The sequence below is a fragment of the Flavobacterium sp. TS_SC_5 genome (genome assembly GCF_056156265.1).
The window spans coordinates 519,045-576,715 of the sequence record NZ_CM149588.1 but is presented as its reverse complement, the minus strand read 5'-3'; the positions used below and the strand labels follow the sequence as shown (position 1 = coordinate 576,715).

Annotated in this window: 41 protein-coding genes and 1 tRNA gene (2 of these 42 cut by a window edge); 33 read left to right on the top strand and 9 right to left on the bottom strand. The window is 34.3% G+C overall.

What is annotated here, in order from left to right:
- Positions 1–1,261, bottom strand: partial view of a glycosyltransferase family 117 protein gene (locus tag AC0J6S_RS02555; RefSeq protein ID WP_474955298.1) — the beginning only. The gene continues 2,021 nt to the left of window position 1, outside the view; only the first 1,261 of its 3,282 coding nucleotides appear in the window; the start codon lies at positions 1,259–1,261; its stop codon lies beyond the left edge, outside the window.
- Between the two features lie 241 nt (positions 1,262–1,502).
- Here AC0J6S_RS02555 and AC0J6S_RS02550 point away from each other — a divergent pair.
- Positions 1,503–1,573: transfer RNA gene (locus AC0J6S_RS02550), tRNA-Gln, on the top strand.
- Between the two features lie 119 nt (positions 1,574–1,692).
- Here AC0J6S_RS02550 and AC0J6S_RS02545 read toward each other — a convergent pair.
- The gene (locus AC0J6S_RS02545; RefSeq protein ID WP_474955297.1) at positions 1,693–2,517 is read right to left on the bottom strand and encodes a universal stress protein; all 825 of its coding nucleotides are present in this window, start codon (positions 2,515–2,517) and stop codon (positions 1,693–1,695) included.
- A 177-nt stretch (positions 2,518–2,694) separates the two neighbouring features.
- Here AC0J6S_RS02545 and rimP point away from each other — a divergent pair, with 177 nt between their 5' ends.
- From rimP to AC0J6S_RS02515, 6 genes are all read left to right on the top strand, one after another.
- Positions 2,695–3,159 carry a ribosome assembly cofactor RimP gene (gene rimP / locus AC0J6S_RS02540; protein ID WP_474955296.1) on the top strand — a complete coding sequence of 155 codons (465 nt, stop codon included), beginning with the start codon at positions 2,695–2,697 and terminating at the stop codon, positions 3,157–3,159.
- A 13-nt stretch (positions 3,160–3,172) separates the two neighbouring features.
- Positions 3,173–4,426, top strand: a complete 1,254-nt coding sequence (nusA, locus tag AC0J6S_RS02535; protein WP_474955295.1) for a transcription termination factor NusA — start codon at positions 3,173–3,175, stop codon at positions 4,424–4,426.
- A 112-nt stretch (positions 4,427–4,538) separates the two neighbouring features.
- Positions 4,539–7,436 carry a translation initiation factor IF-2 gene (gene infB, locus AC0J6S_RS02530; protein WP_474955294.1) on the top strand — a complete coding sequence of 966 codons (2,898 nt, stop codon included), beginning with the start codon at positions 4,539–4,541 and terminating at the stop codon, positions 7,434–7,436.
- Positions 7,437–7,512: 76 nt separating this feature from the next.
- Positions 7,513–7,719 carry a hypothetical protein gene (locus AC0J6S_RS02525; protein WP_474955293.1) on the top strand — a complete coding sequence of 69 codons (207 nt, stop codon included), beginning with the start codon at positions 7,513–7,515 and terminating at the stop codon, positions 7,717–7,719.
- Between the two features lie 128 nt (positions 7,720–7,847).
- Entirely contained in the window at positions 7,848–8,060 is a 213-nt protein-coding gene (locus tag AC0J6S_RS02520) for a hypothetical protein (RefSeq protein ID WP_474955292.1), read from the top strand.
- 58 nt (positions 8,061–8,118) lie between these two features.
- A complete protein-coding gene (locus tag AC0J6S_RS02515; RefSeq protein WP_474955291.1) occupies positions 8,119–8,421 on the top strand; it encodes a hypothetical protein in 303 nt (100 codons plus the stop codon).
- Between the two features lie 354 nt (positions 8,422–8,775).
- Here AC0J6S_RS02515 and AC0J6S_RS02510 read toward each other — a convergent pair whose 3' ends face one another.
- The gene (locus AC0J6S_RS02510; RefSeq protein ID WP_474955290.1) at positions 8,776–9,165 is read right to left on the bottom strand and encodes an SPOR domain-containing protein; all 390 of its coding nucleotides are present in this window, start codon (positions 9,163–9,165) and stop codon (positions 8,776–8,778) included.
- A 215-nt stretch (positions 9,166–9,380) separates the two neighbouring features.
- Between AC0J6S_RS02510 and AC0J6S_RS02505 the strand changes: the two genes are divergently transcribed.
- The 9 genes from AC0J6S_RS02505 (at position 9,381) to ruvB (ending at position 22,003) form a co-directional block, all read left to right on the top strand.
- The gene (locus AC0J6S_RS02505) at positions 9,381–10,715 is read left to right on the top strand and encodes a c-type cytochrome (protein WP_474955289.1); all 1,335 of its coding nucleotides are present in this window, start codon (positions 9,381–9,383) and stop codon (positions 10,713–10,715) included.
- A gap of 29 nt (positions 10,716–10,744) precedes the next feature.
- Positions 10,745–13,801, top strand: a complete 3,057-nt coding sequence (locus AC0J6S_RS02500; protein WP_474955288.1) for a TAT-variant-translocated molybdopterin oxidoreductase — start codon at positions 10,745–10,747, stop codon at positions 13,799–13,801.
- Positions 13,802–13,839: 38 nt separating this feature from the next.
- On the top strand, positions 13,840–15,243 hold the full coding sequence (gene nrfD, locus AC0J6S_RS02495) for an NrfD/PsrC family molybdoenzyme membrane anchor subunit (RefSeq protein WP_474955287.1): 1,404 nt from the start codon (positions 13,840–13,842) through the stop codon (positions 15,241–15,243).
- Entirely contained in the window at positions 15,236–15,760 is a 525-nt protein-coding gene (locus AC0J6S_RS02490; RefSeq protein WP_131908330.1) for a DUF3341 domain-containing protein, read from the top strand. Before nrfD ends, AC0J6S_RS02490 begins: the two co-directional genes overlap by 8 nt.
- 8 nt (positions 15,761–15,768) lie before the next feature.
- Entirely contained in the window at positions 15,769–16,314 is a 546-nt protein-coding gene (locus tag AC0J6S_RS02485) for a c-type cytochrome (protein ID WP_131908331.1), read from the top strand.
- A gap of 27 nt (positions 16,315–16,341) precedes the next feature.
- On the top strand, positions 16,342–17,823 hold the full coding sequence (locus AC0J6S_RS02480) for a quinol:cytochrome C oxidoreductase (protein ID WP_474955286.1): 1,482 nt from the start codon (positions 16,342–16,344) through the stop codon (positions 17,821–17,823).
- Between the two features lie 19 nt (positions 17,824–17,842).
- Positions 17,843–19,000: a cytochrome c oxidase subunit II gene (locus tag AC0J6S_RS02475; protein WP_474955285.1), complete on the top strand. Its 1,158-nt coding sequence runs from the start codon at positions 17,843–17,845 to the stop codon at positions 18,998–19,000.
- A 28-nt stretch (positions 19,001–19,028) separates the two neighbouring features.
- Complete coding sequence (locus AC0J6S_RS02470; protein WP_474955284.1) at positions 19,029–20,825, top strand: cytochrome c oxidase subunit I; 1,797 nt, start codon at positions 19,029–19,031, stop codon at positions 20,823–20,825.
- A gap of 155 nt (positions 20,826–20,980) precedes the next feature.
- A complete protein-coding gene (ruvB, locus tag AC0J6S_RS02465; protein ID WP_474955283.1) occupies positions 20,981–22,003 on the top strand; it encodes a Holliday junction branch migration DNA helicase RuvB in 1,023 nt (340 codons plus the stop codon).
- A gap of 20 nt (positions 22,004–22,023) precedes the next feature.
- Here ruvB and AC0J6S_RS02460 read toward each other — a convergent pair whose 3' ends face one another.
- On the bottom strand, positions 22,024–22,224 hold the full coding sequence (locus AC0J6S_RS02460) for a hypothetical protein (protein ID WP_474955282.1): 201 nt from the start codon (positions 22,222–22,224) through the stop codon (positions 22,024–22,026).
- Here AC0J6S_RS02460 and queG point away from each other — a divergent pair.
- Positions 22,142–23,077, top strand: a complete 936-nt coding sequence (gene queG, locus AC0J6S_RS02455; RefSeq protein ID WP_474956311.1) for a tRNA epoxyqueuosine(34) reductase QueG — start codon at positions 22,142–22,144, stop codon at positions 23,075–23,077. The genes AC0J6S_RS02460 and queG overlap by 83 nt on opposite strands.
- 11 nt (positions 23,078–23,088) lie before the next feature.
- Here queG and AC0J6S_RS02450 read toward each other — a convergent pair whose 3' ends face one another.
- From AC0J6S_RS02450 to AC0J6S_RS02430, 5 genes are all read right to left on the bottom strand, one after another.
- A complete protein-coding gene (locus AC0J6S_RS02450) occupies positions 23,089–24,120 on the bottom strand; it encodes a LacI family DNA-binding transcriptional regulator (protein ID WP_474955281.1) in 1,032 nt (343 codons plus the stop codon).
- Between the two features lie 231 nt (positions 24,121–24,351).
- Positions 24,352–25,371: a LacI family DNA-binding transcriptional regulator gene (locus AC0J6S_RS02445; RefSeq protein WP_474955280.1), complete on the bottom strand. Its 1,020-nt coding sequence runs from the start codon at positions 25,369–25,371 to the stop codon at positions 24,352–24,354.
- A 207-nt stretch (positions 25,372–25,578) separates the two neighbouring features.
- Complete coding sequence (locus AC0J6S_RS02440; RefSeq protein ID WP_474955279.1) at positions 25,579–26,463, bottom strand: carbohydrate kinase family protein; 885 nt, start codon at positions 26,461–26,463, stop codon at positions 25,579–25,581.
- Positions 26,464–26,465: 2 nt separating this feature from the next.
- Positions 26,466–27,794 carry a sugar porter family MFS transporter gene (locus AC0J6S_RS02435; RefSeq protein ID WP_474955278.1) on the bottom strand — a complete coding sequence of 443 codons (1,329 nt, stop codon included), beginning with the start codon at positions 27,792–27,794 and terminating at the stop codon, positions 26,466–26,468.
- Between the two features lie 44 nt (positions 27,795–27,838).
- On the bottom strand, positions 27,839–29,428 hold the full coding sequence (locus tag AC0J6S_RS02430; RefSeq protein WP_474955277.1) for a glycoside hydrolase family 32 protein: 1,590 nt from the start codon (positions 29,426–29,428) through the stop codon (positions 27,839–27,841).
- 196 nt (positions 29,429–29,624) lie between these two features.
- Between AC0J6S_RS02430 and AC0J6S_RS02425 the strand changes: the two genes are divergently transcribed.
- From AC0J6S_RS02425 to AC0J6S_RS02350, 16 genes are all read left to right on the top strand, one after another.
- A complete protein-coding gene (locus tag AC0J6S_RS02425; protein ID WP_474955276.1) occupies positions 29,625–31,631 on the top strand; it encodes a glycosyl hydrolase family 95 catalytic domain-containing protein in 2,007 nt (668 codons plus the stop codon).
- Between the two features lie 60 nt (positions 31,632–31,691).
- The gene (locus tag AC0J6S_RS02420; RefSeq protein ID WP_474955275.1) at positions 31,692–33,914 is read left to right on the top strand and encodes an alpha-galactosidase; all 2,223 of its coding nucleotides are present in this window, start codon (positions 31,692–31,694) and stop codon (positions 33,912–33,914) included.
- Positions 33,915–34,639: 725 nt separating this feature from the next.
- Positions 34,640–37,612, top strand: coding sequence for a SusC/RagA family TonB-linked outer membrane protein (locus tag AC0J6S_RS02415; RefSeq protein WP_474955274.1), 2,973 nt, complete (start codon positions 34,640–34,642; stop codon positions 37,610–37,612).
- An 11-nt stretch (positions 37,613–37,623) separates the two neighbouring features.
- On the top strand, positions 37,624–39,189 hold the full coding sequence (locus tag AC0J6S_RS02410) for a RagB/SusD family nutrient uptake outer membrane protein (RefSeq protein WP_474955273.1): 1,566 nt from the start codon (positions 37,624–37,626) through the stop codon (positions 39,187–39,189).
- A gap of 236 nt (positions 39,190–39,425) precedes the next feature.
- A complete protein-coding gene (locus tag AC0J6S_RS02405; RefSeq protein WP_474955272.1) occupies positions 39,426–42,731 on the top strand; it encodes a VCBS repeat-containing protein in 3,306 nt (1,101 codons plus the stop codon).
- Entirely contained in the window at positions 42,724–45,981 is a 3,258-nt protein-coding gene (locus tag AC0J6S_RS02400; protein ID WP_474955271.1) for a VCBS repeat-containing protein, read from the top strand. Before AC0J6S_RS02405 ends, AC0J6S_RS02400 begins: the two co-directional genes overlap by 8 nt.
- Positions 45,982–45,993: 12 nt before the next feature.
- A complete protein-coding gene (locus tag AC0J6S_RS02395; RefSeq protein WP_474955270.1) occupies positions 45,994–47,352 on the top strand; it encodes a vanadium-dependent haloperoxidase in 1,359 nt (452 codons plus the stop codon).
- Positions 47,353–47,366: 14 nt separating this feature from the next.
- Entirely contained in the window at positions 47,367–48,281 is a 915-nt protein-coding gene (locus tag AC0J6S_RS02390; RefSeq protein WP_474955269.1) for a GyrI-like domain-containing protein, read from the top strand.
- A gap of 134 nt (positions 48,282–48,415) precedes the next feature.
- A complete protein-coding gene (locus AC0J6S_RS02385) occupies positions 48,416–48,772 on the top strand; it encodes an MFS transporter (RefSeq protein ID WP_474955268.1) in 357 nt (118 codons plus the stop codon).
- Positions 48,773–48,779: 7 nt separating this feature from the next.
- The gene (locus AC0J6S_RS02380; RefSeq protein WP_474955267.1) at positions 48,780–49,721 is read left to right on the top strand and encodes an MFS transporter; all 942 of its coding nucleotides are present in this window, start codon (positions 48,780–48,782) and stop codon (positions 49,719–49,721) included.
- Between the two features lie 16 nt (positions 49,722–49,737).
- A complete protein-coding gene (locus AC0J6S_RS02375) occupies positions 49,738–50,664 on the top strand; it encodes a carbohydrate kinase family protein (RefSeq protein ID WP_474955266.1) in 927 nt (308 codons plus the stop codon).
- Between the two features lie 6 nt (positions 50,665–50,670).
- Positions 50,671–52,407 carry an alpha-amylase family glycosyl hydrolase gene (locus AC0J6S_RS02370; RefSeq protein WP_474955265.1) on the top strand — a complete coding sequence of 579 codons (1,737 nt, stop codon included), beginning with the start codon at positions 50,671–50,673 and terminating at the stop codon, positions 52,405–52,407.
- A 123-nt stretch (positions 52,408–52,530) separates the two neighbouring features.
- The gene (locus tag AC0J6S_RS02365) at positions 52,531–53,718 is read left to right on the top strand and encodes an MFS transporter (protein WP_474955264.1); all 1,188 of its coding nucleotides are present in this window, start codon (positions 52,531–52,533) and stop codon (positions 53,716–53,718) included.
- Positions 53,715–55,580 (top strand): trehalase family glycosidase, encoded by a 1,866-nt coding sequence (locus AC0J6S_RS02360; protein WP_474955263.1) that lies wholly within the window; start codon positions 53,715–53,717, stop codon positions 55,578–55,580. The genes AC0J6S_RS02365 and AC0J6S_RS02360 overlap by 4 nt, the downstream gene beginning before the upstream one ends.
- 73 nt (positions 55,581–55,653) lie before the next feature.
- Positions 55,654–56,079, top strand: a complete 426-nt coding sequence (locus tag AC0J6S_RS02355) for a CBS domain-containing protein (RefSeq protein WP_474955262.1) — start codon at positions 55,654–55,656, stop codon at positions 56,077–56,079.
- 161 nt (positions 56,080–56,240) lie between these two features.
- Positions 56,241–57,671 carry the 5' portion of an NADP-dependent malic enzyme gene (locus AC0J6S_RS02350; protein WP_474955261.1) on the top strand. It continues 858 nt past the right edge of the window, so 1,431 of the gene's 2,289 nt are visible here — the first part of the coding sequence; its start codon is at positions 56,241–56,243; its stop codon lies beyond the right edge, outside the window.

The following is a 57,671-nucleotide window of genomic DNA, read 5'->3' as shown; positions in this document are numbered from 1 at the left end:
GATTTGTGAAATTCATATAGTTCTCAATATGATCGCCACTCCACATTCTTGGTAAAATAGTTTTGTGATTGTCATCTGTATTTTGTTCCGCATTTTTGAAATTATTTACAATAACATATTTTCCTGTTTTGTAATCTCTTTCATAATTGGGTGCTTTGTCCAAATAAGGGTTGTCTTCATCTAAACCTGAAAAAGCTTCGGTGTATTGCGGACCGTAAAACAATGGATTTACGCCGTATTGTTCTCTGTTATAATATGCAAGAACCTCGCGCGCATCAGACGGTTTGTTTTCGTTGATTACTGTATTGGCGTTAGCACGAATTGGTAACATTGTCCAGGTAGAAAATCCGATTAGGATAAAAAGAACACATAGAATTAAAGTATTGTAAGTTGCCAAGCCTCTATTGTTGGTGTATTTTAAACCAAAATAAAACAGCGCAGCCAGCAAAATAGTAACAAATATAGTTCCGGAGTCAAACGGTAATCCCAAGCTATTAACCATAAAAACTTCGGTTTTACCAAAGAATCCCATGGTCATAGGAAGAAGTAATTTGAATATAAAAAGTAAAATAGCGATTACGATTACATTTGCAAGCAGAAAGCTTTTGATGGTGACAACTTTATAGTTTTTGAAAAAGTACAAGAAACCTATGGCGGGAATTGTTAATAAAGCCATGAAGTGAACTCCAAATGACAGTCCAACCACAAGTGAAATGATTAATAACCATTTGTTTCCTCTTGGTTTGTTCATGTCTTGTTCCCAGCGTAATCCAAGCCAAAATAATAAAGCAATAAACAAGGAAGCCATGGCATAAACTTCAGCCTCAACTGCATTATACCAAAAACTATCAGAGAAAGTGTAAGCCAAAGCACCTACAAGTGAGCTTCCTAATATTACAATTTCATTGTTCTTATTTGATTCTGAAAATCGGGATACTAATTTTTTTAGCAGCATTGAAGAAGACCAGAATAAAAATAAAATGGTAAATGCACTTGAAAACACGGACATCATATTGACCATTAAGGCAATTTTAGTATCATCCGTGGCGAACATAGCGAAGAAAGCACCAATCATTTGGTATAAAGGAGCTCCGGGCGGATGACCAACTTCCAATTTGGCCGCTGTGGCAATGTATTCACCGCAATCCCAAAAACTCATGGTGGGCTCAACTGTTAATGTGTAGGTTAATAATGCGATTCCAAATGTAAGCCAACCAATAACTGTATTCCATTTATTAAAATTGAATGCTGCTTTATCCATGTACTAAAGTTTAATTTAATTGTAAGTCACAAAGAAAATGTTTTTTTGTTTAACCTCCATAGCATTAACACTATTTTCTGGAAAAGTAATGAAATTGAATAAAGTGTTGACTATGAAGGCTTTTTGTTATTTGCTTGAATTAAATTCAATTTAAGGCGAAATTTTTTTGATAAAAATGCCAAAAAAGTTTGCGCAAACTAAAAATTATTATAAATTTGCACTCGCTTAACAGCAATACTACTGGTCTATGGTGTAATGGTAACACAACTGTTTTTGGTGCAGTCTTTCAAGGTTCGAGTCCTTGTAGACCAACAGAAAACCCCTCAGATGTGAGGGGTTTTTTTATGCCTTTTTGCCAAGGTAATTAATTAATAGAATCGTGTCCCTTTTTCAATTTTCGATATTAATGGCACGGTTTAAATGTTTGTAAATTAGATTTTGAAAGTTATTACAGGTTTTATTGCGTGATTTACTAAATCTTCACTGATGCTTCCGTTAAAAAAATGGGACAATCCAGTTCTTCCATGGGTGCATAAACCAATTAAATCAGCGTCTACCGTATTGCTAAAGTTTAGAATGCCTGTTTCAATATTGGAATCGTTATAAATTTGCATGGAGTAGTTTTTGACTTCAAAATCTGCAATAAAATTCTTCATGGTCTTCTCGCCCATTGATGTTGTTTTAAAACTGTTGGGTGTGCAAATCATGACTAAAATTAAATTTGCATCAAATATTTTTGCAAACTCAATCATTTTCAGGAAAGGTTTTTTGATTTCTGTCGAAAAATCAGATGCAAATACAATGTTTTTAATGTTAAATGTATCTAAGTCCTTTTTGATGACTAATACGGGGATATCTGAAAGGCGTACTACTTTTTCTGTGTTCGATCCAATGAGGATTTCTTCGATGCCTGAAGATCCATGTGATCCCATGACTATTAAGTCTATTTTGTTTTTTTTATTGAACGACAATATGCCATCAAAAGCTTTTTCAAATTGTACTGTGGTAGTAATGGTGATTCCTTGTAAGTGTGGCTCTTCCTTGATTTTTTGAAGCTTTTCATTTGCTTTTTTTATAAAAAGCATGACCTCGGGAATAGTTTTGCCATTTGTCACTGCGTCATTCATTTGATTGGGCAGTTCTAGTAGGTGTAGCAGGAATATCTCTGCTCCATTTTTTTTAGCAATTTGCGCGGCTGCTTTCAGAGCGTGTTCAGCATGTTTAGAAAAATCAGTTGGAACTAAAATTCGTTTCATAATTTAGGATGGTTTAAAATTATAGGAAAAAGGGTCTTTTAAATTGTCTAATAAAGATAAGAAATATTTTAACAGCAACCGTTTATTTTAGTTTATAAAAAAAAAACTATATTTGCACCGTTATTTATTAAAATCTAGATAATGAGGGGACTAAATGTCCCCTCTTTTTATAAAAATATGACATTTAAAGAAAAAGTAAATTCGTTATTGGCAGAATGCCTTTTAGAAAAGCCATCAATTTTTTTGATAGACTTGATAGTCACTGATGCTTTCAAGGTTATTGTTACTTTAGATGGTGATAATGGGGTAGCGCTTCAGGATTGTATTGATGTTAGTAGATACATAGATAGTAATTTGGACCGAGAGGAACAAGACTATTCTCTTGAAGTAGCTTCGGTAGGTGTTGGGTCTCCATTGAAATTAATAAGACAATACAAAAAAAATATAGGACGCACATTGATTGTGAAGACTGGGGCAGAAATAATTGAAGCGGAATTAGTGGAAGCTAATGATGATTTTGTAATTTTGTCATGGAAAGCAAGAGAGCCTAAAAAAATAGGGAAAGGAAAGGAAACAGTTCAAAAAGAACTACAACTGCCTTACGGAGACATTAAAGAAGCAATTGTTACAGTAACATTTTAATTAAAGAATTCGCATGGAAAATTTAGCATTAATCGATTCATTCTCAGAGTTTAAAGATGATAAACTCATTGATCGTGTAACGCTTATGGCAATTTTGGAAGATGTATTTAGAAATGCATTGAAGAAAAAATACGGTTCAGATGATAATTTCGATATCATCATAAATCCTGATAAAGGAGATATGGAGATATGGCAGAGAAGAGTAATCGTTGCTGATGAAGACTTGGATTTTGATCATCTTGAGATTACTTTAACCGAAGCTAGAAAAATTGAGCCTGATTTTGAAATTGGTGAAGAAGTTTCCGAAGAAGTGAAATTAATTGATTTGGGGCGAAGAGCAATTTTAGCTTTACGTCAGAATTTAATTTCTAAAATTCATGAACATGACAACACGAATCTTTATAAACAGTTTAAAGATTTAATCGGTGATATCTATACAGCTGAAGTGCACCATGTGCGCCCAAGAGTTGTGATTTTAGTTGATGATGAAGGAAATGAAATCATCCTACCGAAAGAAAAACAAATACCTTCTGACTTTTTCCGCAAAGGAGATAATGTTAGAGGAATAATAGAAAGCGTTGAATTAAAAGGAAATAAACCTCAAATTATTATGTCTAGAACTTCTGAGAAGTTTTTAGAAAAATTGTTTGAACAAGAAATCCCTGAAGTGTTTGACGGTTTAATTATGGTTAAAAAAGTCGTAAGAATACCAGGTGAAAAAGCAAAAGTAGCCGTAGATTCTTATGATGACAGAATTGATCCTGTAGGGGCTTGTGTCGGTATGAAAGGGTCTCGTATTCATGGAATTGTTCGTGAATTAGGAAACGAAAATATCGATGTTATCAATTATACAAGTAATATACAATTGTTTATTACAAGAGCATTAAGCCCTGCAAAAGTTTCTTCTATTAAAATAAATGAAGAGACAAAAAGAGCTGAAGTTTTCTTGAAGCTTGAAGAAGTTTCGAAAGCAATTGGTCGTGGCGGACACAACATAAAATTAGCGGGATTATTGACTGGTTATGAGCTAGACGTTATTCGTGAAGGTGATGTTGCTGGTGCAACTGCTGATGAGGATGATGTTGAATTAAATGAGTTTTCAGATGAAATTGAAAGCTGGGTTATTGAAGAATTTGCGAAAATTGGCTTGGATACCGCAAAAAGTATCCTAAAACAAGAAGTTGCAGATTTAGTAAGAAGAACAGACCTGGAAGAGGAAACGATTCTAGATGTAATGAGAATATTGAAAGAAGAATTTGACAGTTAGTCAATGCGTCTTCAACGATAAACATGCCACTTTACAATTTATTCTTGCTCGGTAGGTATCGAGTTAGGAGTAAAGTGAGGAATAACAAAAAAGGTAATAATAAAAAGGTTTTATGTCTGAAGAGAGAATTATTAGAATAAACAAAGTTTTAAGGGAATTGAATATTTCTTTGGAAAGAGCTGTGGATTATCTAAAAGATAAGGGGATTGCTATTGAAGCAAATCCAAACGCAAAAATTTCTGATGATGTATACAATGTCTTGTGCGGTCAGTTTGCAGGTGACAAAGGGAATAAAGAGGCTTCAAAAGAAGTAGGCGAAGAGAAAAGAAAAGAGAAAGAAGCTTTGCGTTTAGAACGAGAGAAAGAAATCGAAGACAAGCGTAAGTTGGAAGAAGAGCGTCTTAAACAGCAAGAAGTTATAAAAGCGAGAGCGGTTATAGCAGGACCTGTTCAAGTAGGTAAGATTGATCTGAATCCTAAGAAACCTTCAATAGTTCCTCCTGTAAAAGCTGTTGAAAAAGCGGAAACTCCAGTTGCTAAAGTACCTGAGGTGAAAGCCGTTCAAAAAGAAGTTTCAACAGAAAAACCGTCACCAGAAAAACCTTTGGAAGAAAAAGTTGTTTCAGACAAAAAAGAGGTGAAACCTGTTGTTGGAATCAAAGAGGTGAAAACAGAGGCTCCGAAAGAAGTTCCTGCTGAGCCAAAAGTAGTTGAAAAAGTTGAAGCGATTAAAATTGATGAAGTTCCTGTTGATGAAACCATCACCACGCAATATCAGAAACTATCTGGGACCACTTTAACAGGTCAAATAATTGATTTATCTCAATTCAACAAACCGAAAAAGAAAAAAGAAGAACCAAAAATCACTCCGAATAAACCGGGTGCTCCAGGTTCGGCTGCAGCCAATGCAAATAAAAACAAGCGTAAAAGGATTGCTCCTAAACCGGGTGCTCCTAGACCGCCTGCAATACCGGGAGTTCCTGGTGCGCCAAATCCTAACAAGATTACACCTAATGTAGGTGGCGGTGGATTCAATGCTAACAGAAGTGCAAGACCTGGATTCGTAAAAGGAAACAGACCCGCAATTGTAGCAAAAGTTGAGCCTACAGAAGAAGAAGTTAAAAATCAAATTAGAGAGACTTTAGAGAAACTACAAGGTAAAGGTGGTAAATCTAAAGCGGCTAAATATAGAAGAGATAAAAGGGATACACACCGTCAGAAATCTGATGATGAGCAAAGAGCTATTGACGAAGGAAGTAAAACTATTAAGGTTACTGAATTTGTAACAGTTGGTGAAATTGCTATCATGATGGATGTGCCAATTACTAAAGTTATTGGTACCTGTATGTCACTTGGAATCATGGTTACCATGAATCAACGTCTTGATGCAGAAACATTGACTATTGTTGCTGACGAATTTGGTTACGAAGTTGAATTTATCACTGTTGACATCGAAGAAGCAATTCAGGTTGTTGAAGACAGAGAAGAAGATTTAGTTTTCAGAGCACCAATTGTAACCGTAATGGGTCACGTCGATCACGGTAAAACATCGTTACTGGATTACATTCGTAAAGAAAACGTAATTGCAGGTGAGTCTGGGGGAATTACACAGCATATTGGTGCTTACGGAGTAACTTTAGATAACGGACAAAAAATCGCATTCTTAGATACACCGGGTCACGAAGCGTTTACTGCGATGCGTGCGCGTGGTGCTCAAGTTACAGATATTGCTATTATTGTTATCGCTGCGGATGATGATATCATGCCACAAACTAAAGAAGCAATTAGCCATGCTCAAGCAGCCGGCGTTCCTATCATATTTGCTATCAATAAAATTGATAAGCCAAATGCTAATCCTGAAAAAGTTAAAGAAAGATTAGCAGGTATGAATCTACTTGTTGAAGATTGGGGTGGAAAAATTCAATCACATGATATTTCTGCGAAAGTAGGAACAGGTGTAAAAGAATTATTAGAAAAAGTATTGTTAGAAGCGGAACTTTTAGATTTGAAAGCAAATCCAAACAAAGCTGCTTCTGGGACTGTTGTTGAGGCTTTCCTTGACAAAGGAAAAGGATATGTTTCTACGATATTAGTTCAAAACGGAACGTTGAAAATTGGAGATTATATGTTAGCTGGTAAGCATCATGGTAAAATTAAAGCCATGCATGATGAAAGAGGGAACATTGTAACTGTTGCGGGTCCTTCGACTCCGGTTTCAGTTCTTGGTCTTGATGGAGCAGCAACAGCGGGTGATAAGTTCAATATTTTCGAAGACGAAAAAGAAGCGAAACAAATTGCCTCAAAACGTTCTCAATTGATGCGTGAGCAATCAGTTCGTACACAACGTCATATTACATTGGATGAAATTGGACGAAGAATTGCGTTGGGTCAATTTAAAGAATTGAACATTATCCTTAAAGGAGATGTGGATGGTTCTGTTGAAGCATTGTCTGATTCGTTTTCTAAATTATCTACTGAAGAAATTCAAATCAATATTATCCATAAAGGTGTTGGAGCAATTACTGAAACTGACGTAATGTTGGCTTCTGCTTCAGATGCAATTATCATCGGATTTAATGTTCGTCCTGCTGGAAATGCAAGACAATTGGCAGACAAAGAAGAAATTGATATCCGTTACTACTCTATCATTTACGCTGCTATCGATGACTTGAAAGATGCGATGGAAGGAATGTTAGCTCCGGAAATGAAAGAAGAAATTCTGGGTACGGCTGAGATCAGAGAGATATTCAAAATCTCTAAAGTGGGTTCAATTGCAGGTTGTATGGTAATGGATGGTAAAATTTCCAAAAATGCCAAAATGAGAATCATTAGAGAAGGAGTTGTGGTGTTTACAGGAGAATTGTTAGCGTTAAAACGTTTCAAAGATGATGTGAAAGAAGTGGCTAAAGGATACGATTGTGGAATTCAAGTAAAAGGATACAACGACATCGAAGAAAGAGATGTTATTGAATCGTACCATGAAGTTGCAATCAAAAAGAAATTGAAATAGAATTTTAATATGTTATAAAAAAATCCCGATAAAATCGGGATTTTTTTATTTTTAGAGAGTGCCAAAAATGAAATTTATGAATAAATTATTCGTGTTATTTTTTGTTGTACTTAGCACGGTTGTCTTTTCTCAAAATAAAACGGAATTCCATAAAGTGTCTTTAAAAGATAAAAAGGATAAAGCTATTGGTTTTAATTTTTATGTTGAAAATGTTTTTGATGGAAGACAGTTTAATGAAAAATCGGAACCGTTCAAAAAGGACGTTTCAATAGAAATGTACTAGTAAATTTCGAAGAACCTTTAACAATCGAACTTTTTGATTATCTCGCTGTTATTTGTCCGTCCGATGGAGGTAAATCTAAGATTTCTATCCGAATAAATGATTTGTATGTTTCGGAACTAACGCGTGCGATGTCCGAAAAAGGATATGCAATTTTAGCAATTGATGTAATAGAAACTAAAGATACTACTGATTATATATTAGGTTCTTATGTCGCCTCGGCAGAAAGTGACGGTATGGATGTTACCGGTACACACGATGAGCGATTAGAGTCAGTTTTACAGGAATGTTTTACAAGTTATATGAAAACAAGTGAGGAAGATAAAACTGCTATTTTTATATGATAATGATTTTAGTATTAAAAATTGATCAATAGCAGATGTTCCTTCTAAAGATATTTATATGAATTATGCTGAAATTTTAAATTGGAAACCACTTTCTTTAGGTGGTTTTGAAATAACGAATAAAAAAGACCGGTTTTATTTGCTTAACAAACATACTGGTTTCGAAGGGTTAAATTCTTATGGCTTTAATGATGGGCAAGATTTCTATATCAATGTCTCAAAATATGCAAGTTTAAACTATTATGCCAAGACGGAAATTATTAGGGGCAAGTATTATATTGAGAATGTAATTTATAGATCAAATAATGCGATCGCTATAGGTGCGATGTTTGGGTTGATTGGCGTTGCAATCGCAGCTTAGAGCAGTGATGGCTCAATTCCAATGCTAATAGATAGTTATACGGTCTAATCGTCATTTTTATTCGATAGTGAGATAAAAGTTGTGATATCCTCTCATCTAGAGCTTTTAATAGAGTTTAAGGATGGTAATAAAAGCAGTCTAGCTAAAAAAGAGATTCAAAAAAAATATTACCAGCAAACGTTAGGGCAATAGAAACGTCATTTGTCTAAGTGTTTTTATGGAATGTTATGATTATTTTGGTAGAATTTAACGCAAAGATTTAAACAAAAAAAAAGCAACTCAAATCGAGTTGCTTTTTTTGTATTTTTTTTATTCGTGAAACTTTGAATATTACACTTTAAATAATGATAAATTTTAGTTGTTAGGCTTTATTAAATGAACATTTGTGTAGCTTTTTTTGATTGCTATCAAATTGCGTTCTGCTTCAATTCGCGTTTTGAAATTTCCGACCCAAACTTTATAATTTGGTGTAAAAAAAATAATTGTACCATCTAAGTAACTAAATTCTTGTCTGAATTGATTCAGTGTGTTTTTAGCTTTGTCGCTTTCTCCGCTGAAAATTTGAATTTTATATTGGTCATTTACAGCATTAGAAACATTTGTTTTTCTCTTTTCATTTAGTAATTGTTCAAATTTGTAGTCCTGATTTACAGTAATATTCCCTTCTTGTGCAGTTGCGTTGAACGCGAAAATTAATAATGTTGCAGAGATGAAAAATGCTTTTTGAGGGGCTAAAATTCTCATAATGTGATTGTTTTTGTGTAAAAGTAATATTTAAAGGTTGATACCAAATAGCAAATCTTATTTAGAATAGATATAAATTGAAATTAAGGCTATTTTAAGGTTTTGAGAATAGTTCTTAAGTCGTATTTTTGTCCAAGTTTTAAAATAAAGGAGCGGTTTTCCTAAATCAATTAGAAAAAACTGTGCCAAATTTTAGTAGATAATCTTTATACTATATGAAAAAGGTGGGTAACCATAATTCGATCACAAGGAAATTATTTTTAGGCTTAGCCTCATCGTTAATTTTCTCTTTAACTTCATTTGCTCAAGAAGCTGCTCCTGCAGTTACTGATGCAGCTGCAGCTCCTGCTGTAGTAACGGGTGGAGATGCTGTAAAAGGTAAAGAATTGTTTAATGCAAATTGTGCTGCATGTCACAAATTAGATGCTAAAGCTACGGGTCCTGCTCTTAGGGGTGTTGCGGGCAAATATGATGCTTCTTGGCTTCATAAGTGGATTCGTAATAGTTCTGACTTAATTAAGTCAGGTGATGCTCAGGCGGTGAAAGTTTTTGAAGAAAACAATAAGGCAGTAATGTCAGCTTTTCCTCAATTATCTGATGGTGATATTGATAATATCATTGCTTACACTTCAGAGCCAAAGGCTGAAGCTCCTGCGCCACCAGCTGGTGGTACTGAAGCGGTTCCTGGAACTGGTGGTTCTGACGGTGGTGTTTCAAATAATATCATATTAGGTGCTTTGGCGCTTGTTATGCTTATTTTGGTGGTGATGTTGTTTTTGGTAAATCAAGTTTTATCTAAGGTAGCTAAGGCGAACGGTATCGAAACGGCTCCTAAAACTCCAACAACTCCTATTTGGAAAGCCTTTGCCAGAAATCAATTTTTAGTTTTAGTCACTGCGGTATTTTTGCTTTTGGCTAGTGCTTATTTTGTATATGGATTTTTTATGCAAATAGGTGTTGATCAAGATTACGCGCCTATTCAGCCAATCCATTACTCCCACAGAATACATGCTGGTGACAATGAAATCAACTGTAAATACTGTCACTCTGCTGCTAGGGTAAGTAAAAACGGTGGGATACCTTCTTTGAACGTTTGTATGAACTGTCATAAAAACATTGCTGAAGTTGCCGAAACTACTGCTACACCAGAATACAGTAAAGCATTTTACGATGAGCAAATCCAAAAATTGTATACTGCCGTTGGTTGGGATAAAACAACCCAAAGTTATACCGGGAAAACACAGCCTGTAAAATGGGTTCGTATTCATAATTTACCTGATTTCGTTTATTTCAATCACTCTCAACACGTAACTGTTGCAGGGATTGAATGTCAGACATGTCACGGTCCAGTTCAAGAATATGAAATTCAAAAACAATTTGCTCCATTAACAATGGGTTGGTGTATCGATTGCCATAGAAAAACTGATGTTAAAATGGAAGGTAACGAATATTACACCAAAATTCATGATGAACTTTCTAAGAAGTACGGTGTAGACAAGTTGACTGCTGCACAAATGGGAGGTTTAGAATGTGGAAAATGCCACTATTAATCAAATTATTAAGATTTTAATATTTATATATGTCATCAAACAAAAAATACTGGAAAAGTGTTGAAGAACTAGACAAAAATAGTTCTATTGTTGAGGCGCTTAGAAATAACGAATTTGTTGAAGAAATTCCTACTGATGAATTTTTAGGAAATAATGATGCTTTGTCATCTTCGTCAACATCACGTCGTGATTTTTTAAAGTACGTTGGTTTTAGTACTGCGGCAGCTACGCTTGCAGCTTGCGAAGGCCCTGTGAACAAGTCTATACCTTATGTTCTTCAGCCGGAACAAATCATTCCTGGAGTGGCAGATTATTATGCTACTTCTGTTTTTGATGGATTTGATTTTGCAAATCTTTTGATAAAAACTCGTGAAGGGCGTCCTATTAAAATAGATAATAACACTATTGCCGGAGCTAAATTTAGTGCTAATGCAAGAATTCACGCATCGATTCTTTCTTTGTATGATAGCATGCGTTTGAAAGAGCCTAAAGTGGAAGGTAAAGATTCAACTTGGTCTGCTGTTGATTCTAAAATTAAATCAAGTATAGCTGATGCTTCCGCAAAAGGAGGTCAGGTTGTACTTTTGACAAACACATTAGCTAGTCCATCAACAGAAAAATTGATTGCTGAATTTATTGGTAAAAATCCAAATGCTAAACATGTTGTTTATGATGCTGTATCTGAATCTGAAGCATTAGATGCTTTCGAAACGGCTTATGGAGAAAGAGCTTTGGTCGATTATGATTTTTCTAAAGCCTCACTTATAGTTTCTGTTGGAGCTGATATCCTTGGGGATTGGCAGGGTGGAAGTTATGATTCAGGTTACGCAAAAGGAAGAATTCCTAAGGCTGGAAAGATGTCTCGTCATTTTCAGTTAGAAGCAAACATGACTCTGTCTGGTGCTGCTGCTGATAAGCGTTTGCCAATGTCTACTGCGAACCAAAAACAAGCATTAGTTCATATATATAATATTGTAACTGGATCTTCTGTTGCTGTAATTTTAGAAGATAAATTTAAAGCAGAAGTTACAAAAGCGGGTCAACAGTTAAAAGCTGCTGGTTCAAAAGGAGTTTTAGTATCCGGTATTCAAGATAAAAATGCTCAATTGTTGGTTTTGGCTATCAATCAAGCATTGGCAAGTGAAGCTTTCACTACTTCTGGAACAAGACAGATTAGAAAAGGTTCTAATACAAAAGTTGTTCAATTGGTTAATGATATGAAAGCGGGAAGCGTTCATACATTAATAATGAGCGGTGTTAACCCGGTTTATACTTTAGCGGATAGCACTTCTTTTGTTGAAGGACTGAAAAAGGTAAAAACATCAGTGTCGTTTTCTTTGAAAGAGGATGAAACTGCTTTACTGAGTACTATTGCGGCAGCTGTTCCACATTATTTGGAATCATGGAATGATGTAAGTATCACAAAAGGTACTTATGGAATTACTCAGCCTACAATTCGTCCACTTTTTAATACAAAACAATTTCAAGATGTATTGTTGTCCTTAAATGGTTCAACTGGTACATTCTATGATTATATCAAAGCGAATTCATCAACAATAATAGCTGGTTCTTCTTGGAACAAGGTTTTACATGATGGTATTTATGTTGGAGCTATTCCGGCCGCAACTGGTGGTTCTGCCGATTTTAGTGCTGCTGCGAATGCTTTATCAAAATCAAAAGTTGCTCAAGGATTAGAACTTGTTTTATATACTAAAACAGGTATGGGAGATGGACAACAAGCGAATAACCCATGGTTACAAGAGTTTCCAGATCCAATTACAAGAGTTTCCTGGGATAACTATGTTACTGTTTCGAATGCAGATGCCAAGAAATATGAACTTTTTAATGAAATCGTGGCAAACGGTGGTTTGAACGGAAGTTACGCTACTATTACTACATCTGATGGAGTGAAATTAGAAAACGTTCCGGTAATCGTTCAGCCAGGTCAAGCAGTTGGTACAATTGGTTTAGCATTAGGTTACGGTCGTAAAGCGGCTTTAAAAGAAGAAATGATGGTAGGTTTGAACGCTTACTCTCTATATAAAGATTCTAATAATGTACAGTCTGTAACTTTGGCGAAAGCTGGAGGAGAGCACGAGTTTGCTTGTGTTCAAGGTCAGAAAACATTAATGGGAAGAGGAGATATCATTAAAGAAACGTCTTTAGAAATTTTCAATACAAAAGATGCAAAGCTTTGGAATCCGCAACCAATGGTTTCATTGGATCATAAAGAAGTGGAAGCAACTAAAGTAGATTTATGGGATTCATTTGATCGCTCAACGGGGCACCATTTTAATCTTTCTATTGATTTGAATGCTTGTACCGGTTGTGGTGCTTGTGTAATTGCCTGTCACGCTGAAAACAACGTTCCTGTTGTTGGAAAATCAGAAGTAAGAAGAAGTCGTGATATGCACTGGTTGCGTATTGACAGATATTATTCTTCTGAAAGTACTTTTGAAGGTGATAACGAAAGAAAAGAAAATATTGCAGGATTATCAAGTTCGTTGTCTACATTTAATGAAATGGAAAAAGCGGGTGATAACCCACAAGTATCTTTTCAACCTGTAATGTGTCAACATTGTAACCATGCACCGTGTGAAACGGTTTGTCCAGTTGCTGCAACTTCACATTCTCGTCAAGGTCAAAATCACATGGCTTACAACAGATGTGTCGGAACACGTTATTGCGCTAACAACTGTCCTTATAAAGTTCGTCGTTTTAACTGGTTCTTGTACAACAAAAACAGCGAATTCGATTATCACATGAATGACGATTTAGGTCGTATGGTATTGAACCCAGATGTTAATGTACGTTCTCGTGGAGTTATGGAGAAGTGTTCAATGTGTATTCAAATGACACAAGCAACAATCCTGAAAGCGAAAAATGACGGACGTGCAATTGTTGATGGTGAATTTCAAACGGCTTGTTCAAACGCTTGTTCTAATGGAGCAATGAAATTTGGAGATATAAATGATAAAGAAGGAGAAGTATCTAAATTAGCTACTGACGAAAGAATGTATCATTTATTGGAGCATGTTGGAACAAAACCAAATGTGATTTATCATGTTAAAGTTAGAAATACCTAGTACAAAAAATAATTAATTAAGAATCAATATAAAGGATTATGTCGTCTCACTACGAAGCAACCATTAGAAAACCCTTAGTTATAGGTGATAAATCTTATCACGATATAACTGTAGATGTAGCTGCGCCTGTTGAAGGTAAAGCAAACAAACATTGGTGGATTGTGTTTTCAATCGCATTAATAGCCTTCCTTTGGGGACTTGGCTGTATCATTTACACCGTATCTACAGGTATTGGAACATGGGGTTTAAATAAAACTGTTGGATGGGCTTGGGATATCACGAACTTTGTTTGGTGGGTTGGTATTGGTCACGCTGGAACGCTTATTTCGGCAGTATTATTACTTTTCCGTCAGCGTTGGAGAATGGCAATTAACCGTTCTGCTGAAGCAATGACAATTTTTTCCGTTATTCAAGCAGGTTTATTTCCAATTATACACATGGGCCGTCCATGGTTAGCGTATTGGGTTTTACCAATTCCGAATCAATTTGGTTCTCTTTGGGTAAACTTTAACTCGCCGTTACTTTGGGACGTATTTGCAATTTCGACGTATCTTTCTGTTTCATTAGTTTTCTGGTGGACTGGTTTATTACCTGATTTTGCGATGCTACGTGATAGAGCAATTACACCTTTTAATAAAAGAGTGTATTCTATATTAAGTTTCGGATGGAGCGGTAGAGCAAAAGACTGGCAACGTTTTGAAGAAGTATCTTTGGTACTTGCAGGTTTAGCCACTCCACTTGTACTTTCTGTGCATACCATTGTATCGATGGATTTTGCTACGTCTGTGATTCCAGGATGGCATACAACAATTTTCCCTCCGTACTTTGTAGCTGGAGCGGTTTTCTCAGGATTTGCAATGGTAAATACTTTGCTTATAATTATGAGAAAAGTTTCGAATCTAGAAGCTTACATTACGGTTCAGCACATTGAGTTGATGAATATCGTTATTATGATTACAGGTTCTATTGTTGGGGTAGCCTACATAACTGAATTATTTGTTGCTTGGTATTCTGGTGTAGAGTACGAACAGTATGCTTTCTTGAATAGAGCTACTGGACCATACTGGTGGGCATATTGGTCGATGATGACATGTAATGTTTTTTCTCCACAATTTATGTGGTTCAAAAAATTAAGAACAAGTATCATGTTTTCATTTATCATTTCGATCGTTGTAAATATTGGAATGTGGTTTGAGAGATTTGTAATTATCGTAACTTCGTTACATAGAGATTATTTACCATCTTCTTGGACAATGTTTTCACCTACATTTGTTGATATTGGAATTTTCATTGGAACAATAGGTTTCTTCTTCGTACTTTTCTTATTGTATTCAAGAACATTCCCTGTAATTGCGCAGGCAGAGGTAAAAACAATTTTGAAAGGAACTGGAGATAATTACAAAAGAGCAAGAGAAGCAAATAAAGATTCACATCATGAGTAATAAAGTAATATACGCCATTTATAATGACGATGATATATTGATGGATGCGGTTAAAAAAACCAGAGCAGCTCATCATCATATCGAAGAAGTTTTTACTCCATTCCCGGTTCACGGTTTGGATAAAGCTATGGGAATTGCACCTACAAGATTAGCGATTTGTGCTTTTCTTTATGGTTGTGTGGGAATTGCTGTAGCAACAGCGATGATGAATTATATTATGATTCAGGATTGGCCACAAGACATTGGCGGTAAGCCAAGTTTTAGTTACATTGAAAACATGCCGGCTTTCGTGCCAATTATGTTTGAACTAACTGTGTTTTTTGCAGCTCACTTAATGGTTATTACTTTTTACATGAGAAGTAAATTATGGCCTTTCAAAGAAGCAGAAAATCCGGATGTAAGAACTACAGATGACCATTTTTTAATGGAGGTAGCTGTACACGATAATGAAGAAGAATTGATTTCTTTTTTCCAAAGTACGGGAGCTGTAGAAGTTAAAGTAATCGATAAGCATTAATTATAGATATGAAAAGCGTATATAAAATAACACTTTTATTTGGTATAACTATTTTAGTTTCATCATGCCATAATAATGCGGCACCAAACTATCAGTATTTTCCAAATATGTACGAATCAGTAGGGTACGAAACTTATGCTGAATCGAATGCATTCAAAAATGGTAAAGAGGGGCAACTTCCTGCTGAAGGAAGCTTAGATAGAGGTACTGAGCCGTATGAATACGAAAATTCTACTGCAGGGTATGAATCGGCTAAAGCCAATTTGAAGTCCCCATTAGATTCGATAGGCAAGGACCTTGAAAAAGGAAAAGAACTTTTTGAAATTTATTGTGCTACTTGTCATGGTAATACTGGTAATGGTAAAGGTAAACTTGTAGAAAGAGAGAAATTTTTGGGTGTTCCTAGTTACAAAGATAGAGTCATTACTGAAGGAAGTATTTTTCACATTGTAACGTATGGTATAAACTCAATGGGATCGCATGCTAATCAATTGAGTGCCCAAGAACGTTGGATTGTCGCCGATTACGTTCTGAAATTAAAAAGTGAATTATAATTGTTGAACAAACTGATCGTAATAGATATGTATACATTTTCAAGTAAATTAAAAACTCTTTCTTTCATCTTAATGGCCGTAGGTATATTAGGAATTGGATATGGTTTTTTAACTGCACCAAAAGATATTCAAGACGTTGAAAAACTTCTTGCTGCCGAAAGTCACGGTGGACATGGCGAGGCTAAACATGAAGTGACCGTTGCTTCTGAAAAACCTTCGCATGGACCCTCTGCTAATCATAGCGAGGCTAATGAAGTGAAACAGATAGACGAAACTACAGCGGTAGTTATCCCAACTTCTGATTCAACAAAGGTTGATACCACAAACGTTGTTGAAGAAGCGCAAGTTTTACCAGTGGTAAAAAAAGAAGGTGGTCATGAACTGAGCGCCGAAGAGGAGCATAATGAGCATTTGAATCATGTTTTACATCAGCTTCAAAACAAACCATGGTCGGCTTTATATGTTGCTTGTATCTTTTTTATGCTAGTTTCACTAGGTGTGTTAGTGTTTTATGCTATCCAACAAGTGGCACAGGCGGGATGGTCTCCTGTTTTATTCAGAGTTATGCAAGGTATAACGGCTTATTTACCTGTTGGTTCGGTTATCTTTTTTATTATTTTAATATTATCCGGATTACATTTTAATCATCTTTTTATTTGGTTAGATCCGGAAGTTGTAGCTAATGATAAATTAATCGCTAATAAAGCTGGCTACCTGAATTTTCCTTTTTGGATTGTTAGGGCTGCAATATTTTTGACTGGGTGGAGTCTATATCAATATTATTCGAGAAAAAACTGTTTGGCTCAAGATGACGCAAATGATAATCTTTATTACAAAAAGAACTTTAAGCTTTCAGCGATGTTCCTTGTGTTTTTTATTGTGACTGAGTCTATAATGTCTTGGGACTGGATTATGTCTATTGATCCACACTGGTTTAGTACTTTATTTGGATGGTATGTTTTTGCAAGTTTCTTTGTAAGTGCTATCACTACTATTGCTTTAGTTACTTTGTATTTAAAGTCAAAAGGGGCGCTGGAACATGTTAACACAAGTCATATTCATGATTTAGCTAAATTTATGTTTGGTTTTAGTATATTTTGGACTTATTTATGGTTCTCACAATACATGTTGATTTGGTACGCTAATATTCCAGAGGAAGTTACCTATTACATTACAAGAATCGAATTATATAACCTTCCATTTTTTGGAGCTGTAGTGATGAATTTTGTCTTTCCATTATTGATATTAATTAATACAGATTTCAAAAGAATTAGTTGGGTATTAGTTATGGCTGGAGTTGTAATACTTGGCGGACATTATATTGATTTCTTTAATATGATTATGCCGGGGACCGTAGGTGACAGATGGTTTATTGGAATTTCAGAAATAGCTTCTGTTCTTTTCTTCCTTGGATTATTTATTTTCGTTGTTTTCAGTGCAATGACTAAAGTTCCTTTATTGGCAAAAAGAAATCCTTTCATCGAAGAAAGTAAACATTTTCATTATTAATATTTAAAGAAAAAAACAGATGACAAGTTTGTTGGTAATTATAGTTTTAGTTTTATTAGCTGTTGCTTTATGGCAATTGACTAAAATATTCGACCTGACGCAAGTTGGATCCAATTCAGATAGTTCAGAAATAGCTACAGATAACGATAATAACGTTCAAGGTTATTTGATGTTCGGTTTTCTTGCTTTCATTTATATTTTTTCAATTTATGGATTGTTTAAGTGGGGACCTTTGGTTCTTCACACACCTGCTTCTGCACATGGTGGTGAAGTTGATAATTTGATGAACATCACATGGTTTCTTATTTTCATTGTTCAAGCTATAACACAAGTATTGTTGCACTATTTTGCTTTTAAATACAGAGGTAAAAAGGATCAAAAAGCACTTTACTTTGCTGATAATAATAAGTTAGAAGCCATATGGAGTGTTATACCAGCAGTAGTTTTAGCAGGTTTAATTTTGTACGGACTTTATGCTTGGACTAACATTATGTTTGTTGATGAAGATGAGGATACTATAGTTATTGAATTGTATGCACAACAGTTTAACTGGAAAGCTAGATACTCAGGTGAAGATAATGTTCTTGGTAAAGCGAATGTAAGATATATTGAAGGTGCTAATGCCGTTGGTGTTGATTTAGCGGATCCTTATGCACAAGATGATATTGTTGTGACTGAATTACACATTCCAAAAGGAAAAAAGATTCTTTTTAAAATGCGTTCGCAGGATGTTTTACACTCCGCTTACATGCCACATTTTAGAGCTCAAATGAACTGCGTTCCTGGTATGGTTACTCAATTTGCTTTCGAACCAATTTATACGACTGCTGAATATAGAGAATTACCATTTATGGTTGAGAAAGTAGCAAATATCAATGCTCTTAGAGCCAAAAAAAGTGCTGAGTTGGTTGCTAAAGGTGAAACTGCTTTAGACCCTTACACTTTTGATTATTTATTGCTTTGTAACAAAATTTGTGGGGCATCTCACTACAATATGCAAATGAAGATTATTGTAGATACGCCTGAGGATTACAAAGCGTGGTTAAAAGATAAAGCTACAGTTGTAAATGAAGTAAAAGCTGCTATGGCTGAACCAGCTTCTGCTGATGGAGCTTCAGGTTCAGACTCTATCAAAGCTAAAGATACTGTAGGAGTTGCTGTAATGGCAATGAAATAATTAACAAGAAAATTTAAAGTAAACATATATGTCAGCAGAAGGTCACGATCACACAATAGATCACGAACACGAACATCATCATAAAGACACTTTTATTACTAAATATATTTTTAGTATTGATCATAAAATGATCGCCAAGCAATACTTAATTACAGGTATTTTTATGGGGATTATTGGAGTAGGGATGTCCTTGCTATTTAGAATGCAATTAGCATGGCCAGAAGAATCCTTTAGAATTTTCAATATTTTATTAGGTGATAAATTTGCTCCTAACGGAGTTATGGCAAATGATATTTATCTGGCTTTAGTCACAATACATGGAACCATTATGGTATTCTTTGTGTTAACGGCTGCTCTAAGTGGAACATTTAGTAACTTATTGATACCGCTTCAAATTGGTGCTCGAGATATGGCATCCGGCTTTATGAATATGATTTCATATTGGTTGTTTTTCTTGTCAAGTGTCATTATGATTGGTTCACTTTTTGTTGAAGCTGGTCCTGCATCTTCAGGTTGGACAATCTATCCGCCTTTGAGTGCATTGCCACAGGCTATTCCAGGTTCTGGAATGGGAATGACATTATGGTTAGTTTCAATGGCTATTTTTATTGCTTCTTCTTTAATGGGTTCTTTAAATTATGTAGTTACAGTAATTAATTTAAGGACTAAAGGAATGTCAATGACACGATTGCCTCTTACAATTTGGGCTTTCTTTGTTACTGCTATTATTGGTATCGTATCTTTTCCAGTTCTTTTATCTGCAGCGTTGTTACTTATTTTTGATAGGAGTTTTGGAACATCATTCTTTTTATCTGATATTTACATTGCTGGAGAAGTTTTACATTACCAAGGTGGCTCACCAGTATTGTTTGAGCACTTATTTTGGTTCTTAGGGCATCCTGAAGTGTATATAGTTTTGCTACCTGCTTTGGGTATTACTTCGGAAGTTATTGCAACAAATTCACGTAAACCGATTTTTGGATATAGAGCGATGATTATGTCAATATTGGCTATTGCTTTCTTGTCAACTATCGTTTGGGGTCACCACATGTTTATATCTGGGATGAATCCATTTTTAGGTTCCGTATTTACCTTTACAACATTATTGATTGCTATTCCTTCTGCTGTTAAAGCGTTTAATTATATCACAACACTTTGGAAGGGTAACTTGCAGTTGAATCCGGCGATGTTGTTTTCAATTGGATTAGTTTCCACATTTATTACTGGTGGTTTGACAGGAATTATTCTTGGAGATAGTACACTTGATATTAATGTCCATGATACCTATTTCGTTGTAGCTCACTTTCACTTAGTAATGGGTATATCTGCTTTGTACGGAATGTTTGCTGGAATTTACCATTGGTTCCCAAGAATGTTCGGAAGAATGTTAAACAAGAATCTAGGATATGTTCACTTTTGGGTAACTGCCATTTGCGCTTATGGAGTTTTCTTCCCAATGCACTTTATAGGTTTAGCTGGTTTACCAAGACGTTACTATACAAATACGAATTTTCCATTATTTGATGATTTACAAAATGTAAATGTTTTGATAACTACATTTGCATTAATTGGTGGTGCTTTTCAATTGGTTTTCTTATATAACTTTTTCGTTAGTATTTTCTACGGTAAAAAATCTGTTATGAATCCTTGGAAATCGAATACACTTGAATGGACAGCACCGGTAGAACACATACACGGTAACTGGCCGGGTGAAATTCCTGAGGTTTATCGTTGGCCTTATGACTACAGTAATCCAGCTCATGATGTGGATTTTGTACCGCAAAATGTTCCAATGAAAGAAGGTGAAGAAGTTTTACACCATTAAAATATAATGACAAGCCTCTGCGAAAGTAGAGGCTTTTTTGGTACTTTTTACTGTGGTTTACTAAAGTGCTTTTCTTTCTCTTGAGTTTGTTTTTAATTTTTATTTCATTTTAATTTAAAAATTATATTTCGAAATTGCTTTGCTATCTTTGTTATATGAATGAAAATTTAGATCCTACATCAAACGGTTACAATTCTGAAGAACTTGATCTTGAAAAAAAATTAAGGCCACTTTCTTTTGATGATTTTGCGGGACAAGATCAAATTTTAGAAAACTTAAAGGTTTTTGTTCAAGCGGCCAATCAACGAAATGAAGCTCTTGATCATACGCTTTTTCATGGTCCTCCCGGTTTAGGAAAAACTACTTTGGCTAATATTCTCGCTAATGAACTTCAAGTCGGAATCAAAATTACATCAGGTCCAGTATTGGATAAACCTGGAGATTTAGCGGGTTTATTGACTAATTTAGAGGAAAGGGATGTTTTGTTTATTGATGAAATTCACCGCTTGAGTCCCATTGTTGAAGAATATTTGTATTCTGCCATGGAGGATTTTAAAATTGATATCATGATTGAATCAGGACCCAATGCAAGAACCGTTCAAATTAATTTGAATCCGTTTACATTAATTGGCGCCACAACGCGTTCTGGTTTATTGACCGCTCCTATGAGAGCTCGTTTCGGAATATCTTCCCGTTTACAATATTATACAACAGAGTTATTAACCACAATCGTGGAAAGAAGTGCCGCCATTTTTAAAATGCCAATTTCCATGAAGGCAGCTATCGAAATTGCAGGTAGAAGTCGCGGAACACCGCGTATTGCTAACGCATTGTTACGTCGTGTGCGCGATTTTGCGCAAATTAAAGGAAATGGTACAATTGATATTGAGATTGCTCGTTATGCCTTAAAAGCACTTAATGTTGATGCTCATGGTTTGGATGAAATGGACAATAAAATCTTAACCACAATTATAGATAAGTTCAAAGGTGGACCGGTTGGATTGACAACTTTAGCGACAGCTGTATCCGAAAGTAGCGAGACAATCGAAGAAGTTTATGAACCGTTTTTAATTCAGGAAGGATTTATTATGAGGACGCCGCGAGGTAGGGAAGTCACAGATAAAGCATACAAGCATTTAGGTAAATTAAATACAAACATTCAAGGCGGGTTATTCTAGTTTTTAGGAGCTGTTTCCTGCTATCCGCTGTATTCCCTATCAACAAAAGCTACGGCTAAAAACCCTTTTTTTTCTAGATTAGGAGATGCCGTCTCTTTCAGGGCTAATATATCCCGTTTATTAACATCATTTTTTTTAATTATCAATCCCAAGGCAACATACACCCAATTTATTAAAACCGAAGCAAAACGTCTCGGCTTCATATCTTGTGGAATATCCAAAGCTGGTTTTTTAGAACAAGAAGCGCCACGTTTAGAGAATTGGTTGAAAAACAATAGGAACGGTCAAATGTCCTATATGGAAAACCATTTTGACAAGCGTTTAAATCCGACTTTACTTGTTGATGATGCAAAAAGTGTTGTTTCGCTGTTGCTAAATTATTATCCTGAAGAACGGCAATCCCGAAGCTTCGGGACGGATTCTTTTAAAGTTTCTAAATATGCTTACGGGGAGGATTATCATTTTGTAATCAAAGAAAAACTTAATGAATTTTTATTCTCCATTCAATCAACAATCGGAGAAGTTTCAGGTCGTGCCTTTGTAGATTCTGCTCCAGTACTGGATAAAGCGTGGGCTGCAAAAAGTGGTTTGGGTTGGATAGGCAAAAACAGTAACTTATTGACACAAAAAGTAGGTTCTTTTTACTTTATAGCGGAACTAATTATCGACTTAGATTTAGACTATGATAATCCTACAACGGATCACTGTGGATCTTGTACTGCCTGTATTGACGCTTGCCCAACAGCGGCAATAGTTGCTCCTTATGTCGTTGATGGAAGTAAATGTATTTCTTATTTCACGATTGAATTGAAAGAAAATATTCCTCCCGAAATGAAAGGGAAATTTGACGATTGGGCTTTTGGCTGTGATGTATGTCAGGATGTTTGTCCTTGGAATAAGTTTTCAAAACCGCATAATGAACCATTATTTGGTGCAAATCATGAACTAATGTCTATGTCAAAGAAAGATTGGATTGAAATAACCGAAGAAACATTTAAAGCAGTTTTTAAAAATTCGCCACTGAAAAGAGCGAAGTTTCAAGGAATAAAAAGAAATATTGATTTTCTTAAATAAGGATTTAAGTTCTAATTTTTCAATCGAATCGAAGATTCTCGGATGATAATTTGAGTGTCTAATTCTACTGTTTTATGGGTAAAAGGAACTCCTTCTTTGTGACAATTCATTTCTTCCAGCAGTAAGTTGAAAGATGTAATTCCCATTTCGTGACTTGGCTGATCAACGGTGCTTAATTTTGGTGTCAGCACTTGTGACATAAACCAATTACTAAAACCAATTATTGCTACTTGCTCTGGAACATTAATTTTGTTTTCATTAAAATATGCCAAAACACCAACAGCAACTAAATCTGTTATTGCAAATATACCGTCCACATCAGAATGTTCCGCAATGATTTGTTTCGCAAATGCTCTTCCTTCTTCAAACGTCACGTTTTCGCAAGTATAAACTAATTTTGTGTCAAAAGGAATGTTGTTTTTCTCCAGCGCTTTTTTATAACCAATGTACCGGTCTATTGAATTTTGTGGATTTAATGGTCCGCGAATATGAACTATTTTTTTGCATCCATTATCAATTAAATGTTGAACGGCATTAAAAGCTGCTTTTTGGTCGTCAATAATTACTTTGGAACATTTTGAAAGCTTGGCAATTTTGTCAAACATTACAAAAGGAATATTTCGATTCATGATTTCCTTTATGTGATCATCATTATTAGATTCATTAGATAAGGACATAATGATGCCGTCTACTCTCTTGTTTATTAATAATTCCACTTGCTTTTTTTCTAAAGCCAGCGTTTCATTTGACTGTAATATAATTACCAGATACCCATTTTTTTCGGCCTGATCAATAATAGCATTTACTACATTTGAGAAAAAGTGATGGACTACTTCCGGAATTATTAAACCTATAGTTTTAGATTCTTTGGTTCTTAAATTTACGGCAAAACTGTTTGGGGTATAATGTAAATGTTGCGCAAGTTCAATTACTGACTTTTTAGTTTTCTCACTAACATCAGGATAATTTTTAAGCGCTTTCGAAACAGTAGTTATTGAAATCCCCAATTTTGTTGCAATTTCCTTAAGAGTGATATCTTTCATGAATTGAATTTCTACGGATTTAAATTTAGGAAAATATTTTAGAAATGATGATATTCAAAGTTTTGCGTCTTTTAATATATAGTTATAAAAACGATTTTACCTTTAAATATTCTCTACCAAGATATTAATTTTTATCTTATTTCTTTATTTTTTATCAAAATAAAGAAATTAATATCGATTCGTTAAATTAAGTAAAGGTGCGTAGGTGTTTTGTTGAAAGATTTAATTTTTTTATGTTGATTCTCTCTCAATTATGCTTGTTTCCAATTCAATGGATTGGAAAACTACTGGTAAATTATTCTTTTTTAGATTGATTTCATCAAAAAGAATAGAGGCTGACCTTTTTCCAATTTCAAAGCCAGGTTGGTCAATCGTAGAAAGTTTTGGGGATATTACGCTTGACATAAACCAATTACTAAAACCTAAAACCGCAATTCGTTGTGGAATTGAAATCCCAATTTCATTAAAGTATTTAATAATTCCAATTGCCACTAAATCTGTAACAGCGAAAATAGCATCAATTTCAGGATGTTCAATCATCACTTTTTTAGCATTTTCGTAACCGTCATGAAAATCTTCATTGTTTTCACATACAAAAACTAGAGAGGAATCGTATATTAGATTGTTATCTTCCAGTGCCTTTTTGTATCCTAAAAATCGGTCAATAGAATTTTGTGGCATATAAGAACCTCTAAAATGGGCTATTTTTTTGTATCCCTTTTCTATAAGATAACAAACGGCTTCATAAGCCGCTTTTTTGTCATTAATAGTTACTTTGGAACAATGGACAAGTTTTGCAATTTTATCAAAAAGCACCAATGGAGTATTATGGGAAATGATTGATTGTATGTGATCAAAATCGCCGGTTTCATTAGATAATGACATTAAAATACCATCTACTCTTTTGTTTAAAAGTAGATCAATTTGTTTTTTTTCAAACGCTAGTTTTTCATTGGACTGTAAAATAATAACCAAATAATCTCTTTTTTTCGCTTCTTCAAGAATTCCTTTAATTACATATGAAAAAAAATCGTTTACTAGAGTGGGAATTATCAAGCCTATGGTTTTTGATTCTTTCGTTCTCAGATTTACCGCAAAACTATTGGGGGTATAATTAAGTTTCTGAGCAAGTTCAATTACTGCATTTTTTGTTTTTTCACTAACATCAGAATACCCTTTCAGAGCTTTTGAAGCGGTGGTTATTGAAATTCCTAATTGTGCGGCAATTTCTTTGAGAGTGATGTTGTTCATGGTTCAATTCTCTGGTAGTAAAAGCAAAAACTGCTTCTCGAAAACGAATTTACGATTTATTTATTGTAAATCAATTTTCAGGAAACAGTTTAGTAGTCTTTTGCGAATTTTAAAGTAGATTACTGAGTCCTTGCAAATTCACAGGCAAATGAAGTGTTTTTGTGTCTTTTACATCTGCTGAATCTCTTTAGAACCTTTAAATTTCTTTTAAGGATTCATAAAATCATTGATTTCTTTACTTGAAATTTTAGGATTTGCTCCTTCGTTTTTTGCTACAATCGCTCCTAAAGCGCAAGCAAAATTGATCGCTTGTTGTGGGTTTTCACCATATAATAGTTTAGAAAGTAAACCAGCTAAAAAGGAATCTCCTGAGCCTACAGTATCGATAACATCAATTTTGTAACCGCTATTGTAATACATTTTTTCATTGTAATACAAAACAGCGCCATGACTTCCTTTTGTCACACAGATGTGTTTTGTATTTGTCTGTTCTGCGATAAAAAGTATGTTTTGTTCTAATGAATGATAGGGAGAATTCAGGAAAGCACTTATTTCATATAATTCATCATCATTGAATTTTATAAAATCAGACTGCATCATCAGATTAATCAGTATTTCCTTGGTATAAAAGGGAGCACGTAAGTTCACATCAAAAACAGCGTATTTTGCATAGTTTATGATTTCTAAAAGGGAATTTTGTGAAATAGGATCTCTACATACAAGACTGCCAAAAACAAGTGCGTCCGCTTTTTTGACCATAATTTCGTCTTCCGGAATACATATAATTTTGTCCCAAGCAACAGGATAATTGATGGTGTAGGAAGCAGAACCTTTGTCGTTTAATTGAACAATAACTTGTCCGGTTGATAAGTTTTCGTCTATTTGAATCGTATCGGTGTCAACTCCGTTTTTTTTAATGAAAGCAAGTAGTTCTCTTCCAATTTCATCATTTCCAACACGACTTATTATTTGGGCATTGATGCCAAGTGATGCCAAGCGCAGTGCCACGTTCAATGGTGCTCCTCCAATTTTTTTATGCGTTGGGAAAACGTCAAACAAAACTTCTCCGAAACAGATTATATTTTTAGTCATGGTTATTCGTTTTTTGAGAGACTTTCAGATAGTTCTTCTAATGTTCTTCCTTTGGTTTCCGGCATTTTTGTGAATACCCAAAGCAATTGGAAGACCATCATTATGCAGAATATGGCAAAAACAGTTGTAGTTCCAATTTCTTTAAACAAAAACGGAATAAAAGAAGGAATCAATGCAGCTAAGATCCAATGAACAGAAGTCCCAAAAGAAGTTCCAGCGGCTCTTAGTTTATTTGGGAATAATTCTGAGATAAATACCCAAATTACAGCTCCTTGGCCTATGGCATGTGAGGCAATAAAAAAGAAGAAAAACAACGGAACAGCCATTTCTTTCCATTCAAAATAAAAAGCCGTAGTCACTAATCCCAAAGAAATGATGTATCCTACAGAACCCAAATACATCAATGTTTTTCTTCCGTACTTATCGATTAGCGATATTCCAATCATGGTAAATATCAAATTAATCACTCCAATTCCAATACTACTCAAGAAAGAAGCTGATTTTTCTAATCCTGCCAATTCAAAAATTCGAGGCGCGTAATATAGAAAAGCATTGATACCAGATAGCTGATTGAAAAAAGCGATAAAAAACGCCAAAAGCAATGGTTTTCTATACTTTGCCATGAAAATAGATTCGTTTTTTCCTTCGTGAGAGGTTTCTTTTTCGATAGCTGCAATTTCAGCTTCAACTTCGGCGTCACTATTAATTTGTTTCAAAATAGCGACTGCTTTTGCTCTGTCTTTTTTATATTCTAAAATCCAACGTGGACTTTCCGGGATTCCAAATACTAGAATTGTGTAAAGAAAGGATGGAAAAGCCTGTATTCCTAACATCCAACGCCAAGCATTTTCTCCAATATCCTGTAAATAATAGTTAGAGGTAAAGGCGATTAAAATTCCAAAAACAATATTGAATTGGTATAAAGCAACCAGTTTTCCGCGGTCTTTTGCAGGAGCAATTTCAGAGACGTACGTTGGAGCCGCAATAGTGGAGGCTCCAATTCCAATTCCGCCAAGAAATCTAAAAAGGGAAAAGAAAATAGGATCATTTGCAAAAGCAGTTCCAATGGAAGAAACAAAAAACAGCAATCCTATGATTATTAAAGTCTTTTTCCGACCTAAAATATTCGTTGGAAACGCCCCAAAAATAGCGCCAATAACCGTTCCCCATAATGCGGATGACATCACGACTAATCCATGGAACAAATCAGAAGAACCCCATAATTGCTGCAATTGTTTATCGGCTCCCGAAATTACCACAGTGTCAAATCCAAATAAAAATCCTGCAAATGCAACGACAATGGACCAATAAAGTATTTTTTTGTTATTCATTATTTTTTTTTGGTTGATTATTTTGGTTGTTATAAAAGAATTTTCTACCAGATTCCCTTTATTTTAGAAATGGTAAGGTTTTTAATTTCTTGATTCCTTTCTGATTCAATGCTGAGTTTGGTGTATGGTTTGTTAGGGAAAATTTGTTCTGTAAAACTATATAGCCCATCATTCAGAAAAATTTCAATTGAGGACCAATCTACTACGATTTGATAATCGATTGTCTCAGTAGTTATATTTGGAGTTTTGGTGTTGTGAATTTTTTCTCCAAAACTTTTTTCGAAATTTACTATTCCGGAATGTCTTCGGTCAACAGAAAAAGTCTTTAGTTTCGCATCGTAATTGATAACCAAAGAATCCTTTACTTCATTGGAAAAAACCAATTTTAAATTTTCATTTTTAGCATTCAATTGTACCGCTGACTGATTCAAATGTTGGTAATCAAATGTCGTTTTTTGATTTGCTTTTATAATGATTTTATCTTTGGAAAAGGCTGTAGTTCCTTGCTTTTTGAACTGTTCTACAGGAGTGTTTTTCAGGACATAATCACCATTTATTTTAGCAAGCGAAAGTTCTCGGGGAAGTGTCATCGCGCTTCTCCAGTTCTTTGTAGGTGTGTCTCTGGCGTATGACCAGTTACTCATCCAGCCTATGAATATTCGTCTATTGTCAGGAGCATTATTGTACGTGATACCTGCGTAATTATCAGCGCCATTGTCAATCCATTTGATGTCTTTTTGTGAGGTTTTAAAACTTCCCCCAGCAAAATCACCTACGAAATATTGGGTCCCTGAACCTCCATTTGGAGCGCCAGGATTGATGCTGATTAGTAAAACCCATTTTTCTTCATTGGAACCGGCAACTTTTAATTTAAAAATATCAGGACATTCCCAAACACCCCCGTGCGCTCCTATATTTTTACCAAATTCACTTTCGAATCTCCAATTAATTAAATTTTCTGAAGTGTAAAATTGTGCATGATCACCTGCGACTAATACCATATTCCAAAGATTGGTTTCGGTATTCCAGAATACTTTTGGATCTCTAAAATCTTTCATGCCGGAATTTTTAACAATTGGATTTCCATCATATTTTATCCAAGTTTCGCCTTCATCCAGACTATACGCCAATCCTTGTGTTTGATAATTTGTTGTTCCCGCTTTTTCACCGGCCATGTCGTGATAGGTAAAAACAGCAATCATCGGAGGGTTTTCTTTTGTTCCCAAACCGGAAGTGTTGTCAATATCTACAACAGCACTTCCTGAAAATATCATTCCTAATTTGTCAGGAAACAACGCGATCTTTTTATTTGTCCAGTGAATTAAATCCGTACTTGTTGCGTGTCCCCAATGCATCGGTCCCCATACAATGTCGTCTGGATAATATTGGTAAAACAGATGATAAATTCCTTTGTAGAAAACCATTCCGTTTGGGTCATTCATCCATTTTTTTTCTGGAGAAAAATGAAATTGTGGTCTGTAAGGTTCTTTGTATTGCACCGTGGAATCAGTTTTTATACTCTCGGAAGAAGCGATGGAAATGACTTGATTTTGAACTTCTTCTTTACAGGAAAACAAGAATAAAGAGGCTCCTAATACTAAATAAAAGGGGAGTATTTTATTTGTGAACTTCATTACAATAAGGTTTAATTATTATATTATCTTCATAAAAATAGAATTATATTTTTTAATTAAACATAATTGTGTTGTCGAAAACGTTTTTGATAAGTCGAAAACGTTTTCGTTTTGTATTCGACGCAGTATCTGAAATTATTCCATATTTTTATCTAAAAAAGGTATAAGTTTGAAAATATTATTAAAAAATTAATTTATGATTTCAACAGTTAAAAGTTTGTTTTTCATGCTCTTACTAAGTTCAGTCGCTTTTAGTCAAAGCAAATCAGATGAGTGGCATTTATACGCAAATTCAAGAGTAAATTATTTTGGTGTTGCTATGGCAAATGGTCAAATAGGAATTGTTACCGATGATACGCCTTTAAAAACAAAAGAAATTATTCTGAATGGCGTTTATGACGGAAGTCCAGAAAATGGAATCAGCAGAATAGTTCGCGGAATTGAATTTCTGAATCTGCATTTGGCAATAAATAAGGAAGATATCAAATCAGATAATATAGATAATTGGAGTCAAGTAGTCTCTATGAAAGAAGGAACAAGCACCACTTCATTTTCATTTAAAGATTTGGCTACTATTAACTATACTATTTTAGCGAATAGAGCTATTCCTTTTTCAGCGATGGCAATTGTCGAAATTACTCCTACTAAAGATATAGAAATTACGGCTAACAATTATATGGTTGTTCCTGATGAATTGAAAGACGCTAAAAGTCAGTTTCGAGTGTTGAAAGACAATCAATATTTAATGCCAGTTTTTGGAACAACTGCCAAAACGCTCACGGGTAAATATACAGTTGCGGCTTCAACCACTTTTCTTTTTGATGGGGAAAGTGAAACCTTAAAACAAACAGGTAAAGAAGTTGGTTTTACCAAAAAACTTTTGAAAGGAAAAAAATATCGTTTTGCAGTTGCAGGAGGAATTTGCACCTCAAAAGATGTTACAGATCCTTTGAATGAATCCGAAAGACAACCTATTTATGCTTTACAAGAGGGAATTGATAAATTATTGAATCGTCACAAGCAAGCTTGGGCTGAACTATGGAAAACAGGTGATATTCAAATTGAAGGAGATTTAGATGCCCAACAACGCGTTCGTTTTGCATTGTATAATTTGTATTCGTACATCCGTCCTGATACCAGACAAAGTATTGCACCGATGGGATTGTCGTCGCAAGGATATAACGGACACATTTTCTGGGACACGGAACTTTGGATGTATCCAACGCTTTTGGCACTGCAGCCTGATATGGCGAAATCATGTTTGGATTATCGCTCCGACCGTTTGCAAAAAGCAAAACAAAAAGCATTTATTTATGGGTATAAAGGAGCAATGTACCCTTGGGAATCTGATGATACGGGAGAAGAAGCAACACCAACATGGGCGCTGACCGGGATTTTTGAACAGCACATTACGGCTGATGTTTCGATTGCATTTTGGAATTATTACGCCTACACGCAAGATAAATCTTGGTTGAGAAAAGAATGGGCAGTTCTAAAAGAAACAGCTGATTTCTGGGTAAGTCGAGTGGTGCAAAATCAGGATGGGAGTTTTTCTATTTTAAATGTAGTCGGTGCTGATGAATATGCGCAACATGTAGATGATAATGCCTTTACAAATGCCTCCGCTATTGAGTCTTTGAAAAATACGATCAAAGCCGCTACAATTTTGGGCGAACCAATAAATCCAAAATGGGTTGCCGTTTCGGAAAAATTAGCAATACACACCGAAAAAGGAATAACACAAAATTACAAAGGATATCAAGGGCAAATGATCAAACAAGCCGATGTGAATTTACTAGCATATCCTTTACACGTAATCACAAACAAAGATCAAATAAAAAGAGATTTAGAATATTACGCTGAAAAAATTGATAAAAAAGATGGACCAGCAATGGCCTCCGGAGTTTTATCTGTTTTGTATGCCCGTTTAGGCGACAAAGAAAAAGCGTATAGTTATTTTGTAAAATCTTATTTGCCAAACAGTCGCCCGCCTTTTGGAGTGTTTTCGGAATCAGCCAATAGTAATAATCCATATTTTGCTACAGGAGCCGGAGCCATGCTTCAGGCGGTTATTTACGGTTTTGGAGGAGTGGAACAAACAGATATGGGATTGAAATACAATAAAGGATTGTTGCCAAAACAATGGAAATCATTAAAAATAATTGGACTTGGAGTTGATAATAAAACAATTACAATAGAATAAAAATCCTTTTTTTAATTTATTTCCCATAATAAAAAAACTAAAAACCAAACAATACTAATTATGAAAAAAAAGATTGCTCATTACTTTAACAAAAAAAAGGTATTCCTTTTTAGTTTTATACTTGGTGCAGCCAATTTATTGGCACAAACAGTAACTATCCCAGTTGTTACGAAAGATAATATGTTATTGTTACAAACCGACAATATTAATAGGTTGAGAACGGTTTATTTTGGCAAACCACTTGAAAATGCAAATGAATATGCGGCGGTTTCTGCAGGATATAACTATGATGAGTTTAATTCGGGTATTTACAATTCTTCTTACACGCCTTCGGGCACTTGGAACCTTTCTGAACCTGCCATTCAGGTTAAACATGCAGATGGAAACCCTTCATTGGAACTGAAATATGTAAGCCATAAAATTGAAAAAATTGATGCTAACATTTCTGTAACAACAATTCTTCTTAAAGACCCTGTTTATCCATTTGAAGTCACTTTGTTCTATAAAGTCTGGGCCAAAGAAAATATAATTGAGCAATGGACCGAAATAAAGCATAAGGAGAAAAAACCGGTTCTATTACAGAAATATGCTTCCGCTAATTTATATTTCGCTGGAAAAGATTTCTATCTCACGAGTTTTCAAGGTGAATATTTAAAAGAAATGCAGCCTATAGAAACTAAACTTTTGCAAGGTATAAGAACAGTGGATTCTAAATTAGGGACAAGAGCAATGTTGTTGCAAACACCTAATTTTATGATGTCTTTTGGTAAGCCCGCTTCAGAAAACGAGGGAACTGTTATGATAGGCCATTTGGCTTGGAGCAGTAACTTTAAACTTGATTTTGAAATTGACTCTCACAAAAATCTTCGATTAATTGCTGGGATTAACCCGTTTGCTTCGGAATATTCTTTGGCTCCAAATGAAATTTTCAAAACACCCTCGCTTATTTATGCTTTATCTAATCACGGAACGGGCGAAGCCAGTAGGAATTTACATGATTGGGCAAGAAAATACAGACTTCTTGATGGTCAAGGCGAACGACTTACTTTATTGAATAATTGGGAGGCAACCTACTTTGATTTTGATGAAAATAAAATTGCAGGTTTGTTCAAAGACGCAAAAGATTTAGGGGTAGATTTATTTTTATTGGATGATGGCTGGTTTGGTAATAAATATCCAAGAAACAATGATGATGCAGGTCTTGGGGATTGGCAAGAGAATAAAAAGAAACTACCTAGCGGTTTAGGTTATTTAGTGAAAGAGGCCAAGAAAGAAGGGGTGAAATTTGGTATTTGGATTGAACCTGAAATGGTAAACCCAAGGAGTGAGCTATATGAAAAGCATCCTGATTGGGTTATAAAACAACCGCAAAGACCTGAAATTTATTATAGAAACCAATTAGTATTGGACTTGTCTAATCCGGAAGTCCAAGACTTTGTTTTTGGAATTGTAGATAATTTATTTGTAAAAAATCCGGAATTAGCTTTTATAAAATGGGATTGTAACGCGGTTATCTATAATGCGTATTCTAATTACTTAGACAAAAAAGGATTGCCACAATCTAATTTGTATGTAGATTATACGGAAGGATTGTATAAAGTATTGCAACGAATTCGCGCAAAGTATCCAAAAGTACCGATGATGTTGTGTTCTGGAGGTGGTGGTCGAGGTGATTATGAATTACTCAAATATTTTACAGAATTTTGGCCAACTGATGATACGGAACCTTTAGAAAGAATTTTTGTTCAATGGGATTATTCTTATTTCTTCCCTTCAATTTCTACAGACAATCATGTTACTGATTGGGGAAAACAACCATTGAAGTTTAGAGTTGATGTAGCGAGTATGGGTAAACTAGGTTTTGATATTGTAGCCAGTAAATTAAATGCGGATGATAAATTATTCTGTAAACAAGCCATTACAAATTACAATTCTTTTAAAGATATTGTTTGGCATGGCGATATGTTCCGTTTAGTCAATCCTCATGAAAATGATATTGCAGCACTGATGTATGTAAATCAGGACAAGAGCAAAGCAGTTGTTTTTAATTATTTAGTTAACAATAGATTTAATATAACAGCAACAGAGCGTCCGGTTGTATTCAATGGCTTGGATCCTAACAAAAAATATACTGTAAAAGAAATTAACTTGTATCCGGGTGTTTCGTCAACACTTGCATCTGATAAAGTATATTCAGGTGATTTTTTAATGAAAGCTGGAATTAATCCTAATGTTAACTTGAAAAGAACAAGTGTAGTTCTAGAAGTAAATGAAGTAAAGTAATTTTTTTTTTAAATAACTAAAGTTTACAAATAGGGTTTGACTTTTAAATAAGTTAAACCCTGTTTTTTTGTTTTTATAACCATTAGACTAATTATATCAGAATACAAATTAGTGTCTTCACATTATTTTAGAATAAAAGAAAACACATGATTGCTGTTTGGCAGCGGTAATAAAAATAATAAAACAAGAAATAATTTTATTGTAAATACTTCTTTTAATTCTTTCAAATTAAGATGGAATTGATAGAGGTATTTGTTTTTCCAATATATTTTTTGGCTTTAATAAGTGTTATAAAAGCATTTCTCAGGGTAGTTCAGTTCTTATTTTGACCACTATTTCTTTTCTACATCAATATGTGATATAATCTTAGAAAGCTGCTTAAAAGCCCCTTAAAATAAGGGTTTTTATAAGTTAAATTATTAAGATGCATTATTCGCAATTTTTTTTTGGGAAAAAGCACTTTTTTTAGTTCTGTTATTGATTTATGTAATCAAAAATGTAAAAAAGCAGCACTATGTGTTTTTTTAATTTATTTTTTTTATTATAAATTTATTTTTTGAGCTAATTTTTTAAAGGATTAATTTTTAAATCGAAAACGTTTTCGGGCTACCGAAAACGTTATAGTTTATAGAATCATAAAATTATCATAAAATTAGTATTATGTTTGATTCCAAGTTTTAAAACAAACCATTTAAACAAATTATTAACCAACTTATTTATTACGTATGAAAAATAGTCTAATTAAAGGCTTGATGGTGTTTCTAACGGTACTTTGTACAAGTTTGACTTATTCGCAAGATGTGTCTGGTACAGTATCTGATGCTAGCGGTCCGCTTCCAGGGGCTTCTATATTGGTAAAAGGAACAACAAACGGAGCACAAACGGATTTAGATGGAAAATTTACTATCAAAAACGTTGGCCCAAACGCAGTTTTAGTTTTTAGTTACATTGGTCTTATGTCACAAGAAGTAAATGTAGCAGGAAAAACTTCAGTGAAAGTAATCTTAAAAGAAGATTCGGCTGAATTAAAAGAGGTAGTCGTTATTGGTTACGGTTCTGTTAGAAAGAAAGACGCAACTGGTGCTGTTGATCAATTGAGTTCAAAGAAATTTGACAACGTAGCAGCAGTTAACCCAGCTGAACTTTTGAGAGGTAAAGTTGCTGGTGTCCAAATTACTTCTTCAAGTGGAGAGCCAGGTGCCTCAAATTCAATTAGAATTCGTGGTAATAGTTCTTTGCGTGGAGGTAACGGTCCTCTTATTGTTGTAGATGGAGTTCCTTTAGCTGGGGGTGATGTAACTTCCGGTGGAGCAAGTTTAGGTAACGGTACGTCGTCAGCTAAAGATCCATTAAGTTTTATCAATCAAAATGATATCGAAAGTATGTCTATTTTGAAAGATGCTTCTTCTACGGCTATTTACGGAGCTAGAGGGGCTAATGGGGTAATTATTATTACAACTAAAAAAGGAAAATCTCAAACTCCAGAATTAACTTATTCAACTTCTTATACCACTTCTAATTTTTATTCAGCAAATTTCAAAGTATTGTCTGCTGACGAATTTGTTGCAGCAACTCCAGGTCAAACTGCAAATCATTTTGGTGGATCATTCGATTGGGAAAAAGAAGTGTTGCAAACAGGAAGTACTATCAATCATGATTTATCTTTTTCAAGCGGAACGGATAAGTCTAATACTAGACTATCCTTAGGGATGGCTAATACTGACGGTATTATAAGAAATACGGGGTTAAATAAATATACTGCAACTTTTTATAACTCAAATGATTTCTTAGACGGAAGATTGAAAGTAGAAACTCGTATAGCTTATTCTAATGTAAAAGATCAGAGAGGATTAACTACTGATAATACAGGTTATATTGGTGACTTATTGAGTTCTTCATTGTATTGGAACCCAACACGTTCAGTTTATGACCCTGCAGGATCAGCCGGTTACACACAAGTAAGTGGTGATTATGTTAACCCAGTTCATATTTTGAATTCATATTCAAATAAAGGTGATTTATCTAAACTGTTAGGAAGTATCACAACTACTGTGAAATTAACTGATAAGTTGAAATACAACATGGTTTTTGGTATGGAAACTTCTAATTCAACTGTAAAACAACAAGCTCTTCCGGATATTATTATTCAAGATTTTGCAACAGCAACTAATCCTGCCGATTTAAAAATATATAGAGGTCAAGCTGCTGTTTCTACTGATCAGAGAATAAATAAAACAATTGAGCATAATTTAACATACACAACAGATATCACAAAAGATATCAATTTGAATGCAATTGCTGGATATTCTTACTATAACTATAATTCTAATGGTACCTTCGTATCTGCAAAAGGTTTTGCTGCTACACAGACTAATTTGTTAGATAATATGGAAGGTGGAATTCCTACAGAAACAAGAACTGGTTCTTATAAAGGATTAGTTGAATTACAATCTGTTTTTGCAAGAGCATCATTTTCATTCTATGATAAATTGAACTTAGATTTAACAGTAAGACGTGATGGTTCTTCTAAAGCAGCAGACGGGAAAAAATACGGAAATTTCCCTTCATTAGGTTTGGCTTACAAACTAGTTGACGGAAAAGAGGGATTAGTTAATGATTTGAAATTAAGAGTAAATGCAGGTAAAACAGGTAATACTGAATTCCCAAGAAACTCTTCTGTAAGTATCATTGAATACAATGGACCAGATCAATTCAATGTTGTTAACAATGCCAATTCTCAATTGACATGGGAAACTACAACTTCTTATGGAGTAGGTACGGATTTTACATTATTAAAAAACAAATTAACAGGATCTGTTGATTATTTCAACAAAAACACAACTGATTTAATCATTGGAATTCCTTCAACTTCAGGGCAGCCATCTCCACAAGGGATTAAATACCAAAATTTACCGGCTAACCTTATTAACAAAGGAGTTGAGGTTTCGTTAAATTACAAAGTAATTGATACGGATGATTTAACTTGGGATGTTTCTGGTAATGCGGCATTCTTGTCAAATACTATCAAAAATCTTGGTGCATCAAACATTTATAATGTAGGTTCTATTGCTGGAGCTGGTTTAACGGATTCTTTTGTACAAAGAATTCAAGATGGATATCCATTGTACACATACTATCTTGCTGAATTTACTGGTTATGACGCAAATGGAATTTCGCAATATAAAGGAGGTGCTCCAACAGCTGAAATGTTAGACAAACAGCCATTACCTAAAATGACTGCAGGTTTCTCAACTAGCTTAGCTTACAAGAATTTTGACTTTTCTACTTCATTATACGGAGCATTTGGTCATTATTTATTTAACAACACAAATATCGCTCTTTTCTTCAAAAATCAATTGGGAGGTAAAAACGTAACTCCAGAAGTTGCAAATTCAGTTCAATCAACATCTGATGCTAACACACCATCTACTAAATATCTTGAAAAAGGAGATTTCATTAGAATGGGTAATTTAACACTAGGATACACTGTTAAAGGAGATGTTTTAGAACGTTTTAAAATGAAATCAGCTCGTTTTTATGTAAACGGTTCTAACTTATTTGTAATTACTAAATATTCAGGTTTTGATCCAGAAGTTGATACTAACAAAGCTTTAAATGGAATACCTTCAGCAGGTATCGATTATTTATCGTATCCAAGAGCAAGAACTTTTTCAGTAGGTCTTAACGTAACATTTTAATTAGAGTAAAAATGAAAAAATATAATTTTATAAAGTATAGCATTTTTGCAGGGGCATTAGTTCTTGGAGTTAGTTGTACTAATTTAGATGAACAAATCCTTGATGCAACTGAAACTTCCAAGGCAGATCCAGATGCGGTGTTGACTTCAGCGTATAATGGGTTGAAAAATTTTCAAGACCAGGGCGGAATATTTGCAGTATCAGAGGTTACAACGGATTTTGTAATTGTACCAACAAGAGCAGGTGACTGGGGTGATGGTGGAGCTTGGTTGGAAGATCACTTTCATACTTGGAAAGCAGATAGTAGAGAAGTTAACAGTGCTTGGAAACAAATGTTGTCAAGTGTTTATAGTTGTGATTTAGCATTAGCGATTCAAGGAATTCCAGCTGGTAAGAAAGCAGAAGCTCAATTTTTGAAAGCGTATTATTACTATAACGCAATTGATTTATATGGTCAAGTTCCTTACAGAGAAGCGGGTAGTTCTCCAGATGATTTCCCTAAGGTATGGACTTCACCAGAAGCTACTACTCAAATTATTGCTTTGCTTGAAGAAGCATTGCCTAATTTACCTGCAAAAAACTCATCTGACCCTTCTATTGCAAGTAAAGATGCGGCTCACTTTTTATTAGCTAAAATTTATTTGAATAAAGCGGTCTTTGATTCGCCTACTCATACTGGATTCAATGCTAACAATGTGGCGAATATGAACAAAGTAATTTCAAACATTGATGCTATTTCTAGTGCGACAACTTTAGCTGCTGATTATTGGGATAACTTTAAGCCAGCAAACAATACTAGTCCAGAGTTAATTTTAACATCTAAAAATGTTCTTGGTGTTGATGCGGTTGCGGGATTAGGAATAAATGGAATAAGATCAAGATGGTATATGGGTAACCATTACAATCAGGTTCCAAGTGGTTGGAATGGATTTTCTGTATTGCAGGAATATTATGATCAATTCAACCCGTCTGACAGACGTATTAATAATGATGATCCAGCTATTATTGCTGCTTTAGGAAGTCCTTTAGGAATGCGTAGAGGGCAACAATATGACAAAGGAGGAGTTGTAGCTCTGAAAACAAGAGCTCAAAATGGTTCATTGCCTTTGGATTTTCAAAGTGATCTTGCTGGTTTACCGGCAGATGGTAAAATCACTGGTCAGAACTGGTTAGAGAGATGGGGTATTCGTCCACAGAAATACATCCCGGATGCATCCAATTTGGATAAGCCTGAAAATGATTATGTAATATTCCGTTATGCAGATGCATTATTGATGAAAGCAGAAGCTATTTTAAGAGGTGGTACAAGTACAACTACTACTGTAGCTATTGCTGCGCAGTTACAAGCGCGTCAAGGAATTACTACAGTAATTGATTTATCAACTTTATCAGGTATTAATAAAGCGAGAGCTACTGAGTTGTGGGAAGAAGGTTGGAGAAGAAATGATATGATTCGTTTTGGAACTTATACTACTGCTAGAGCAACAATGAAAAACACGGATGCCTACAGAGTGTTATTACCAGTGCCAACTACGGCTTTGTTGAATCCTAATATTAAACAAAATCCAGGGTACTAAAATATTGTTTATTGTTAATTATGTTTTTGAGTTAGTGATAAAGAGGGTAATATTTTACCCTCTTTTATTTTTTTATAATTAGAGCTTCTTACGGAGCTCTTTTTTTTGTTTTATTTTAACTCTTTCTCACTATTTCGTACTATTTCATAGCATTTTAGGTTGTTTTTAATTTTTTTATAAACTGAAAAAAACATAAATTGCTCCTTTATATTTATTTAAATTAATTCATTTTTAAGATGGTTAAACGTATTGTGTTTTTTTTTCTATTTATAATTTTTATAAGTTGTTCTAAGGGAAATTCGGATTCCTTATTTACCAAATTAGATGCCTCTCAGACGGGTATTAATTTTCAAAATGAAGTAAAAAACGGTAAGAATATGAATATCTTCAAATACCGTAATTTTTACAATGGAGGTGGAGTCGCTATTGGTGATATTAATAATGATGGTCTTGCAGATGTTTTTTTTACTTCCAATCAAGGAACTAATAAGTTATATCTTAATAAAGGAGATTTTAAATTTGAAGACATTTCAACAAAATCAGGAATTGAAGGTAAAAAAGCATGGTCAACAGGCGTGGTTATGGTGGATATCAATGCGGATGGTTTTCTAGATATTTATGTTTGTGATGCAGGAAGTAATATTGATGCTACAAGAAAAAGTCAATTATACATTAATAACGGCAATAGTACTTTTACTGAAAAAGCAGCTGAATACAATCTGGCTGATACAGGAATTACAACTCACGCAGCTTTCTTTGATTATGATAAAGATGGAGATTTAGATGTTTATATTCTGAACAACAGTTTTATTCCGGTGGGGACGTTAAACTATTCTAATAAAAGAGAATTACGTGATAAAGATTGGGATGTTGCTAACATCCTAAAAGGAGGAGGTGATAGGTTAATGCGCAATGACAACGGAAAATTTGTTGATGTTAGCCAATCAGCTGGAATTTTTAGTAGTTTAATTGGGTTTGGTTTAGGAGTGACTGTTGGTGATGTCAACGGTGATTTATATCCGGATATTTATATTTCTAACGATTTCTACGAAAGAGATTATTTATACATTAATAACAAAAATGGTACCTTTTCAGAACAAATTCAAGGTTGGACAACTCATATGAGCCAATCTTCTATGGGGGCGGATTTAGCGGATGTAAATAATGATGGTAAATCGGATATTTTTACAACTGATATGTTGCCAGAAGGGGATGTTCGTTTAAAAACAACAACTAGTTTTGATAGTTATGATTTATTGACGAGGAAATTAAATATGGATTTCTTTAATCAGTATATGTCTAATGCCTTGCACATTAACGATGACAATAACAAATTTCTAGAAATAGCTAATTTTGCTGGAGTTGCTAAAACAGATTGGAGTTGGGGTGCATTACTATTTGACATGGATAATGATGGTCATAAAGATATTTATGTTTGCAATGGTATTTATCATGATCTTACGAATCAAGATTTCATGGACTTTTTTGCTAATGACTTTTTGCAAAAAATGGTAGTTACAGGTAAGAAAGAAGAATTTGAAAAGATTATTGCAAAGATGCCGAGCACACCTATATCAAATTATGCTTTTAGAAATAATAAAAATCTAACCTTTACTAATGAAGCATCAAATTGGGGACTGGATAGGCCAAGTTTTTCAAATGGAGCTGCCTATGGGGATTTAGATAATGACGGAGATTTAGATTTAGTCGTAAATAACGTCAATATGGAAGCTTTTATTTATCGTAATAATTCAGAAAAAAACAAAAATAATCATTTCATAAAAGTAAAATTGAAAGGTGAAGGGCAAAATAAGTTTGCTGTAGGAAGTGTTGTGCAATTATTCTCAGGTAAAGAAATTCTTAGACAAGAATTAATTCCTTCCAGGGGTTTTCAATCATCAATTGATTATGTGATGACTTTTGGTATTGGAACCAAAAAAATTGATTCTTTACAAGTAATCTGGCCAAATGGAAAGTTTGAAATTATTAAAAAAGTGGTAAATAATACCACAATGAATTTAAATATTGCAACAGCTAAATTGGATTATATTCCAAAAAACAAAATACTCAAGCCCCTGTTTTTAGAAAAGAAAGCCCCGTTTTTAGCCCACAAAGAAAATGATTATGTCGATTTTGATCATGAAGGATTAATTTCTAAAATGCTATCGCAAGAAGGGCCTGCACTTGCAGTGGCTGATATTAACGATGATGGAAATGAAGATGTTTTTATTGGTGGTGCCAAAGGACAAGCCGGAAAAATATATGTGAACAAAGGAAATGGTAATTTTTCGATTTTGGACCAAAAAGATTTGGAATCGGATGCCGGTTTTGAAGATACTGTCGCCAGTTTTTTTGATGCTAACAATGACGGTCACGTTGATTTATTAGTTGGTTCAGGAGGAAATGAGAAATCAGATCAGGCTAACTATAAAAACCGCTTGTATTTAAATGATGGAAAGGGAGTTTTTGTAAAAAGTAAAACCACAATGCCAACAACGAACAATAATGTCTCCGTGATTGCACCCTGTGATTTTGATAATGATGGCGATATGGATGTGTTTATAGGGAGTCGAAGCGTTCCTGGAATATATGGTATAGATCCGAAACATCTATTATTAGAAAATGACGGAAAAGGAAATTTTACTAACGTAACAGATAAAATTGCATTCAAAATAAATACGGTAGGAATGATAACAAATGCGGTTTGGGAAGATATTGATAACGATTCCAAGAAAGACTTAATAATAGTTGGAGACTGGACCGCACCAATGATTTTCAAAAATACAGGAAGACGATTGATTTCATACAAAACAAATCTCAGCGGATATACTGGTTTTTGGAATACAGTATCTTGTGTAGATCTCAATAAGGATGGTAAAAAAGATTTAATTCTTGGAAATAGAGGCACTAATACGTCTTATCAACCAACAAAAGGAAATCCTTTGAAATTATTTACTAATGATTTTGACAGCAATGGAACCATTGAGCAAATAGCAACTAGATCAATAAATGGAAAGGATATGCCAATCCATTTAAAACAAGATTTAGCTAAGCAAATTCCTTCTATCAAGAAGAATAATTTGAGTTATGCTGATTATTCTCAGAAAACATTCCAGGAATTATTTACTCCGGGTATAGTAACTAATTCGATTCAGAAAACAGTAGCTGTTCAAGAGAGCATGGTTGCTATGAATAAAGGCAATGGAAAATTTGAAGTACAAATACTTCCAAAAGAAGTACAGTTCTCTTGCGTAAACACTATTTGCACAATGGATGTAAATAATGATGGAATACTTGATCTGATTTTAGGAGGAAATCAATATGAATTTAAACCTCAGTTTTCCAGATTAGATGCCAATTTTGGCAGTGTTCTTTTGGGGAATAAAAAAGGTACTTTTTCATGGACTCCTTATAATAAATCTGGTTTTTTCGTAAAAGGCGAAGTAAAACAACTTAAAGTAATAAAAGATAAAAATAATACGGTTTCAATATTAGCGGTTATTAATGATAATGCACCTAAACTATTTAGAATCAATGAATAATATAATTAAGATAGGACTTGCATCATTATTATTTGTAGGTTGCTCCAAAAAAGATGGACAGTTATTTGAAAAATTATCTTCGGCTGAAAGTAATGTTACATTTAATAATCAATTAATTGAATCCAAAAACATCTCTATTTTAGATTATCTATATTATTATAATGGTGGAGGTGTATCGCTTGGAGACATCAATAATGATGGTTTAGTGGATATTTATTTTACTTCCAATCAGGGAAAAAACAAATTGTACTTGAATAAAGGCAACAATAAATTTGAAGATATTTCCCCTTCATCCGGTATAGAAGGACAAAGTGATTGGAATACAGGTACCGTAATGGCTGACATAAATGGAGATGGATATTTAGATATTTATGTATGTGCCGTAGTTGGAATTAATGGTTTCGAAGGCCATAATGAACTATTTATTAACAATAAAGATAATACGTTTACTGAAAGTGCTGCTGAATACGGATTGGATCTAGATAATTACAGTTCTTCGGCAGCTTTTTTTGACTATGATCTTGACGGAGATTTAGACATGTATCTGTTGAATCATGCGATACATTCGGAAGCATCTTATGGCAAGGCAGGTATCAGAAACAATAGAAACTATGAAAGTGGCGATAAGTTATTCCGAAATGATAATGGAAAATTTATAGATGTTAGCGAGCAGGCAGGGATTTTTGGAGGAGCCAATGGTTATGGTTTAGGATTAGCAGTTTCTGATTTTAACTTAGATGGGTATCCTGACATTTATGTAGGTAATGATTTTCATGAAGATGATTATTACTATCTCAATAACGGTGATGGAACTTTTACGGAAAGCTTAAAAGAATATTTTGGGCACACCGGTAGATTTTCGATGGGAGTTGATGTTGCCGACATTAATCATGATGGTTTTCCGGACATAATTACTTTAGACATGTTACCTGAGGATGAAAAAGCTTTGAAATCTTCAGCCGGAGATGACAATGCCCAAATGCTGAAAGTTAGAACAGAAAAATTAGGATATCACTATCAATATACAAGAAATATGCTGCAAATTAATCAAGCAGGGCAACACTTTACTGAAACCGCTTTGTTGAGCGGTATAGCTGCATCTGACTGGAGCTGGAGCTCATTATTTGCGGATTATAATCAAGATGGGGAGCAAGATATTTTTATTTGTAATGGAATTCCCAAAAGACCAAATGATTTGGATTACATTAAGTATTTTTCGAATGAGAATGTAAAAACGAAACTCAACACAACAAAGTTATTAGACAGACAAGCGTTGAATAAAATGCCTAAAGGCAATGTGACAAACTATATGTTTGAAGGAGGCAAAGATTTGAAATTTAAAAATAAATCAAATGAATGGATAGAAAATGATTCTATTATTTCAAATGGTGGCGCTTATGCGGATTTAGATAATGATGGGGATTTAGACATTGTGACTAATAATTTGAATAATATAGCTTCTATTTATATAAATAAGACGGATAATAAAGCCAATTATTTAAAATTAAAATTACGTTTTGGTGCGAAAAACATCTTTGGGGTAGGGAGTAAAGTGATTTCGTATGTAAATGGAAAAAAACAATTTAAAGAAGTTCAGACAACTCGTGGTTTTCAATCGAGCTCAGAACCAACAATTCATTTTGGTTATGGAACAATAAAGCAAGTAGATTCTATTCAGGTAATTTGGCCTGATAAAACGTTTCAAACGATAAAAAACATTAAGACAAATCAGACCATTACAATCCAAGCTAAACAGGGTCGTAAGGTATTCGATTATGCCAAATTACATCCGATTGTAATGCCCATTTTTAAAAAATCAGAAACTAATTTAGGGATCGATTTTATACATCAAGAAAATGACTTTATCGATTTTACAGCTCAAAAATTGATACCATATCAACGTTCTGATAGGGGACCGGCTGCTGTTGTTGGCGATCTTAATAATGATGGTAAAGAGGATATATTCTTTGGGGGAGCTCAAGGAAAATTAGCTGCTATATATCTTCAAAATGGAAAAGGATTTGTTAAAAAACAATTGCCAGCTATTTCTTTAGATTCCATCTATGAGGACGCTGCGGCTGTGATCGGAGATTTCAATGGGGATAAACAAAATGATTTGGTAGTTGCCTCAGGAAGCGGACAATATGCAGCGGATCTGGTTCATAGGTTGTATCTGGGGAATAATTTAATCAAAAGCATTTTTCCGGTTACAAAATCAATGAATGCATCGGTTATTAAAGCCATTGATTATGATAATGATGGTGATTTGGATTTATTTATCGGACATAATTCAGAATATAACAGTTTTGGCCGAATGCCGGATTGTTACTTATTGAATAATAACGGAGGAGTGTTTTCGATAGTTCAAAATAAAACTTTTGAAGCAATTGGAATGGTTACAGATGCAGTGGTTACTGACTTTAATAATGACGGAATTCCAGATTTAATTGTTATTGGAGAATGGATGAAACCTACTTTTTTTGCGAACAAAAATGGCAAATTCACAGATATAACTAGAACTGTTTTTCCGGAAAAAAGTAATGGATTATGGCAGTCAATAATCTCTTTTGATATTGATAAGGATGGCGACGAAGACTATTTAGTTGGAAACTGGGGAATGAATTCAAAATTCAGAGCCTCACAAAATTTTCCTATGAAAATGTATTATGATGATTTTGACACTAACGATACATTTGAAACAATTGTTGCTGTCGAAAAGGATGGAAAATACTACACTACTATGGGGTTAGATGAACTAGCAGAGGAATTCAGCGGTATGGTAAAAAAGAAGTTTACCAGCTATAAATCTTTTGCCGGTAAAACACTTGAGGAAGTTTTTGATTCTAAAATGTTAGAAAAGGCGGAATTATATGAAGTTCATAATTTAAAATCTGGATATTTAAGAAATGACAAGGGTAAATTTACTTTTGTTCCCTTTTCTAATAAAATGCAGGTAAGCCCAATTACGAGTTTTGCAAAAGCAGATTTTGATGGCGATGGACAGGATGAGGTTTTTGCTGCAGGAAATTATTTTGGAGTAACTCCATTTCATAGCCGATTTGATGGCTTTTCGGGAGCGTTAATTAAAGATCAAAAAACGATTTATTTAGGAAGTCAAATAGGTATTGATTTGACGCAAAAAGCGGTACGCCATTTAGATATTATTACACTTAATAGTAAAAAATATTTATTGGTAACTGTAAATAATAAAAAAGCGGAGGTCTATGAACTTCCAATGAATAAAAATTAAATCAATCAAAAAATGAAAATTAAAATTTTTCTTTTAGGAATTACAATTCTTTTTTTTACGTCCTGTAAAAAAGAGAAAGCCATTGTAGTAACCACTAATGATTATTGCTCAGCAGTTGATACGATAACAGGGATAATGGTGCATGACATCTTTTCGCCTCCAGTTGCCAGTAGAATTTACGTTTATCCTAATATTGCAGCCTATGAGATTATAGCTCAAAATAGTACTAAGTATGAAAGTTTACAAGGACAGTTAAATGGGTTAGATTCTATTCCGACTTTGGATGCAAAAAGTGGGGTTAATCAAAAGTTAGCGGCACTTATTGCACATATGGAAGTAAGTAAGCAATTGATTTTTTCGGAGCAAGCTTTAGAGAAATATAGAGATAGTTTATATCAAAAATGGAGTGATGAAAATCAAAAAGAATTTGATGTTTCAAAGGAATATGCTTTGAAAGTAGTGGATAGAATTAAAGTTTGGATGAGCAAAGATAATTACAAGCAAACACGAACTTTTCCTAAGTTTTCTGTTTACACGGATCAGCCCGGAAGGTGGCAACCAACACCTCCTGCTTATATGGATGCAATTGAACCACACTGGGGTGAGATAAGAACTTTGGTTATGGACTCAGCTTCTCAATTTAAACCGGTTGCGCCTTATCCATTTTCTACAGATAAAAATTCTTCTTTTTATAAAGAGGCAAAAGAAACGTACGATACAGGAAATATGATTTCTGAAAAATTAATTGAGGTTGAAAAAGCCAAAATCGAACTAATTCCTGAAGAATCGGCGATTGCGAATTTTTGGGATTGCAATCCGTATGCAACAGTAACACAAGGGCATATGATGTTTGCGAAAAAGAAAAATACTCCAGATGCCCACTGGATTAATATTGCCAAAATTGCATTAAAAAAATCTAATTCTGATTTTGAAACCGCTATTTTTACTAATACTATAACATCAATTGGAATTTTTGAAAGTTTTATAAGTTGCTGGGATGGAAAATTTAGTACTAATGTTATTCGGCCAGAAACATATATTAATTTATATATTGATGAAAATTGGAGACCACAACTGCAAACACCTCCTTTTCCAGAATATACTAGTGGACATTCAGTTGTTTCTTCTTGTTCATCTGTAATTTTAACCTCAATTTTTGGAGATAATTTTAGTTATGTTGATGATTCTGAAATTCCTTTTGGTTTACCAAAAAGAAGTTTTAAATCATTCAAACAAGCCGCAGCAGAGGCTTCAATTAGTAGATTGTACGGAGGGATTCATTATAGAGCCGCAATCGAAAATGGGGTAGTTCAAGGGACAAACCTAGGAGCATATATTAATAGCAAGATTAAGTTTTTTAAATCTAAATAAATCAAATTCATAAAATGAATAATAAGTTAAAGTGGTTATTAGTTGTCGTGTTACTTTCTTTTTTAGGATGGTATTTTTTAATTAAGCAATCGGATTATACCATTACTTTCAAAGTTAATGCTGCAACAGGAACTATATCCCAAGGTATTTTAGAGTGGACGGCAATCAGGTCTAAAAAACAAAATGAGACATACACTGTTTTAGAAAAAAGGAATTTCGATTTTATCAAACAATTGATGAAAAAGGGAAATGAAGAACTTGAATACTCATGGGATATGAAAACAATTAACGATTCAATGACCAATGTTACCGTTGGAATAAAAGATTTAAATCATTCCTTGTATAATAGGTTAACAGCTCCTTTTGTTTCAACCAAGTTTAGAACAGAGCAAATAGATAAAATAAAATCCTTTAAATTGGGGCTTGAAGATCATATTGATGGTTTTAAAATTAGAATTGATGGTGAAGGTTCCTCTAAAGAAATATATGTAGCATACATTTCTTTAAAAAGTGTTTTGCAAGAAAAAGCGCAAACTATGCTTGAATATGATCCTGTAATTGTAGGTTACTTAGATAGAAATAAAATAAAAATAATCGGACATCGTCCCTATTTAGAAATTACCGATTGGGATGAGGATAAAGAAATTGTAAGTTTTAATTATTGTTTTCCCATTCCAAAAAACACAAAATATGTTCTGGACAGTAATGTCAAGTTTAAAACGATAGCTCCGCTAAAAGGGCTTCAGGCAACATATTTTGGAAATTATAGGACTTCTGACAGAGCATGGTTTGCACTGCTGGACTATGCGAAGAAACATGGCTATAAGTTAGAAAATAAACCATTGGAACATTTTCTGGCAAATCCTTTTAATGGAGGAAATGAATTAGAATGGGAAACTAAAATAATTATTCCTTTTACTTCAAAATAAATTAATTTTTTTAGGTGATTTTAAACTATCGAAAACGTTTTCGGGTGTTCCGAAAACGTTTTTGTTTTAATTCTGTTTTTAATTGGCAATATTAAAATTAATTTTAGAAGAAATTAACAAATTAACCGTCTAGAATGAATTTAAAAGTAAAATTAAGCTTTTGGCAGATTATCAATATGAATGTTGGTTTTTTTGGGATACAATATAGTTTTGGCTTGCAACAAAGTGCGGTAAATCCTATTTATGATTTTTTACATGCAAGTCCAGATCAAATTCCAATACTGAATCTAGCAGGACCATTAACAGGATTATTGATTCAGCCCATTATTGGAGCGATGAGTGACAAAACTTGGCATCCACGATGGGGAAGGCGCAAGCCGTACTTTTTTATCGGAGCAATAATTTGTAGTATAGCTTTATTTTTATTTCCATTTAGTAGTTCCTTATGGACTGGCCGCTGGTTTGCTTTGGATTTTAGACATAGGAAATAATACTGCAATGGAACCTTATCGTGCTTTTATTGCAGATACACTTGATGAAGAACAACAACCAACAGGTTTTCAGGCGCAGAGTTTCTTTACCGGCTTCGGGCAGTTTCTCGCTTATATTTCGCTATTTCTATTTCCAATTATTTTTGTTGGGTATACAGGATCGTTGCCAACATGGATTTACGCTTCCTTCTTTTTAGGAGCAGTTCTTTCTGTAACTTCTATATGGTGGAGTATGAGTAAAACAAAAGAAATCCCACCTACTGCGGAAGAATTAGCTATTCTAAAAGCAGAACCCTTAAAGATTTTTTCGCCCTTTATTGATATTTACCAGGCTGTTTTAGAAATGCCTACAGTAATGTGGCAACTGTTTTTAGTATATCTTTTTCAGTGGTATGCTATGATGTGCTATTGGCAAAATAATTCAAAAAGTATTGCCTTATCCGTGTGGAATGTAACTCCAAAGAATGTGATGGGTTATGAAAAAGCAGTAGAATGGAACGGATTAATAGGTGCGTTTGGATTTATAGTTACCTTTTCCATTGCCTTTTATTTGGCTAAATTGGCAAAAAAACACGGTGCTAAAATGATTCATTTTGTGTGTTTGTTGTTCGGAGCTATTTCTTTTTTGTGGTTTCCAGCAGTAGATAATCAATATTTATTTTTTGCGGTGATTATTGGTTACGGAATTGCATGGGCTAGTATGATGGGTATTCCCTATTTGATGGTTGTTGCTGTTGTTCCAAAAGAGCGTTATGGGGTTTATATGGGGATTATCAATATGATGATTGTTATTCCTATGATTATCCAAAACCTATCTTTTGGTTACATTTTAAAGAATTTCTTAGATAACGACCCTCGTCAAGCAATTACTTTTGCTGGAGTTTTATTAGTGCTTGCTGCTATTTGTACTTTACTAATCAAAATTAAAAAAACAAACGTAAGTGAATAATACAATAAATAATAAGATGGAAACTATAGACATCCTTTGTGTGGGTGAAGTTCTTGTGGATTTTATTGGTCATCAAGAGGGTGTGCTGATTAATGAAACTAGGGATTATCATAGGTACTTAGGAGGCTCGCCTACCAATGTAGCAATGAACTCCACTCGATTAGGTTTGAATACTATAATGGTTGCAACAGTGGGGAACGATGGTTTTGGTTCCTACGTGAAGGAACGCTTAACAAGTGTTGGAGTGAATACTGAACACCTTAACGTTCTAGACGATAAATCTACTAGTGTAATTTTTGTTTCAAGGTCTGAGGGTACGCCTGATTTTATACCCTATCGTTCAGCGGATTGTTGTATTTATGAAGAGCAAATTTCGAGAGAAATCCTCTCTAATACAAAGATATTCCATACCACTTGTTTCGCATTAAGTAAGAATCCAGCGCAAAAAACAATCTTAAAGAAGGCTCAAGAGGCGCACGATTTAGGATGTAAGCTTAGTATTGATCTTAATTATGCAAGAAAGTTGTGGAAAAGTCAAAAAAAGGCATTCAAAGTAATCAAAACATACTGCCAGTTCAATCCATTAATAAAAATTAGTGAAGATGATATGTTGCGATTATTTGAGAAAGAACTTCCGCATGAAGAGATATTCGAATTTTTTCACCAACAAGGAGTGGACATGGTTTGCTTAACTTTAGGTAGTAAAGGAGTGAAATTATCACAAAAAGGGAAAGAAATAATACAAATGCCAGCTATAGAAATTGAAAAAGTAATGGATTCCACAGGAGCGGGTGATGCTTTTTGGTCGGGTTTTTTATTTGCTTACATAAAAGAAAAATCAATTAATGAATGTTTGGATATCGCTTTAAAGTTAGCCGCATTAAAACTTCAAAATGTAGGTCGACTTCCAGACAATATCAATATCCTTTCTAAACTTCTTTAAAGTACAATGATACAATATAATAAAAATATCATCAATGGTGTAATGCTTAATGCGTATCCAGATAGCATCGGAGAAAAATTTAGGGATACAATAGCCATGCTTAAAATGGAAGAATTTAAAGATGTGTTTTCTCTAATATACGTTTTACCTACCTTTTTTAACAGTGATTTAGATAGAGGTTTTTCTATTATTGATTATGATATAAACAAGGAGTTAGTAGATGAAAAAGATTTAAAGGACTTGAATGAACTCCAAATAAAACTGAAATTTGATATTGTATTAAATCATCTCTCTGTTGCTTCTCCTCAGTTTAAAGACATGCTGCAACATGGGAATAAATCTAAATTCAAAGATTTTTTTATCAATTGGAATGAATTCTGGGAAGGAAATGGGACGAAAAATGAAGATGGAATTATAATACCAAAACCAGAATTTCTCAACAAATTATTCATGAGAAAGTCAGGTTTACCCATCTTAAAAGTACGTTTTCCGGATGGGACTGAACAACCCTATTGGAACACCTTTTATCAGCAAATAACCTACAATCCAATTGCGGAAACTGATTTGCAGTCTATCGCAGGGTTGACTGAAGCGCAAAGGCGATCTGTTGTCACTCTCGTGAACGCAGCAATAATTAACAATCAAGATTTTTCAACACTGAATTTTGAATATTGCATTCCTTTCAAATCAGAAATTTTACAAATTGTAGAACAAAAGAGATCTTATTTAGGACAAATGGACGTCAATGCTGCTTCCCCATTAGTATGGGAATTTTACGAGGAGACTCTAAAAAAATTAAGTGGATATGGTTGTACGATTCTTAGATTAGATGCTTTTGCCTATTTGCATAAACAAGTGGGAGAATCTAATTTTTTTAATAAACCGGGGACTTGGGAATATTTAGAGCGAATCAAGAAAATAGCACAGAAAAATAATTTGATGCTTTTGCCAGAAATTCACGCAGAATATGGCCTTCATTTGCATGATGAGGTAGCTAACGAAGGATATTATATCTATGATTTTTTCTTGCCAGGCTTAACCATTCACACTATCGAAAGTCAAACTAGTAGCGCTTTAATTCGATGGGCTAAGGAAATTATAGCCAAAGGATACAAAACAGTAAACATGCTTGGTTGCCATGATGGAATACCTGTTTTAGATTTGAAAGGCAAGGAAGTAAATGGTGTTTACAATAAAGGACTTTTAGAAGATGCTGAGATTGAAAATATCATGAATACCATCATGAAACGAGGCGGTCGTGTTAAAAATCTGTACGATCCATCCGGAAACAAAATTTCTTATTATCAAATAAATGCCACTTTTTTTAGTGCATTGGGTGAAAATGAACAAAAGTTACTGCTTGCGAGGGTCATCCAAATTTTTATGCCGGGAATACCGCAGGTTTGGTATTTAGATATTTTTGCAGGAAAAAATAATTACGAAGCAGCGGATAATGGCGGAAGTGCAGGACATAAAGAAATTAATCGCACTGCATTGTCAATTAGTGATATTGAAGAAGGGCTGAAAACAGAAATTGTCAAGAAACAGCTCGAAATCATTCGCTTAAGAAATACTTCGGATGCATTTTCTGGTGCAGTAGAAATAAATGATTTAGCAGATGACATCTTAGATATCAAATGGACTAATGGAACAAGCATTGCGCACCTAATAGCAAACCTTAATAGCAAAGGTTTTACAATTAAACATACTGAGAATGAAATAACAACCACTAAGAGCTATTGATTCTTCTGTAGCCAAAACAACATGTAAAAAGTTATAGTAATATGGATAATTACCTGAAAGCGCTGAAATCTAATAATTATTCAAATAAGTAAAAAATGAAAAAAAGTACGGTTAAAATTAGCCATGTACCTCAATTACTTTGTATTTGCAATTCTGCTGAACAGCGTAGGGATTGTGATTTTAAAAGCACAAAAAAATTATGGTGTAGATGAATTGCAAGCCAGCGTTCTAGAGGCTTTCAAGGATTTACCCATCGCTATAGTTTCTTTTTTAATCGCTTCATTTTTACCCAGAATAGGATACAAGAAAGCCATGCTTATTGGTTTAGGCCTAGTTTCTGTTGCTTGTATTAGTATGTATTTTGGGAATTCTTTTGGAACTGCAAAACTACTTTTTGCTACCGTTGGTGTTTCTTTTGCATTGATAAAAGTATCAGTGTATTCGCTTATTGGAACAGTAACGGCTAATCAGCAGGAACACAATAGTTTGATGAGTAGCATTGAAGGCGTATTTATGATAGGAATTGCATTAGCGTATTTCTTGTTCCCGGCCTTTAATTCGGATGCGAATCCAGATGCTTGGCTCAATGTTTATTGGCTATTGGCTGGGATTTCGTTACTGTCTTTTGGTTTTCTATTTTTTACCAAATTCGAAAATCAAACGGATATTCCGGGCGTTGATTTAGCCGATGACTTCAAAGAAATGTTCAAATTATTCGCGAAATTGTTAACCATAGTTTTTGTAATCAGCGCGTTCTTATTTGTTATGATTGAGCAGGGAATCATGTCTTGGTTGCCAACTTTCAATAGTAAAGTGTTACATCTTCCGGAGAATATTAGCATAATGATGGCTAGTATTTTGGCAATCTCATTAGCTGTAGGCCGACTTTTGGCGGGTGTAATTACTAAAAGAGTCAATTGGTTTTGGGTGCTTAGTTTCTGTATTATCGCAGCCATGCTTATTGTGGTTTTTGTGCTTCCTAAAACAGTTGGTTTGGAGGTCAAAGAAATTAATTCGATTGGCGATATTCCTTTGATAGGATTTGCATTTCCGTTAGTAGGACTTTTTATTGCACCAATTTATCCCCTTTTAAATTCTGTGGTTTTAAGTGCTTTGCCAAAAAAAATGCACAGTTCCATGACCGGTTTAATTGTGGTTTTCTCTGCTCTTGGCGGTACCTTGGGCTCTAGACTTATTGGCTATTTGTTTAAGAACGAAGGCCCAGAAAATGCATTTTACTATACTTTAATTCCTATGTCATTACTGCTTATTTCTTTCTTTATTTTAAAAAAACTTACCGCTAAACAATGAAATTCCTACTCAACATAGACAAAGTATTCCAGGAACTATTGCTTCAAGAGGATACTGATCAGGACAAAAAAATCACAAAAGACGATAAGGGACCTAAAAAATTTGTTTTGGTAGACGATACTACCAAACAAAAGGAAATTATTGCCGGGACGTATTATTTATCCAATTTATTACAGGAATTAGCGCAGCTTAAGGGCTCAAAATCAGTATTAGGAGAAGTCGATTTGAGTCGCATTCAAGAGAATCCTGTACACCGAATTTCAAGAAAAATCAAAGATGATTATTGGGAGGAACTTACACGTACCATAGATAAAAAAGGATTGACACGAATTGTTGAAGATGAAAAAACCTCCAGTGATGTGGCTACGCTTTATGTTGCTGCCAAAGATAAACAAGGAGTTGCTTATTTTCAGGCATTAGAACAAGAATTGCCAAATTTTAAAGTTGAAATTCTGCCTGAAAACTATTCGGTGGCATATGTAGAAACTTTAAACGAGAAACCGGGAATTCTGGCTTTGGCTTTGCAACAAAAAATATATAGTCTGCAAGGTGTTCCTTTTGTGGTTCCCGGTGGAAGATTTAACGAAATGTATGGTTGGGACAGTTATTTTATTGGCATTGGGTTGCTGATTGACGGTCAAATAAGCAAAGCAATCGCAATTGCTGAAAATTTTAAATACCAAATTATTCATTACGGAAAAATTCTGAATGCAAACAGAAGTTATTATTTGACACGAACGCAACCACCATTATATTCCTCTTTGCTAATCGAAATTGCAAAAAAGGAAATGCCAAGTTTAGAGTGGTTAAGAAGCCATTTGGAAACGGTCATTTTGGAATACAACACGGTTTGGATGGTTCAAGGAAACCGATTGACTCTAACGGGTTTAAACCGATACAAAGCGGATGGAATTGGAATGCCATTTGAAGTGGAGCCCGGACATTTTGATGATGTTTTAGAACCGTATGCTAAAAAATATAATTTACCTATTCGAGAATTCGAGAAGCAATATTTACAGCGAACTCTTGTCGATGCGGAACTGGATGAGTATTTTGTACATGACAGAAGCATGAGAGAAAGCGGACACGACACCACAAACCGACTCATTAATACATGTGCCAATTTAAATTCAGTTGATGTTAACAGTTTTCTTTATAAGTATGAAAAAGACGTAGCCTATCTAATTAAATCTTATTTCAAGAACGCTTTTCAAGTTGGCGATATCATTTATACTTCGGAGGAATGGGGACAAAAGGCACTTTTTCGTAAAGATAAAATGAATGAACTGTGCTGGAACGAAGATGCAAGTATGTATTTCGATTATGATTTTGTGAACCATAAGCAGTTTCCGTTTGAAGCTGCAACTACATTTTTTACTTTATGGGCTGGGCTGTGTGATGAACATCAGGCCAAAAAATTAGTTGATGTAGCCTTGCCACAATTTGTAAAAACAGGAGGCATTACAGGAAGTACAAAGGCGAGTATCGCAAATGCTCCAGAAGAAGCGCCGCAACGACAATGGGATTATCCATTTGGTTGGGCACCACACCAAATGTTGCTTTGGGAAGGATTAATCAACTACAATTATTTAGAAAAAGCACAAGAAATGGTATACCGTTGGTTGTGGTTAATTACAAGAAATGCAGTGGACTATAATGGAACAATTCCTGAAAAATTTGATTTAGAAATTAGTTCCCATAAAGTTTTTGCCGAATATGGGAATGTGGGAACTGAATTTGATTACATCGTCAAGGAAGGTTTTGGCTGGGTGAATGCGTCTTATCAGTATGGATTACAAATTTTGAACGACGAATTGAAACAGAAATTAGGAGCGTTAGTTTCTCCCGATGATTTATTTTAGAGGTTAAAAAAATGTTTTTTGTTGTTTGAATGTATATTTTTTTTAACTTTATAATTCACTAAATGAATCAATTATGACGGTTAATCAAATTTTAAGCACTAAGGGAAAGGATGTTTATTCCATACTTTCTACAGATACTGTATACGAAGCACTGACAGTGATGAGCGAAAAAAACATCGGAGCAATTCTTATTATTGAAGATACTGTTTTGAAAGGAATTTTGTCTGAAAGAGATTATGCTCGGAAAATTGTTTTGAAAGCCAAATCTTCAAAGAAAGCCTTTGTTCATGAAATCATGGAAACAGATGTGGTTACGGTAAGTCCATCGGATAATTTAGAGTATTGTATGGAATTGATGAGTACCAAAAGAGTTCGTCATTTGCCTGTTTTAGAGAATGAAATTGTAATTGGAATTATCTCAATAAGTGACGTGGTAAAAGCCATAATCGAGATACAAAAAGATACTATTCAACATTTAAACTCTTATATTACTCAATAAAAAGAATCAAAATAATAATACTTAGAGAAAAGCTGCAGTTATTGCGGCTTTTTTTTTGGGAATCCCAACAGGCTTGTTTTAGTCCAAAAGAATGGGGGAAAAGTCCTCTTTTTTTAAATCTAGACCCCTATCTTTGTGAACTAGAATAAAATCTAAAAACAATGGACAAAAATAGCAAAAGAAGAGAAGCATTATTATACCACGCAAAGCCAACTCCTGGTAAAATTCAAGTAGTTCCCACTAAAAAATATGCAACACAAAGAGATTTATCTTTGGCGTATTCTCCCGGTGTAGCTGAGCCGTGTTTAGAAATAGCGAAAGACATAAACAACGTTTATAAATATACCGCTAAAGGAAATTTAGTTGCCGTGATCACAAATGGAACTGCCGTTTTAGGATTGGGTGATATTGGTCCGGAAGCATCAAAACCAGTAATGGAAGGGAAAGGATTGTTGTTCAAGATTTTTGCTGATATTGATGTGTTTGACATCGAAATTGGAACCAAAGATATTGAAGAATTCATCCAGACGGTTAAAAATATAGCACCAACTTTTGGTGGAATTAACCTGGAAGATATTAAAGCACCAGAATCTTTTGAAATAGAAAGAAGATTAGTAGAAGAGTTGAATATTCCTGTAATGCACGATGATCAACACGGTACAGCCATCATATCATCTGCGGCATTATTGAATGCTTTAGAATTGGCGGATAAAAAAGCAGAAGATGTAAAAATGGTCGTTTCGGGAGCAGGTTCTGCTGCTTTGGCTTGTGCCGATTTATATGTTTTATTAGGAGTGAAAATAGAAAATATTTTCATGTTTAATAGTAAAGGATTATTGACAAAAGACAATCCGAAATTATCAGAATTACAGTTAAAGTATGCAAAAGATATACCTTCTATGAATTTAGAAGAAGCCTTAGTTGGTGCAGATATCTTTTTAGGATTGTCCACCGGAGGAATTATGTCTCCGCAAATGCTGCTTGGAATGGCTGATAATCCTATCGTTTTTGCGATGGCAAATCCTGATCCGGAAATAGATTACAATTTAGCCATAGCCACACGTAAAGATGTTATCATGGCAACAGGACGTTCTGATTTTCCTAATCAGGTAAACAACGTTCTTGGATTTCCATATATTTTTAGAGGAGCACTTGATGTCCGCGCTACTAAAATTAACGAAGCTATGAAAATGGCAGCCGTTAAGGCATTGGCGTTATTGACTAAAGAATCAGTTCCAGAGCAAGTAAATGTGGCTTATGGAGCAACTAAATTAAACTTTGGTAGAGAATATATTATCCCGAAACCTTTTGATCCAAGATTAATAACGATTGTTGCGCCTGCTGTTGCAAAAGCTGCAATGGACTCTGGTGTGGCATTGAATCCTATTACTGATTGGAAAAAGTACGAAGAAGAATTATTAGATCGCTTAGGGAATGATAATAAAATGGTTCGTTTGATTACAAATAGAGCCAAAATGGATCCAAAAAGAATTGTTTTTGCTGAAGCAGACCATTTAGATGTTCTTAAAGCAGCTCAAATTGTATGGGAAGAAGGTATCGGTTTTCCAATTTTATTGGGTAACAAAGAAATT

Coding starts and splice junctions, on each gene's coding strand:
- AC0J6S_RS02375 (WP_474955266.1), top strand. CDS start 49,738: ATGGAAACTATAGACATCCTTTGTGTGGGTGAAGTTCTTGTGGATTTT.
- AC0J6S_RS02475 (WP_474955285.1), top strand. CDS start 17,843: ATGACAAGTTTGTTGGTAATTATAGTTTTAGTTTTATTAGCTGTTGCT.
- AC0J6S_RS02510 (WP_474955290.1), bottom strand. CDS start 9,165: ATGAGAATTTTAGCCCCTCAAAAAGCATTTTTCATCTCTGCAACATTA.
- AC0J6S_RS02485 (WP_131908331.1), top strand. CDS start 15,769: ATGAAAAGCGTATATAAAATAACACTTTTATTTGGTATAACTATTTTA.
- AC0J6S_RS02515 (WP_474955291.1), top strand. CDS start 8,119: ATGAATTATGCTGAAATTTTAAATTGGAAACCACTTTCTTTAGGTGGT.
- AC0J6S_RS02450 (WP_474955281.1), bottom strand. CDS start 24,120: ATGAAAGATATCACTCTTAAGGAAATTGCAACAAAATTGGGGATTTCA.
- AC0J6S_RS02425 (WP_474955276.1), top strand. CDS start 29,625: ATGATTTCAACAGTTAAAAGTTTGTTTTTCATGCTCTTACTAAGTTCA.
- AC0J6S_RS02365 (WP_474955264.1), top strand. CDS start 52,531: ATGTACCTCAATTACTTTGTATTTGCAATTCTGCTGAACAGCGTAGGG.
- AC0J6S_RS02435 (WP_474955278.1), bottom strand. CDS start 27,794: ATGAATAACAAAAAAATACTTTATTGGTCCATTGTCGTTGCATTTGCA.
- AC0J6S_RS02420 (WP_474955275.1), top strand. CDS start 31,692: ATGAAAAAAAAGATTGCTCATTACTTTAACAAAAAAAAGGTATTCCTT.
- AC0J6S_RS02360 (WP_474955263.1), top strand. CDS start 53,715: ATGAAATTCCTACTCAACATAGACAAAGTATTCCAGGAACTATTGCTT.
- AC0J6S_RS02525 (WP_474955293.1), top strand. CDS start 7,513: ATGAATAAATTATTCGTGTTATTTTTTGTTGTACTTAGCACGGTTGTC.
- AC0J6S_RS02390 (WP_474955269.1), top strand. CDS start 47,367: ATGAATAATAAGTTAAAGTGGTTATTAGTTGTCGTGTTACTTTCTTTT.
- AC0J6S_RS02415 (WP_474955274.1), top strand. CDS start 34,640: ATGAAAAATAGTCTAATTAAAGGCTTGATGGTGTTTCTAACGGTACTT.
- nusA (WP_474955295.1), top strand. CDS start 3,173: ATGGAAAATTTAGCATTAATCGATTCATTCTCAGAGTTTAAAGATGAT.
- AC0J6S_RS02440 (WP_474955279.1), bottom strand. CDS start 26,463: ATGACTAAAAATATAATCTGTTTCGGAGAAGTTTTGTTTGACGTTTTC.
- AC0J6S_RS02480 (WP_474955286.1), top strand. CDS start 16,342: ATGTATACATTTTCAAGTAAATTAAAAACTCTTTCTTTCATCTTAATG.
- AC0J6S_RS02445 (WP_474955280.1), bottom strand. CDS start 25,371: ATGAACAACATCACTCTCAAAGAAATTGCCGCACAATTAGGAATTTCA.
- AC0J6S_RS02385 (WP_474955268.1), top strand. CDS start 48,416: ATGAATTTAAAAGTAAAATTAAGCTTTTGGCAGATTATCAATATGAAT.
- AC0J6S_RS02400 (WP_474955271.1), top strand. CDS start 42,724: ATGAATAATATAATTAAGATAGGACTTGCATCATTATTATTTGTAGGT.
- AC0J6S_RS02370 (WP_474955265.1), top strand. CDS start 50,671: ATGATACAATATAATAAAAATATCATCAATGGTGTAATGCTTAATGCG.
- AC0J6S_RS02410 (WP_474955273.1), top strand. CDS start 37,624: ATGAAAAAATATAATTTTATAAAGTATAGCATTTTTGCAGGGGCATTA.
- rimP (WP_474955296.1), top strand. CDS start 2,695: ATGACATTTAAAGAAAAAGTAAATTCGTTATTGGCAGAATGCCTTTTA.
- AC0J6S_RS02405 (WP_474955272.1), top strand. CDS start 39,426: ATGGTTAAACGTATTGTGTTTTTTTTTCTATTTATAATTTTTATAAGT.
- ruvB (WP_474955283.1), top strand. CDS start 20,981: ATGAATGAAAATTTAGATCCTACATCAAACGGTTACAATTCTGAAGAA.
- AC0J6S_RS02490 (WP_131908330.1), top strand. CDS start 15,236: ATGAGTAATAAAGTAATATACGCCATTTATAATGACGATGATATATTG.
- AC0J6S_RS02395 (WP_474955270.1), top strand. CDS start 45,994: ATGAAAATTAAAATTTTTCTTTTAGGAATTACAATTCTTTTTTTTACG.
- AC0J6S_RS02545 (WP_474955297.1), bottom strand. CDS start 2,517: ATGAAACGAATTTTAGTTCCAACTGATTTTTCTAAACATGCTGAACAC.
- AC0J6S_RS02500 (WP_474955288.1), top strand. CDS start 10,745: ATGTCATCAAACAAAAAATACTGGAAAAGTGTTGAAGAACTAGACAAA.
- AC0J6S_RS02430 (WP_474955277.1), bottom strand. CDS start 29,428: ATGAAGTTCACAAATAAAATACTCCCCTTTTATTTAGTATTAGGAGCC.
- AC0J6S_RS02505 (WP_474955289.1), top strand. CDS start 9,381: ATGAAAAAGGTGGGTAACCATAATTCGATCACAAGGAAATTATTTTTA.
- infB (WP_474955294.1), top strand. CDS start 4,539: ATGTCTGAAGAGAGAATTATTAGAATAAACAAAGTTTTAAGGGAATTG.
- AC0J6S_RS02520 (WP_474955292.1), top strand. CDS start 7,848: ATGTCCGAAAAAGGATATGCAATTTTAGCAATTGATGTAATAGAAACT.
- AC0J6S_RS02380 (WP_474955267.1), top strand. CDS start 48,780: ATGGAACCTTATCGTGCTTTTATTGCAGATACACTTGATGAAGAACAA.
- AC0J6S_RS02355 (WP_474955262.1), top strand. CDS start 55,654: ATGACGGTTAATCAAATTTTAAGCACTAAGGGAAAGGATGTTTATTCC.
- AC0J6S_RS02470 (WP_474955284.1), top strand. CDS start 19,029: ATGTCAGCAGAAGGTCACGATCACACAATAGATCACGAACACGAACAT.
- nrfD (WP_474955287.1), top strand. CDS start 13,840: ATGTCGTCTCACTACGAAGCAACCATTAGAAAACCCTTAGTTATAGGT.